The following is a 55,377-nucleotide window of genomic DNA, read 5'->3' on the forward strand; positions in this document are numbered from 1 at the left end:
TTTTTCGTTCAGCCCAGGGTGCCGGCCAGCTCGGTGAGCGTGTCGGCCAGCTCCTGCGGGCCCGCCGGGCCGATGTGGATGACGGCGTCGTCGCCCGAGCCGGTGGTGTAGCTGAGGTAGCGGCCCCAGTCGGTGTCGGCGTAGTGCAGCGGCTGCTGCAGGCAGGTGTGCCGCCCGACGTCGTCACGACGGCCGACGTAGAGCTCCCCGCTGCCCGAGACGGGCCGCTGCACGAGGCTGACGACGTCGGCGACGGCCGGGGCCAGCGGGTAGGCGGCCTGCCCGCGCCGGGCGGCCTCGGTCAGGTCGGCCACCCGGACGGTGCGCGGGTGTCCCCCGCCGGGCCCGACCGGCGGCAGCTGCTCGACGAGCGCCTCGGCCAGCCGGTTCCGGTCGATCTCCTGCACGCCGACGTGCGTCCCGTCGGAGACGGCGAGGACGGCCTGCAGCCCCTTCGCGGCGGCGAGGACGCCGTAGGTCCGGCCGCCGGTGCCGACCCAGCCGTAGCACTCCCGCGCGGGGCTGACCAGCAGCGGAAGCCAGTCGAGGAAGTCGACGGTGGCCCGGCCGCGGGCATCGACGAGCCCGGCCTCGGCGAGCGCGGCGTCGACCCGCTTGCCGGCTTCCGCACGCTCCTCGTCCGAGAGCCACAGAGGCTCCGGGCGCAGGGTGAGGTGCAGCTGGCCGACCTGTTCCCGGTCGGCCAGCGCGGCCAGCGCCTCGACCGGAACGTCCACCCGGCCTGTTGCCACGTCCACCTGCCTCTTGTTCGCTCGGGTCGCCCTATTCACCGATGACCGGCGGGCTGGTCCGCTGGTCGGTGCCGAAGATCGCGTCCGGATCGGCCTCGATCAGGTAGTCCGGCCGCTGGTGCTCGTCGTCTTCTTCGCCTTCGCCCCGGCGTCCGCCGGGACCCATCGGCCCCATCTGCCCGCCGCGCCCGGCGGCCGACCGCGCGGCGGCCGCCTCCGCGGCGGCGGCGTTGCCCAGGCTGCCCATGCCGGAGCCGCGGCCGCTGCCGAGAGCGCGTTCGCCTGCGCCGCCTGCCCCGCTCCCGCCGCCGGTGCCGGAGCCTCCCCGGCCGGTGGAGTCGAGGAGCCGGCCGCCGGCGTTCCCGCTGTTCGGGCCGCGGCCGCCGCCGGTGCCGGAGTGGGGATCGCCGGAGTTCGGGAAGTTCGGGCCGTAGTTCTGGCCGCCCCCGGTGTTGGTGGGATAGAAGTCGACCCCACCGGTGTTCGGCGGCGTCTTCCCGGGCTGGTCGGTGGTCTGCCCCGGCCGCGTCGGCACGTTCGGGCGGCCGGTGCCGGTGGTGTGCGTGTCGTCGCCGCCGGTCCCTCCGGTGCCGCCGGTACCACCCGTTCCTCCGGTGCCCCCGGTTCCGCCGGTGCCGCCCGTGCCCCCGGTGCCACCCGTGCCACCGTTCCCGCCGGGCTTGTCCCCGCCGCCGGTCTGCCCGGGATCGAAGCCGGTGGTCGAGGTGTGGTCGTCGCCGCCGGGATCACCTCCGGGGTGCCCGGGCAGCCACTTGCTGCGGTCGGTCGGCTCGACCCGGCCCGGGCCGTCCGGGGTGGTCACGGAGATGGCGGCACCGTCGGACTCGAGGATGCCGTAGTCGGTCGGGAGCGAGGCCCGCGTGCCGCTGGTGACGTTGCTGTACTGGTCCATGACGCGGACGTTGGTCTCGTTCGCGGCGTTGTACTTGGCCATCCCGGCCTGGTAGGAATCGATGTCGTCCTTGGCCATGAACGGCCCGGCGATCGGGATCGCGGCTTTCAGCCCGGTGGTCCAGGGGTTGGGCTTGTCGGGCTTCGGCGGGACTTCGACGACGGCATTGCTGGAGGAGTCGAAGACGGCAGCCTGGGTGTCGACGGAAACCTTGGTGATGTCGAGCGGCGCGGCGGTTTCGGCGAAGGCCTGTTCCAGCGGACCGGCGCCGGCGTTCGCCGCGTCCGCGGCGTCGCCGGTCCACGAGTTCACCATGCGCGACTGCAGCGCCTTGATGCTCGCGCCCCGCTCCATGTAGGCGTCGGACAGCTGCTGCACCGTCTCGGCCACCTGGCGCAGACCGTTGGTGTCGCCCTGTCTGAAGTTCTCGTAGATCTGCTTGCCGTCCACTCGTCAGGCCCCCTTGAGTGTCTTGATGATGCTCGCCGCCACCTGGTTGGCCACCGCGCAGGAGTCGTCCTGGCCCTGGTAGCCCTGGGCGTACACGTTGAACGCGAGGTCGTCGGCGATCCCGACGTCCAGGCCGCAACTGCCGAGGGCGCGCTCGTCCTGGACGTCGACGTAGATCGCCGGGTAGCCGTCGACGTCCGGGGCGCGCTCCAGGAACTTGGTGATCTTGCCGGAGCGGTAGGCGGCGTACGCCCCGGCCAATCCGCCCGCCCCCTGCTCACGGTTGCCGGTGCCGAGCGCGGCCGAGAGCCCGAGCCCTTCGCCGGAAAGCTTCCACAGGCAGGACGGTCCCGCCGCGGTGGCCGGCGTGTCCCCTTGCGGGGTGTACTTGCCCGGATCCGTGTACCGCAGTGAAGCCAGCAGGTCCTTCGGCACCAGTCCACACGGGTCGGAGGCGTACTTGCCCGCGTCGAGCGGCGGCTGGGTCACCTTGGGCACTTCCGGGTCCACCGGCGACGACGTGCCCGCCGGCGCCGAAGAGCTCGGCGCGGGGGACGCGACACCCCCCGTCGTCGGGCTGCAGGCAGTGGCCAGTCCCGCGGAAACGACCACGGACACGGCGAGGACGCAGATTTTGCTTCGCACGAGGTTCGTTCGCCTATGCCTTGAAGGTGTCCGACAGATCCTGGTCGGTGACCACGGTCTTCGACTGGGCTTCCTTGAGCTTCTTGATGTACGCCTGCGCGTACTTGCGCATCGAGTCGTTCTGGCGCTGGAGGGCGGAAATCGAGTCGCCGGTCGTCGACGCGTAGCTGTCACTGGCCGGGTCCTGGCCCGGCGCCAGCCGGTCGGCGAACCGGAGACCCTTGATCTTCTCGCCGTCGTCGACGATCTTGTCCAGCAGGTCCTCCCACTGGCCGATCACCGCGGCGAGCTCTTCGGGGTCCATCTTGAACTGGCCGCCCTTGCCGCCGCCGTAGACGCGGCCCGGGGTGTCGAAGACGTCGCCCCACAGCGCTCTGGCCGCCGCGCCGGCCTCACCGATGATCACCGCGCACCTTCCCCTCAGCTCACCCACCGTGATGGGGCAAACCTTAGCCAACCGTCTCACTTCGTGTCAGCGAATCGCCGCAACGTTCAGACGGCGGGGGCAACCGGGCGGTTCCCTGCACTCCCGGTCACAGTACGTACGTACGGATTGCGAACTCCCAGTCCGCGGTGCCAGGATTTCAGGATGCCACGCGTAAGCCAGGATCACCTCGACGCACGCCGGCGCCAGATCCTCGACGGCTCGCGCGTCTGCTTCGCGCGCTACGGCTACGAAGGTGCCACAGTCCGGCGCCTGGAGGAAGCCACCGGCCTCTCGCGCGGGGCCATCTTCCACCACTTCCGCGACAAGGAATCGCTCTTCCTCGCCCTCGCCGAGGACGACGCCCTGCGGATGGCCGACGTCGTCGCCGAACAGGGCCTCGTCCAGGTCATGCGGGACCTGCTCGCCGGGGGCGACCACCCCGCCGACTGGCTCGGGACACGCCTGGAGGTGAGCCGGCGGCTGCGCACCGATCCCGAGTTCCGGGGCCGGTGGGCCGAACGGTCCGAGCAGCTCACCACCGCCACCCGGCTGCGCCTGCTGCGCCAGCGCGAGGCCGGGAACCTGCGGGACGACGTCGACGTCGACGTCCTCACCGCCTTCCTCGAGCTCGTCCTCGAAGGACTCGTCTCGCACCTGGCCATGGGCCTGCCGGCCGCCGGGCTGGGGCCGGTGCTCGACCTCGTCGAAGAAACCGTGCGCCGGCACCGGCCGAGCCGCGGATGAGCGCTCCGACACACCCGGTACGCGAGCGGCGAGCGCGAAAGACACGTTAAGATTGTCCGCAATAACCGCAGTACACACCGATTCACCGCTAGGAGTGACCGTTTCGTGCGCGCAGCGCAGTCACCCGGTGACAGTACCGGGCCGGGTGACCGACCCGGCTGTCCGATAGGTTCATCCCCCGCCACCGAGGCGGGTGCGGAATGATCCAGATCCTGCTCGCCGTCGCCGGCGTCCTCCTCTTCGTCCTGCTGACGATCGGCACCGGGCTCGCCGTCGCGGCCGAGTTCTCGCTGACCGCCCTGGAACGCAGCACCGTCGAGGCCAACGTCCGCCAGGTCGGCGACCGCCGCGCGGTGACCGTCCAGAAGGCCCACCGGACGCTGTCCTTCCAGCTCTCCGGCGCCCAGGTCGCGATCACGCTGACCACGCTGATCACCGGGTACCTGGCCGAGCCGCTGATCGGCGAGCTCGTCCGGCCGCTGCTCACCGGCCTCGGGCTGCCGGCCGGGTTCGCCGGCGGCGCGTCGATCGTGCTCGCGCTGATCATCGCCACGTCGCTGTCGATGATCCTCGGCGAAATGGTGCCGAAGAACCTCGCGATCGCCCGGCCGCTGCCGACCGCCCGCGCGGTCGCCGGCTACCACTCGCGGTTCTCCTCGCTCTTCCGCTGGCTCATCACGCTGATGAACAACAGCGCGAACTTCCTCGTGCGCAAGTTCGGCGTCGAACCGCAGGAAGAGCTGCGGTCCGCGCGCTCGCCGCAGGAGCTGGGCTCGATCGTGCGCTCCAGCGCCGAAAGCGGCACGCTCGACACGTCCACCGCCGAGCTGCTCGACCGCTCGCTGCGGTTCGGCGAGCGCACCGCGGAGGAGCTGATGACCCCGCGCGTGCAGCTCGAATCGCTCGCCGTCGACGACACCGTGGAAGACCTCATCGAGATCTCCCGCCGCACCGGCTTCTCCCGGTTCCCGGTGCACGCCGAGGACCTCGACGACGTCCGCGGCGCCGTGCACGTCAAGCAGGCCTTCGCCGTGCCCGCGGCGGACCGGGCCGCCGTGCCGATCGGCTCGGTCATGCGGCCGGTGCCGACCGTGCCGGAGTCCCTGCCCGGCGACGACCTGCTGCTGCGCTTGCGCGACTCCCGCTTCCAGCTCGCCATCGTCGTCGACGAGTACGGCGGCACGGCCGGGCTGGTGACCCTGGAGGACGTCGTCGAGGAGATCATCGGCGACGTCCGCGACGAGCACGACGAGCGCGAAGCACCGGCCTCCCAGCAGGTCGGCGCGGACAGCTGGCTGGTCTCCGGGCAACTGCGCGCGGACGAGGTCACCAGTGTCACCGGGTTCCGGATGCCCGACGGCGACTACGAGACCATCGCCGGGCTGATCCTCGAGCGGCTGGGCAAGATCCCCGCCGAGGGGGACGCCACCGAGGTCGACGGCTGGCTGCTCACCGTGACCACGATGGACAAGCGCCGGATCGCCGAGGTCGAGGTCGCCCCGGTCCGGGAACCGGCCCCGCAAGCGGAGGTGGCGTTGTGAGCGACTGGCTGAACATCGCCCTCGTCGTCGTCCTGCTGCTGGCCAACGCCTTCTTCGTCGGCGCGGAGTTCACGCTGATCTCCTCCCGGCGCGACCGGCTCGAAGCCTTGCTGGAACAGGGCAAGACGCGCGCCCGGATCGTCATCAACGCGAGCAGGCACGTCTCGCTGATGCTCGCCGGCGCGCAGCTGGGCATCACCATCTGCTCGCTGCTTCTGGGCCGCGTCGGCGAGCCCGCGATCGCGCACCGGCTGGCGGCGGGCTTCGACGCCCTCGGCCTGCCCGAGGCGCTGCTGCACCCGATCTCCTTCGCGATCGCGCTGGCGTTCATCACCGTGGCGCACGTGCTGATCGGCGAGATGGTGCCGAAGAACCTCGCGATCGCCGAGCCCGAGCGGCTCGCGCTGTGGCTGGTGCCGGCGCACGTCGCGTGGGTGAAGCTGGCCAACCCGTTCATCTGGCTGCTGAACTTCGTGGCCAACTCGCTGCTGCGCGCGTTCCGCGTCGAGCCGAAGGACGAGCTGGAGACGGCCTACACGTCCGACGAGCTGGCCGAGCTGCTCAGCGAGTCGCGCCGCGAAGGCCTGCTCGACCAGTCCGAGCACCAGCGGCTCGCCCAGACGCTGTCGTCGGTGCAGAAGACGGTCGCCGACGTCCTGGTGCCGACCGCCGAGCTGACCACGCTCCCCTGCGGGCCGACCGTCGGCGAGGTCGAGCGGGCGGTGTCGTCCACCGGATTCTCGCGGTTCCCGGTGTGCACCGACGACGGGCGCCTGACCGGCTACATCCACGTCAAGGACATCCTCGACCTGGCCGGGCAGGACCCGGGCACGACGGTGCCGTCCTCGAAGACGCGCGCGCTGACCGAACTGCGTGCCGACGCCCGGCTCGACGTCGCGCTGTCGGCCATGCGCAAGGAGCGCAGCCATCTCGCGCGGGCCCTGGACGAGGACGGGAACGCCGTCGGCGTCGTGGCGCTGGAAGACCTGGTCGAGGAGTACGTGGGCACGGTGCGCGACGGCACCCACGTGGGCGCATGACCGAAGTACTCGCCGAGGCGGACTGGCTGGCCCGGGAGGCGGCGCACACCGCACGGATGCGCCGCTGGACCGGCCCGCACCAGGAGCGGCGGGCGCGCGGCGAGAAGCACCCGGTACTGGACTTCCTCTTCACGTACTACTCGTACCGGCCGTCCCACCTCGAGCGGTGGCAGCCCGGGCCCGGCGTCGCGCTCGCCGGGCCCGCGGCGCGGCGCTTCCTGGACCGCAAGGGGTACGTCGCCACGCCCGAGGGCGTCCTGCTCGATCCGGCGGGCTTCGGTGAGGGCAAGGTGCGGACGGCCGAGTTCGTCCTCGCCCTGCTGACCGCGACGGCGTCCCGCGCGCCCCGGCTGAGCTGCTTCGGGTTGCACGAGTGGGCGATGGTGTACCGCGAGCCCGCCGATTCGGTGCGGCACAACCAGGTGCCGCTGCGGCTCGGCTCGGCGGGCACCGACGCGGTCGTGGAGTCCCTGGACATCCGGTGCGGGCACTTCGACGCCTTCCGCTTCTTCACCGAGTCCGCGCGGCCGTTGAACGAGCTGGCGCCGTCGCGGGAGACGCAGGTCGCACTCGAGCAGCCGGGGTGCCTGCACGCGAACATGGACATCTTACCTGATCCGTGGTACAGCGGCCGGTGATCTCTTCACGGGGTACCTGACCTGCGGTTACTCGTTCGTGGTGCTCCAAGCGGTGTACTCTCCGGGCATGCCCGTGAACCGTGAGTTGCCCGACTGGTCTAAGCGCGCATATGCCGACGTCTTGGCTACCCGAGACATAGCCGGAGTCTTCAAGGTGCTCAAAGCACATGGCTGGACTCAACGCGCTATCGGCAATGAACTTGGTTGGGGCAACTCCCAGGTAAGCGAGATCATGCATGGTCGCAAGGTCATCATGATTGATGTCTTTGAGCGCATCGCTAAGACCTTCTCTATCCCGCCGGGCAAGATGGGACTTGCCTTTACGGATGACTCCCCCGTAGCTCAACCGCCTGCTAAGTCGCCTGACCTGGTTGACTACGCACTCAAGTCGATGCTTGGTCAAGATGTAGAGCAAGCCGAGTATCTGACCAGGCCAACTCAGATCTATTCAAAGATAGGCAAGTCTGATGCCGAGGTCTTCAATCAATACTTCCTCGCATTGCAGCGGATAGAGACTGAACACTCCGGTCAGCTTGTCCCCGCGCAAGCTCTTATTCAACAACTCCGCAGGATGCTTCAAGCTGATATGCCTGCTGCTGTTCGTGCTCGGCTTGCACCTATGGAAGGTTGGGTGAATAGCTTTGCCGGTTGGTGTGCAATCGACCGGGGTTTGTACAACATCGGCATGACGCACTTCTCCCGGGCTCTTGAAGTAGCGGCTAAGTACGATGATGACCTAGGCCGTTGTCGAGCGCTGTTCTCATCCGGTAAAGCTGAGATGCATTACGGTGATCCTGAGCAAGCCTTGAAGCTTTTTCAGTTGGCCGTAGTTCCTGCCGGGCGTATTGGGTCCAAGCTCTATCAAGCGGGACTAGCGGCACACTCAGCGTGGGCCGTAAGTCAGCTCAGGCCAGAACACGTCAAGCGCTACGTGTCGACTACCTGGGAGTCCTATTCGCTCTATAAGCCTGAGCGTGAATATGAAGGCATGGACAAGTTCTTCAACCGGCCTGACATCCTCGGGGTCACCGGACAAGCTCAGGTGCTGTCTGCTCCGGAGAAGGCCATTGAGGATGTGAGCAAGGCTCTCAAGGGCCGTAAGCCCGGTTCTCGCTCCGCCGCATTCGAGACTGCCACGTTGGCTCACGCCTACCTTGCTGCGGGCTACTCGGATAAGGCCGTCTCAACGGGCCGTACAGCCCTCAAGTTGGTCAGGGACATCTCTAGTCGCCGGACTGCTGTTCGCCTTGCTCCGTTGAAGCTGGCCGCCTATGAGCACGGCACCCGTGATCTCACCGACTTGGCAGAGGACATCCGCCGAGTGAGCTAGTCCAGACATGAAGCGGCCCCGGTCTGAGTGACCGGGGCCGTTTGCTTTCACTTGAAGGTTTCGTAGACCTCTTGCCAGTCGGCCCCTTCAATCTCCGGGGTGTAAAGCTCTGAGTTGTTCTTCAACCACGCTTGTGCACGTTCCTTGTAAGTGGCCAGGTCATCCATCGGGAAGGTCTCTCCCGCCGGAACCATGTGCCGGACTTCCTTGTACAGGGCTTCAATAACCAGTGGAGTACTCATAGGTATAGCTTGCACTAAGCCTTAGCCTTATGTCAACTCATAGTTATGCCTTAAGTACTATCCGTGCGCCGGCCATCGCACAAAAAAGAACCCCTCTACCAAGTAGTTAAACCTAGTAGAGGGGTTTTCTTGTTTGTCATATCGGAGGCATGACAAGTATTAGAAGCCGAGCCACCTTGCAGAGAAGGTAACTCCACCGTTCGCAACAGCAGTGCTTGCCGCACCACCACCAGCGTTACAGATGATCTCAAAGTAGTCTCCTGCTACACAGGCATTAGGAATCGCTGCATTGTGAGCAATAGCCGCACCTACACCACCTGGTGAAGGTTGCATAGAGCGAGCGATACCTAGACCGGTACCGTTCTTACGGATAATCATCTCAGACCAGCTACCTGAAGCGAAAGCCGATCCGGCAGCAAGACTCGCGGTGACCTTGATGTCATACATGCCAGGGGTAACAATAGTAATCCTGGTGTTCAACGCTGCCACGTTGGTCATGTTGTCGTTATCCAGAACCATGGTATCGAACTGGACAGCGGTACCACCGCTTAGACCAGTCTGGTTGGTACTGTATCGACCAATGATCGCTTGTGGCGGATTGAGAGCGAAGTTAACCGCATCGCGAATATTCTTGTTTAGCTTTTGAGCAGTAGGGAACTCCCCCGCCACCCAGTTATCTTGTGTTGGAACTGTTGCCATGTTTGTTTAGCGCGTTGCATTGCGCTCCCTTTCTTTAGTATGCAAGACGGTTCTTGCCGTCTAGGTTGCCGTACACCGGATCTTCAACGATCCATGCTAACTGGTTGTAGGCCGGAGAGATCTCAATATCCGTCTGCCATAAAGCAGTACCGTCAGCCTTAGGTGTCAAGTAGTGCTTGACTCGCTCAACGAAGTGGTTCAATGAACCACCACCTAGACCGTTCTTATTGACAATATCTCCATACAAATAGTCGCCAGGCTGCACCCTACGACAGAAGTCGTCTGTAGCATCATTCGCCTGGTTGACGAATGTCAGCGTCTTGTATCTGGTCACCGGCTTGTTATGGGTTTTGACATCCCATGACGCTGTCTGCCTTGCTTCATCCGCGTCATACTGTTCAGTGTTGAAGTCCTTACCAACCTTTGAGTATGAACGCTGAGATAACCTATCGCCTACAGGGAAGGTAGTTGCCTTCTCTGAGCCGTTGAACTTACCTGACACCCTTACCGAGTTAACTATCTTGGTAATATCGGTCTTAGCTCCGTAGTCTCCTTCAGGTTGGATAGAGTTGTCACCAGTTGAGATTAGCCACTTAGCGTTGTTCTGAGTTTTGCCGTAGTTAAAGCGGCTTTGCTTGTTCTCGTAGATGAAGCTTCCATCTCCCCCGGCCCAAACGATGCCGTCAGCAGACTTAGACGCACTGACTATCAAGTCAGCCGGTGTAGTACCACTGTTCCAGCTAGCCGGATTCAAGGTAGACAATCCTGTTGACATATCACCATTGCGAGTGTGCAAGATAGGCAAGATGCCTGGCTGCTTAGCACTCTGCAAGATGTACTTGATGCGAGCTACCTCATTAGTTGTTGGCCTATTGTCGATACCCGCAAGCCAGTGATTGTTAATCGCATAGCCAGGTAGACAACGGTCATACCATGCAAAGTGTCCCAGGTTACCGGCATAGAACTGGTAGGTTTCTGGGATACCGCCACCGACAATCATTTGATTAACATTTCGGTCGGTAGACGTGAATGAAGCCACCTGCGAGCCATCAAAGTAACAACGAACTAGACCGTTCTTGTCCTTGGTCATCGCTACATGGTGCGGCTTACCGTCATGGCGAGCTTCGCCAATGTCAACAATCTGATAAGAACCGGGAACTTGTCCCCACTTATACCAGAGCTGTGAGCCGGCCATCCACACATAAATCTTTCCCGACTTGTCAGCCGCAAAGTTGTGGTTGAACAAGGGGTTGTCAATCATATCCGGGGCTGTGGTGTCACGTTGAAACCAGATCTCATAGCTACCTTCGTACCTATCGATTAGTGTTCCATCGAACTGACCGTAGATGACCTGACCTTGAGTAGCACCCAAACCAGTAAGCGGAGGATTCTCAAAACGCAAGCTTCCTCCCTCTTCGGCGAGGTTGGTTGTGCCGTCTTCACTGACACCCCAATTATTTGGGACACCTTGAGTTCGCACATAGAAGTCAACATCTAGCCTGTCAGACAGATTACCAATCGCATCTAGTGAGTCATCCAATGGGAGATAGATCAGCGGATCATCATTCAAGACCGTTTGCTTATATGGCGAATCGAGCTTGACGCTACCTAGCTGGCCGAACGTATCAGTACATCCAAGCTTCACCCTGGTAATGCTTCTATTCTGCCCATCGGTAGACATTGACTCAATAGAGTCATCGCGTACCTCAACCACGCCAGTAAGCAAGGATGCTTCCTTGACTCCCGGGCTCGCTTGGTATCCATCCGGCCCGATGTACTCACCAATGAACTCATAGCCAACGGTGTATGCACCACGCGGTACATTCATAAAAATAATTGGTACTTGAGCACAGAACGGCACATCAGGGCCTAGCAAGTCCACGGTCACTGAGCCACCATTGGTAGGCAGAGTGATCGGCGCACTGATGTCACCCGCGAATGCACCACCAAAGTAGCCACTCTTAGGCGAGTTAGGCGAACCGAGGATTCGTCCCGAGATAGAGCTAAAGCTCACTGACGCTGTTGTACCGACTGGCATATCCCATTGTGACCCGAGGCTTTTGATGGTCACCTTGAAGCGAGTACGTGTAGTACCTGAGTGGTAAGTTTTGTATGAACGTCCACCATCATCAAGCGAGTCATTGCCGTAATGCATGATAGCTTGACCAGCTTGCATAGTGTCTACATCGTAGTAGGAAATGCGACTATTAGCAGTGACGCTAGATAGATCCGATCTGAACCCGCCAGTGAATCGCCTTACGTCTAGGTCGTCAATGTAGATGTCGATCGCCGGTGAGGCATCGGCTACTACCTGAATACCTAAATGCAGAGCGGTAGCACCAGGCGCAATGATGATGGTTTCCTTGTACTGCTGCCAACTCGTAGTCAATGCTCGCAGCGTTCCACTGGTCACAACAGACTGTGCAAGGTTGCTCTTGTACAGAGTCTGAATCTTGGTGTTCGCGTTCGCCGCACTAGCCTTTGCCCAATAGGTGAAGACGTACGGCACACCTGCGGTTGCTTGCGTGTTGTTAGCCTCGGTATAAACCGGGAACACATTTGAGGTTGCACCAAATCGGACGTTCGCCGTAGTGACAGCATTCGCCTTAGTCAGCTTCAAGCATCTGTTACCCGAGTGTGCATTGTTTCTATCCATCACTACCGAGAACGCACTAGATGTACTTGAGCTGACGTACTTGGCAATAGTCAGCGAAGTAATGCTTTCAAAATCCCCGAGGTAGCTGAGCTTATTGGTATAAGGATCAGGCTCAAGGTTATTGGTTGTCAGCGACATCTCATCAATGACGATGTTTCGCACACCGCCGGTGATGCTAAGGACCAACTGAACACCATAGACACCAGCTGGTACCGATAGAGTCCAACCTACATAGCCAATAGGAGCTGAAGCAGCGATTACATTAGTACCTAAGCTTGCACTTCCACCCCCGGCAAAGTTGGCTGTAACTGTGACCGAGCAAGCAGTAGCAATCGCGTTGTACGCCAGGAACCCAAATGCGTAGGTCTTCCCTGGATCAACCGGAATTGCATAGGTAGTGCTCAACGCTCCAACGGTGATTGTCGCCGGTGAAGTTGCGGTAGTCGCAATGTTCAAGCTCTTGGTACCGGAGATAACACCACTGGTTAGCAAACTCAGTGTGGCGTTAGTAGCGGTAAAGAAGTCGGACACAGTTGTCATGGTGTCGAACGCATACGCATTCGGCATGACGTTGTACACGTTGCCGTCTCGTCTACCGACGTTTGTACCGAGCAACGCTTTCGGGTACCAGCGGTTAATGTCGAACTGGTTTCCGGGAGACACAAGCCTTACCTTGGTGCCTGCCTGTGGCGCAGTAGTACGCAAGTTGTCGATGACGAATGGCTTGAGGTAGTTACCTCCGTTGGCTGCTTCGTAAGCTGCATCGTACTTGTGAATCTGAAACTTCGAATACTTGAAGTATCGAGTAGTTGCGCTCACACCAGTAGGCGTAGATCCAAGTGTCACGTAATAGGCGGTAGAAGGCGCAGTGACCTTACCCTTTATCTGAGTCTGTCCGGTTGTCGCAATAGTCGCACTGAAGAACTCATCCACCTGGAGAAGCACTCCGGCGTCACTCCACCAATGCACCTTTGCATGCTCGGTAGCAGCCGGAGCAGTACCGTTGTAGTTCAGCTCTTCAACAACCATAGCCACAACGTAGCTACCGCCGGGCTTAACAATTGCGGCATACATTGAGTCAAAGTTAAAACGCCAGTCGTAGCTAGTGTTGGCACCATCTACGGGCGCAGCAGTGTAAACCGCTCCCTTTCCGCTGTTGTACTGAAGGACACCATTCACCAAGCGGAGCTTGCTGTCTTCATCCCCCGCGACAACGTCGAAGTAGTCCGAGCAGATGTAGCTAAAGCCATTGCCGTAGCTATCGTCCACCAGGTCTACCGTGTCGTCAGTCGCGTAAATCGTATCCTCTGAGTTGAACTCAAATTCAATATCTGCGGTACCGGCCCAGATCTCATCAGACTCATAGTCACGCCCGACATTGGTCTCTACCCTGGTCACCTTTTCAAGCTTCTCCCATTGCGGGAACGCTTGGTCAGCACCGCGTGTTGATCTGTCTATCTGGACCTGAAATTCTCTTGCCATGTTTCCTCCAATGAAAAGCAAGGTGGCCATGAGCCGGCCACCTTGCCCTATCTTCCGTTTCTTCTATTAATACGTTCAATCTCTTGGCGCACTTCGTTTGCTATCGCCTTTGGATCTTGAGCGCCATTCACGTTGATAACCACGTTGTTTGTTACAGCGCCATAAGAACTAACCGAGCTATAGCTAGCACCATCCCCACCAATAGGAGTCAGTTGCTTACCGAATGCTTGAGCTGTCTCAGCTAACAAGTTCATTGAGCGTGTTGACTTATCCCATGGGATGTATGACTCATTAACTCGGGAGTTATCTCCGATTAGTCGATAGGTGTTAGGCGGTACCTTCTGCGCCAGTCCCCCGCGCATCGGTGTGAAGCGTCCACCGTTGGCAAAGGCGAGAATGTTACCTGTCTCGTTCATTACCAGGTTTCCACCACCGACACGGATTGAGCCGTCAGTACGCACAATCATGGTGATGCGGCCAGTACGGTCACGTGCTGTGTAGTTGATGGCATTCTCAGCCGCACCAGTGTTCGCTACCACGTTTGTGGTTACCTGGTTAGGTACCAGACCATAAGTGCGGATCAACTGGTCAATCTGCCCCTTGGTCAATCCAGCCTTTTGCAGGACGCCTACTAGCTGTGCCTGCTGAGTACCTAGGTCACCATTAACCTTATTGGTTGCCTGATCTAGAGACATGCCTTTAGCTACTAGATCCTGGATTGCAGCACCCGAGTTAGCAAACCCACTTTGAAGTGTGACTAGCTGGTTCTGCAAGTTGGAACCGTTGGCAGTGGTTGTATTAACTGTACCGTCTAGATTGATGAGCTGGTTACCAAACCCTTGAGCCTTGTCTATGTTCTTGCCGAACTGCTCACCCATCTGCCTTAGAGTGTCATTAATAGTCTGCTGCGCCTCTTCGTAGCTTGGTGTTCTACCGTTGAGCAAGTCGAGCACTGTCACCAATGCCTGACCCTTCGCAGTCGCATCCGCAGTGAAATCAGCAAGTGTCTTCATCGCATCGGCCATACGACTATGTGCCGCACTTGAGGCTTGAGCCGCAAACTGTGAAGCACTCATTTGCGTAGTCGAGCTAGCTAAAGCCTGCTGGTAAGCCTGCTGAATAGTGATTGCTTCATTGACGCCTTGGTTCTGCTGTAGAACAGTTGCCTTTAAGTTAAGCAAAGCTTCCAGGTGACTACGCTCTGAGTCAGTTAGGTCAAGGCTGTGTGCACGCCATACCGAGTAGTTATCGATAAGCTCGTTTGCACCCTTGCCGGTATTCACCATCTCTTGCGACAGACCTTTGAAGGTGTCAGTGAAGTAAGCGTTATTCTCAGATGCACCAAGCACAGAAGTAATCTGCTTATCCACCTGACTTGTCACTGACTCTAGAGCAGTCTTGTTTCCGTTAGCCGCAAGCGTTACCTGGCCTAGGTTGATACCTAGAGCCTTTGCGTTGCCGATAGCGTTCTGATCAGCCAATGCCTTAGCTACTGCTGCCTGAGTTGCATTACCGACTGCACCGTTATCCTGCTGGATAGCTGAAGTCAGCTCCTGAATGCGGCTCTTGTGCTCCGCCGCGTGTTGTGCGGCTTGCTGCTGCTTCTCCCCGAGGATGGTCAACCCGATGGCCAACGCTCCTACTGCCAACCCGGCCGGGGTGAGCGCAGCTCCTAGCACTGTGCCCAACGCTGTACCGGCCTTTGCGGCAAGCCCAGGTGACTCCTTGAGCTTCGCTCCTAGTCCATCGAACTGCTTTGTCACACCACCGAAGGTGATGAGGTCTACGGCCTTCAGAGCCCCGGCAACCTGTCCCAGTGGACCGAGCCATCCCCCGAGTGCGTTTGAGATTCCGTTAAGGACGCTCAAGGCTCCCGAAGCGATGGTCATAAATCCGCTGAACGCTCCGCTTGCGGCAGGCATCCCGTCGGTGCTGACTTTCAGAATGATTTGGTACACCTGGTTGAGCGCGGTGTTCAGTTGCGTGAACACGCCCACGCCGTTGTTGCTCAAGTTGGCGAAGAGCTGTCCAGCAAAGCCGAGGAAGTCTCGTACCACGTCGCCTAGCTCATCAATTATCTTGCCTGAAGAGCCGGCCCCTGTGCTCAGGTTCCTAAAGAAATCAGACGCACCAGTACCGGCCTTAGCCATCGCACTTTCAATGCCGACAGTTGCCGCGTAGCTGTTACGAGCGGCCACAACCAATCCAGGCATCGCGTTCTCTGCCAGCTCGGTCACGCCGTCAGTCAGCTTGAGAACTGAACCAGCAGAACCAACCATCGCAGCTTGAATCTGTGGCTGCATTCGAGCGAAGCTTGAATCGACCTTGTCTATGGCCTTGACCATAGTTCCCTCTAGCGGAGCAGCTGCCTGCTTGACGCCATCGGAAATGTGCCCTGTCATTTCAGTGAAGCTCTGGCTTACACGCTGATTGCTTGATAGCGCTGTTGCCGCTATTGCTCCGAATAGGAGAGGCACACCAGCTAGGGCTACTCCTGTTGCTGCCCCCGCCACTGCCGCCACGACCGGCATTGAGCCAAGCACCTTCATCGCTACCGAAGTGGACTTAGTCAGCTTGGCGTTAAATTGTTCATTCGCCTTCTCAGCTTCGGCAACTGATTTGGCATAGTCGCGCATCGCGCGCTGTCCATCCTTGGAATCACCAAGGATTCTAACCTTTACTTGGCTATCACCAGCCATGCACTATCACCTTATTTCGTGTTCTTGATCCTTTCGTTCAGGCGTTTTACGTAGGCTTCGTATTGCGCAAACGTCAGGTTTAGGACGTCATCATTCGTCCAGCCAATCCATCCCTCGCAGAATCTCGCGTACTCGTCGTATCGCTCCGCTCTTATTTCTTTGAGGCTCTTGACCCGGACTTGGCTTTCGCCTGAGCCGTAGCCTCTTCTTGCTCGGCGAGGTCTTTTTTTGCATCCTCGATCACTTCCTGCATGATCTTGAACTGCTTAGCCATGATCTCGTCATAGACGTAACCGGGTAGATTACGAATGTCCTCAAGGGTTACATTGGGATCTTCAGTGCGCTTGAGTAGATAGATCCAAGCAATGACCATCTCGGTCTTCAATGTGCGTAGCGGCCAACGCTCGCCGGTGTCAGGATCAGTGGTGAACATGACCTTTCCGTTCTTGTCTGTTCTCAAAGCACCACCGTTTTCTAGGTCTTGCCATGCGTAGCCGGAGATGTCTTCAAACTCCTCACGGTCGCGTAGCTTCAAGCGATCAGCCCACCTAAAGTCAAATGCAAATTCTTGTTCTGTCATCTTTTCCTCCGATATATGAAATGTGGCCCCTACAAAGCCGGGGCCTAGGCTTAGCCTTCATAGACAGGCTTAAATATCTTGAGTAGTGCTTCCACTGAATCCATCCATTTCTCTTCAATCCGCGCTCTATGTGATCGGATCGATGGGTAGAGGAAGTAACCAGGTCCGCCGTCAAAGGCGTTGACCAGTGGATTACCTCTCCACTCGTGAAACTGCTTGTACCTCTTGCTACCGAACTCGGCACCAAACGCGTACGGCCTAGAGGTCTTCTTGAGAAACACGGCTACGGCCGAACCTGAACCAGAAGCGGACAGAGCTGGTGCTGACTTGCGAAAGACACCACCAAGCTCATTCGCCTTTTCCTTGGCTACCTGTACGACATATTTGGCAACCTCTTTATTGACTCTCGCCAACTCTTTAGGTGCCCGGTCGTCTATCTCTTTGAGGTCCGCGCGTAGCTGCCTGAATGCGTTAGCACCAAGAACGTACGCAGTCATCAGATAGCGGTAGCGTCCGGGGTAACAATGACTGCGGTAAGCATGTTGTCACCCTGACCTGAACCCGGCCACAATACGTTTCCGGTTAGGCTCTGCTCGGCTAGCTTGCCTACGTCAATGTTGGTTGGTGCATCAACTAGTGAAACCACTGGCATAGTCAGAGTGATGCTTGAAACGCCTGTGCCTGGTTCTGGCTCGGTAGCAGTCCAAGTAACAGAAACTGCTACTTGTGCACCTGACTCAAGCGCATTAGCTACACGCTGTTCCTGTACTAGGCTTTCAAACTCCATCTTGAAATCAATAGTGACTTCATCCTGACCGTTCTGAATTGGTTCCTTCTTGAGCTGTGTACCTAGGAAGTAGCGCTCAGCAGCAACGTTCTTCTTTCCCTTAATAGAGACTTCAGACACGCTTACCTGAGAGCCGGCCACGGTGACAACACCTTCGTAGAACTTGAACTCCTTCAGGTTGTCAGAGTTACCAAAGTTCTTGACCTGGGTAGCTAGTGCACCAGCACCACTACCAAGGTTTTCCTTTTGGAAGTCTAGATCAAGCTTGACCTTCATGAACTCGTCTACAGAGTTACTGATTTCCCAGCCGACAACCTTTCCACCCTGATAAGTCTTGGTGTAGTTGTTGCCGTCTGAGCCAACTTCATTCTTCTGAAGAGTGAAGCTCTTGCCCTTGGTGTCGCCTACCTTGCATGTATGAGTAGTTACACCTGAGGTTGTGCTGCCGAGTGTGTAGTTGCCAAGCATGTGCTTAAACCAGAAAGCTAGCCCCTGGTTGGCACCGTTGATTTCTACAGAGCCTGACGCACCCTTTGGGTTTCGAGCAACGCGCTTGGCGTTGACTGCATACTCGCCTGCTCTTAGACCAGAAGCCATGATGACGTTTGAGTAGTCACCCTTAATGTCTTCTGAGTTGAAGTCGATTGATCTGTTTGCTGCAACTGCGGTGCCATAGACAGATTCGTCCTTCACGTTAATGTATTGGTCAATCATGTTGGCCATATATCTTCATCCTCTTTCTGGCTATCCGCCGTTTTGTTTTCGTTGAAACCTTTGAACAAGTTGATAGCGTCACCGCGATACCTTGCTTTCTTTAATCCGATAAGCATCGTTGCTAGTGAGTAGTCCAGTTCGTAGGTCTGTCCTTCCTTGAGCCACCCGGCCCAGTCTTTGAGCATCTGCACCGAGAGAGTTGTCATGCCAAGTTCTTCTCACACTTGATATTGAACTTGAACAGGGTCATTGCTCCACCATCTAGGCCGACTTGCGTATCTATGCCAGTTGGCACAAGGTTGGTGAAGTCGACATTGAATCCAAGTGTTCGGTTATTGCGAAGCTCTTCAACCAAGATGGTTGCAATGTCTTCTGCTGTTGCGTCAGTGTCCTTAGGCGAGCCGTCAGGCTGTTCAACACCTATGGCACATTCGACTGAGTACACTTCATAGACCTTCACACGTGGGCCGAAAGAGCTGCTTTCAAAGCTCTCCCACTCGACGTTCCCGATACCGACTGCTAAACGTAGGTCATCCTGGGCCGGCGGTCCATAAAGGACAGCTATTGCACGGCCGTAGTCGCTGAGAAGTTCTTCTAAGCGAGTCTGCAAGTAGCGCTTGACTTCAAACGCCGTAGTAAAACTCATCACGCCACCCCCGGAACGTCGAACTTGATTCGCTTCAAGAACGCATCCACACGAGGCACGGGAACTTCAATCCCGCGTGTACCCACCACGAACATGCGATAGGTGTTGCCCTGCTGGTCTGTCTGAAGCTCTGTGTTGTCCGGCGTCTTCTTGGTTCGAGCGGCAGTGAGGTAGACAGCCAGCTCTAGCGCCATGCTGCGAGCTTCGGCGGTCACTCCCCCATCTAGGCCGTGCTCATACGTCACGGTGGCTGAGAGCCCTGTCAGGCCGTCTAGCCAGCCGTTCGCAGTGAAGTCCCCCGTGAAGGTCTCGCCGTCGACAGTGACCACCTGGCGCACAGCGACGACCGGTAGGAACGCCTGCCCGTTGAGGACACCCACACGCACGGTCTTGCGACGCTCGACAAACGACACATTGGCCACTGACTCGAAGATCTCTGTCACTTGGTCCCTGACTGAACGGAGAAGGTCATTGCTGTAAGAGCTTGTCTTCATCTCTCTGGCCGCGAACAAGTCTCTTAGCTCAGATAGCTCAAACAGGTAGTCTCCAATGACTTCTTCAGTTGTGGTCTCGTCTAATAGAGACCCGTTCCAATCGATGGTGAGTGGTCCAAGAGTCGACAAAGACGGAAGGGTAAAGCTGTAAGTGTCGCCGGTCTTAGTAGCTGGTCCTGTGAATACAACAGCGTCGGATGCATCGGTTACTGTGACTGTCACTGTTCCAGCGTCGGCGATTGTGTCGTCAACGTAGAACATGTGTCTAATGACTTCACTCTTACCACGCTTAATCATCTATTACTCACCTTCCTTCTTGGTTCTCCTTGTTCTCTTCTCGGCAGTAGGCTTCTCTAATATCGGTTCTGCTCGTCCATCACTAAGCAGCCTTGCACCTAAAGCGTCGGATACCTCTACTTCGGTACCCTCTTCTAGCCACGCCCCGCGCTTCTCGAAGTCATGGCCATAGTCCTTAAGCATTCTTATCTTCATGGTGTTACCTCCTATCCAAATGAATAAGGGGCCGCCCGAAGACGGCCCCTTATCCGACTGATTAGCTAGCTGGGTGAGTTAGCTTCTTTAGTGCGTTTGGATCGGTTACTACACCGTCACCACGCCATACAACCTTTACTGCTACAAGGTCGTTACCGAACTTGTAGTCATCAGAGCGCTCAACGCGTAGGCCACGAACAGAGCGAACGAAGTAAGCCTTTGGATCACCAAAGACAATTGAACGCTTGTTTGCGCCCGGAGTTTCCATGCTTGAGTCGGTGAATACCGGACGTCCTAGCAACTGCTCTGGATTGTCTGAAGCTGGGTTGATTGTCCATACGCCAGATAGGCCACGAAGTGCAGCAGCAGTAGTTGGGTGCATGAACCATGCGCCACGGTTACGTGCTGAGTCCTTCACTGAGTAGTACAGGCCGTAAAGGTCATCATCAGTGATTGCTGATACACCTGCTGCGGTTACACCAGCACCAGCACCGACAATAAGACCAGTTGGCTTGTTAGTGCCGTTACCAGCAATGAAGTCAGCGTTTACGGCGCCAGATACGTTGTCGCCGATAAGACCAGCAACTAGACCAACTACGTCTACCGAAGTGTCCTCTACTAGCTCCTTAGACAAGTCGGCAATTGCGCCGTACTTGTACGCGGAAAGGGTCTTCTTGGTAGCGTCTGCGGTTTCTGGAAGTGCTGCACCTTCTGCGGTAAGAGCTGCACCGATGTTTGCAACTACAGGAGCGTCGATTGGCTCACCACTTGAAGTAGTCACAACGCGTGCACCTGCGCGGAATACAGCAGTGTTCTCGGCGAATGCAGTCATTACGGCAGTGACAAAGTCATCGTTAGTGTAGTTACCACCAGCAGCCTTTACAGGGGCTGCACGGTATTCAGCCATGTTAGAAACGACTGGACCGCCAACAACGTCAAATGACTTACCTTCAAGGATTGCGGAGCGTAGCTCTTCGGCTAGCTTGCCTTCCTCGCGGGTCTTCGGCGCAACATCTACGATGTGTGCATAACGAGAACGAGTCTCGGCTACCTTTGCTTCTGAAGCAACGCGTGCCTCTAGCTTGTCGATTTCAGCCGCGCGGGCTTCAATCTGAGTGTCTAGTTCGTCTAGCTCGGAGCGAACCTCTTCGGTTACTTCTCCGCCTGCTAGACCATTGAACTTATTTACAAGGTCTTCGTGTGCCTTTAGTGCATCCTGAAGCCTTTCGTTAGTAGTCTTCAATTTCCTAATGTTCCTTAAATGTATTCCGGCTTAGACCCCCGGTAGGGCTTGTTGCTTAGACCTTTCTTTCGGAGTGGTACTGGCCGGCTCACTTAAGGTACTTATTGCGCATCTCAATGATGCGGCTTGAAACATGACGACGTGGTACGTAGATACCCTTTGGCGCATTCGCCTTGTCGTCAAGCTGGTCTAGAACGTCTGTAAGGGATTCTTCCCCTAGTTCTAGCCCGCGCATTTCTGCGATGTTCTCTGCTGCTCGTGCTCCTACTGTCGCTGCCTCATAGGCTGGATAGGTAACAGGGCTTACGTCCTTGAGCTTCACTTCCTGTAGAGAGCGAACCCAGAAGCGTCCTTCTTGCTCGCTTCTCTCCGATGTGACCGGAGCCTTGCCGGTTACTGGATAGAAAGCGAATGATGACTGGCTGATGTCACCACGTTGGATACTCTCGTATAGATCCCGGCCCATTTGCGAGTCAGGTAGGTCTACTTCGTAGTGAAGTCCCTTGGTGTCTTGTGCCATACGTAGTGTGCCCGCTTTATTGCGTCCTAGTACGTACATAGGATTGTGGTTGTACAAGGCTCTTACGTCGGCTTCCTGAATGGTCTTTGTAAATGCTCCGCTGCGAATCTCTTCATAGAGTCTCGGCTGAAGCAGTGTTCTCGTATCGAAAACGGCTGCATACCCAGTGATGACTAGTTTGTTCTGCTCTGAACGAGTCTCGAACTCGGAGTCAAAAGACCGTACTTCTTGCTTCAACTAATTATACCTCCTTACCGGGGTTTTGTCTTTTTCGTAATTCATCGGTCTCGGCCTTAAGCTTTTCTATTTCAGCTTGTAGCTTCAAAAGCGCCGCGGCATCCTTTGCGCCTTGTGCATTACGGTCACCGACGCTTAGAGCGATCTGGAAGTTGTCTCCATAGCCGGATTCGTCGCGTGGTAGGTCAGCTAGCTTTCGCGCCTCGTTCGGAGTCATGAAGCCGTTGTAGATAGCTTTTCCGTATGAGTCGTAGGCTGCTTCAATGTCACCACGTAGCAAAGAGCCAAGATTGAATTTGATGAAAAATCCCTCTTCAAGCAGGAAGGTATTGATCACTGCTTCTGCAATGTCAATCCATGGCTTGAGGGTGATGTCTACGAAGTTTTGGTTTTGTTCCTGAATACCGCTACCCCAAGTTGAGGTGACGCTAGGATCTAGCTTGTACGGTGGGAACTTCCAGATTCGGGCTATCTGGATAGCCGAGTATTTCTTCTGCTCGATAAACTGAGCGTCAGCAGGACTGATCTGAAGAGGCTGAATCTTACCGTTGTCTGAGATAACGATGATTTTGTTAGTGCCGCCTTGAGCCGCCGCGTTTACCTGCTTACCTACACGGTCAGCTTCATTCTGATCTAGCTTGCCCGGATAGGTGATAGCCGCGCTGGTCATCAATCCCTTATCGAAGAGCTTGCTTGAAATGTCCTCGGCCTTCAGTGCTCCATTAATTGTTCTACGGTGTAGCTCGATAGGGCTTAGTCCCTTGTACTCCCCCGGCAGAGCCTTGCTCTTGAAGTGCAGAATATTGACACCGTTAACGATTGGCTTTCCGTCTAGCTCCCGTTCGCCGTCAATGGTGTATTTAACTAGCCCACCTTCTTTGTAGACCTCTACACGGTCCGGGTGCAGTACATCCACATTCAGTAGTTCGCCTGCATCATCATGGATAAGCAGCCAATACGCGTTACCACGAAGCAGCAAAGACACCCATGTTGCTTTCATGGTGTCTAGAAGCGTCTCGTTAGGGTTCGGCTGTACTAGCCATGCTGGCTTTTCTACCTCTTCAACCCCGCCGTCTCCGCCACGTTGATAGAGGTCAATAGGGAAACCAGCCAGCGTGTCAGCGATGGTAGACACACATGTGTCTACGGCTGAGTCTGCTAATGCCTTGCGCTCATCAAGATCTACGCTGGTGTTCTGTGGTTCGTTAAGAAGCTTCCACGTCGCGTTATTCTGTTGTTGAGCTACACTCTCCGATCTCTTCTCGAAGTGCCCAAATAATCCTGCCATTAACTATCATCGTCCTTTTCTATGACCTCTCTGTCAGTCAGCTTCTCCGGCTGTCCAGTGCCAATGGCAAGCAGGAAGATTCCGGCTATCATTAGCCCGAGCCAAATCGCGACCATGAAGGCCCCGACACTGATTGCCAGCACACCCGCAAGTTGAAGCGACACTTTGGTCTTAATGTTCATTTCTTCTCCTAGAAGTCGATTTCGTAAATCGATGGTGTGATGTACTCGCTTTCTGGTTCTGGTTCATAGGCCAGATAGATAGCGTTGATGGTTGCCGCCAACCCGTCGATTTTGTCCGCCGAGCTTTTCTTGTGCAGGATGGTTCTATCTAGGTTGTCGGTCACTGTGGCTACGTTCTCCAAGTTCCATGTCAGGATCGGATTGAAGCCGTGGTAAATCTCTTTGTTGAGTACCTTTGCCTCAAAGTAGGCGGTAGGTGGTCCCAGTGTTTTTGCTGTCTGCGGTACATCGATAAGCACTAAGCCAGCGTCTTCAAGAATCTGCGCGGAATCACGCGACTGCCACTTGTCAATTCCTATCGCTTGCACGTCGTAGAACCGAGCTAGCTCAATGATCTTCTCGCGCACAACATCAAAGCGAATCTCTTCACCCTCGAATATGTGCAGCTGGCCGGCTCCTGCCCACTCTTTCAGCTTGTACTTCATATGGTCGTCTCGACTCTCAATGCTGTATTGAGTAGCCCAGGACCAACTAAGAATGGTGAAGCCTGGTTCGTTTTCCTGATCTCTCCCCGGCTTACCAGGGAATACCAGTGTGAAGCTGGTTAGATCCTTCTTGCTCGACAAATCCAATCCGCCGTAGCACTTGCGCCCGTCTAGCAGCTCTGGTTGCACTTCTCCCCCGGCTTCACCAGAAGCAATCCAGCGGGCACTATCGATCCAAGAGCTACCTTCGTTGCTCCAGATATTTAGGTAGTACGCTTTGAAGTGCGGCACCTTGTGCGGCTTGAGCATCGCTTCCGCGAACTCTTCCTCAAGGTAGTTGAACCTGTTGGCCTGTCCTAGTGACGGGTTGGCGTAACGCCATACCTCCGGGTCTTTCCAGTCCGCTGTTTCGTCGATCGGACGCATAAAGACAAGCTTGTGCTTGTTCAGCGATGGGTCTTCGAAGATGCGCTTGTCTGCTGCCCACTCTTCAAAGCCAAACTTGTGCTTGTTCTTGTACCCCGCAGTGGAGATACCGATAAGCAAGGGTTCAGCAGTAGAACCCTGACCACCCTTAAGCGAGTTGATGAAGTCGCCGTTCTTCTGTACCGCAAGCTCATCAATGATAACCGCTGTAGGCTCCCCACCTAGCTTTTCGTCTTCACCCGAGGCAACCACCTTGAGCTTGCTGCCAGTCGGCACATGCTCAATCTCGCGCCACCCGTTTCTAATTTTGAAGATCTTCGGGTTGTTCAGTTTCTTATTGGCTTTGATGAAGCCCTTAGCTTGCTCGAATATCTGGTTAGCCTGGTCTCTGGTCAACGCACCACAGAGGATAGTCGCCTTACCTGGCTTGCCTGTTGATACAAACATGTCGAGTGACAGCAAATACAAAGCCATTGCGGCAATGATCGTGGTCTTACCGTTCTTACGCGGAATCCATATATTGCAAGTGGTGTACTGACGTACGTAGCGGCCTAGCTCAGCATCCCATCGGACAGTGCCAAACAGCTTTGTGAATACATCGTCACGCTGCCAGTCGAGAAGCTTAATCTTGCTGCCCTGGTGCATACCAGAGCTAAGGATCATCGCGTCTTCAATAAAGCCAATTACAGCCTTAGCACGCTTTTCGTCGAATAGGAATTCAGTATCTAGCGCGTTAGCCGGCCTCCAATCCACGTAGGGAAAGTCCATATGTGTTCACCTCATGAAATAGCAGAAAGCCAATCAGGCGTATCCTCGCTATCCGCAGGTGCGACTGTAAGTTTTGCCAAGTCCCCCGGGGTAAACCCGAAAGCCCTTGATCCTTGCGCTATGCGCTCGTTAGCTTCCTTAAGAATTGTGAATCCAGGGTTCTTCACCAAGGATTCATTGCGACCCTCAACCACAAACCCATGTTCATTGATCGTGTTCATTGCATCTTCAAACTGCATCACTGCTACGCAATAGGATGCGTAGGTCATGACGTATTCGTCTTTGTCAAAGCCCTTTTCAATCATGTACGGAAGTAGGCGCATCCATTCGACTAGCGCTTGATCCTGTACATACTCAGGTGGATTAAATGCCACGCTTATACCTCCTCTATGCATACTTATGCACTCCGCTGCCGTCGTTACACAAAGCGAGCGCACCAAAAAGCCCAGGTCAGCATTTTTTTGCATAACCATAAGGGCCGGGTCTAGAAGCTGATCAAGCTCAGACTTTTGATCACTCCCTCCCTAGGGGTATGCATAATCATGCAAGATCTATGCATATTGGCGAGAGTGCTTAATGAATTGATTCAAAAATAGAACTTCGAATTAGATTCGAGCAAAGCGAAGGATTTAAATCACTTTGTTCTGACGCTTACTGTTACATCTCTTATGTGCTGGTGCTAGGTTATCCATCCTATTAGTACCCCCGCGTGATAGGGGTACTATGTGGTCTGCTGTATCTGCCCCGCGCGTTTGGCATAACCAACACAAGTCATTGCTTGCCAGTAGTGCGGCACGGTTGGTGTAGTACTCATGGTTATAGCCACGTTCGTACGCTGTGCCTCGTGCTCTGTCTTCCTTAGCTTGTTGCTTGCGCTTGCATACGTCGCATCTACCAGGCTTGGTACTGACTGTCCTACATCCCCCGGGGCATAGGTAGTGCATGTGCTTATCCCCCTCATAGTCTTAGGTAGTAGCCCCTCCCTTTAAAAGCTGACTCATCTACTCCCCTGGCTTAAGACACGCCTAGTAAGCCCTACTAGCTAGGCTTAGCTAAGGCTTGTGCTAGTCTCTGCCCTAGGTAAGACCTACTAAGGAGCAGGGATGGCTAGGGAACGCATCGTTCAGTACAACGTGACTGACGACTTCACAGGCGAGAAGATCGAGGAGACTGAAGCCGAGTACATCCGCTTTGAAGTCGGTGGCTTTGAGTACAGCTTTGAGGTGGGAGCGGCTACCCGCACCAAGTTCAAGACTGCCTTGAAGGCGTTCATCACTGCCGGAGACAAGGACTTCGATGAAGACAAGGGCTACGGCCCCTTCAAGCGTGCCAAGGGCAAGCCCGTGGCTGGTGCTCCTGCGGCCAACTCGGAGCGTGCGGAGTGGCAGCAGCGTGTACGTAGTTGGGGCCAGTCGGTCGGCCACGACGTGAAGGACAAGGGCCGGATTGCCAGCAAGGTGATCGATGCCTACGTGGCGGCCCACCCGGACGACCCGGACCCTGGTGCCTGACGCTCCACAGGGACGCTGAGAGCCCCGTATGCCGCTTCTGGTGTACGGGGCTCTCTCGTGTCTGCTGCCTGCCTCACGGCCTGGCGGCCGGGGTCGAGCTGGTGCACCGAACGTAGCAAGCTCTGTAGCAAGCCAGCCGGCCATTTGTTGATCATGCGTTCCGTCACCGTGACGTATCGCCCTGGTGTGATCACTTGCTGATCTTCGGCTAGTTTCGAGCCCGTGAACAGTGCTCCCCTCTGGCTGACTGTCGTGCTAGCCGCCATCACTAGCGGGTCTACTCTCATCGCTGGTGGTCTTACTACTTGGCTTACGCTTCGCTATGCCAATAAGCGCTTAGCATTAGAACAAGCTCACCAAAGCATGCAAGACAATCATAAGCTGCACTATGAACACCGACTTGAGGCTTACACCGAGGCTATTAAGACACTTGAGGCTATCAAGGATTACTTCTTTGAAAACGCAGATCCTAAACCGTTTATTAGTTCACTGGCTAAGCTCGACGCGCTCAAGAAGCAGCTTGACGATACATTCGATGTAATCCAGATTCTAAGCGGTGGAAAAGTTTCTGATGCCATGTTAGGTGTCAGGCAGCGCATCTCAATAGCACAGATGGTAGCCATCGCTTCCACTCATGATGAACAGAAGCTGACATACGAAACAATCACTATCTACCGCAACGAAATCATTGCATATCGAGACCTTATCCTTGCTGCAATAAAGGAAGAGCTAGGCGTCTAGATTCATGCTCCTGGTGGGTCTTGTACAGGCACCTCAGGTACAGGGTCTGTCGCGAGATAGTCCCTAAGCTGATCGATGATCTCTAGTACTGCTGCCTTGTCTTCATAACGGAAGCGGACGGTTCCATTGCTTCCCTGAAAGTTAAGACTGAAGTCGATGAGCTGTGGTGTGAACTGGAAGCTATCTTCAACGATACGCTTACCGTATCTTGTTAGTTGTTCTGTCATTGGTTATTAACTCCTTTGATTGATAGAGGTGTTCTCGGCACCCCGCCGAATTAGCTTGTGCACGCGAGGGATTCGAACCCTCTGCCGTTACCTAGCGGCTTGTACTCCTTGTGCGTGCTGTTAATGCTTTACTTTTGATATATCGATTTCCATGCTTTGAGGTTGATGATTAGATCATCAACGTTGGTTACACTCCAGCTTGCTCCTGGCACTGATGCTCGATAAGGAGTATTGCTATAGGTTCTGATCTCATTTGGTGCCTCTGCATCCAAGCTGTCTGCCATCTTGCGGAATAGGTCAGCTACTGCCTTACGGTCACGCTCTTCAAAGGCAACTCTTGCCCATGCCTTGCGCAGTTCCTTTGCTGGATCACCGACGATAATTACTTCCATCTTCTTGACCCTGTCGAACTCGAATCGCTCGACTGTTTGACTGCTAGTGTTCTTCTTAAATCCTTCTACGCGTTCCATTGCGTATCCTCTCTGGTCCCACGACCATCTTTTATTTACCCGCCGCCGGGTAGTCCTTGTGCCCTTTCGGGCGGCTGCTTGTAACGAGTGCTAACGTAACCCGAGCTTGCGAAGCAAGCGACGGTGACGTGTACGAGTGACAAGCATCTGAGCGAAGCTCAGCTATCTATAACCTTGATTGGTCGTCCTTGATTGACGACACGCACACAAGCGTTACACCATGGTCTGAAAGTCTTGCTTTCAAAGAACCACTTCCAACGTGCTGTTAGCCTGCGCTCGCAGTTATCACATTTGAAGATATCATTTAGCTCTCTGAGCGTCCTTTTATTGATCTCCATCGGGACACCCCCCGTTATTAAATTAGAGCTTCCTGATCTCCTCTATAAGCTCTTTATCTGCACCAAGCTCAACTAGCTTCACGTAGACGTGTGTCTTATATTCCTTGAACGCTAGTTCGCGTTCTCTAAGCTGGAAGTCTTTCTCGGCTAGTTGTGCCTTGAGTTCCTCGTTCTCTGCATTCTTCATCTCTAGCTTCTTCTCAACTAGGTCTAGTCGTGCTCGAAGATCTTGGATGTCTTTCGCGTGTATCTCATCACGCTTATCCCAGTCGGCACGCCATTCGTCTGTGATGACCTTCCGATCATCTATCTTGTCTCTGTTTCGTTTGAGCCATAGCTCAATGCCCTTGATTGCCCCGCCGCTACCAAGCGCACTACCTATTGCCACAAGTATTGTTTCTAGCATTTCACCGACAGTCTGATGAACATCACCAGACCAATCAGTATCGGGACTGCAAAGCCGATAATAGCGATCAGCGGGGATGCTCCTACAATAAGTAAGCGGAAGACCAGCATGTAGACATACGTAACGGTCATCCAAAGAATAGCTGATTTACGAAGCTTGACTTTTCTCGCGTATCCATCCCCCGACGAAACGATAGCCGGCCCTAGGATCATTAACGCTGGGATCATCTCAGCTACCCCGGCGATAAGCTTGATTAGGTTATTTTGATATACGGAAGTAGCTATCCACCATGTCGGTATGGCTGTTCGGACAGCGATCACGAGCAAGGCTAGGGCTAGGATTATCTCGATAGCTTCAAGCGGATTGCGGACCAGCCATCTGAACTTACTTATTACCGTCATGGTTTCACTTCCTTTCAATAAGTTGGGAGCCAGGGAGTAGAGGGAGCAAAGCGGGTGACCTTCTCAACCTCTACACCCCGGCCGTCTTTAGTGCGCACACACCAAAGCTTGATGCACTTCCGTTGAGAATCTAGGGTCATGCAAGTTAAACCCGCTAGCCGGGGGTCATTGACTACAGTAAATGTCGCTAGCGGGAAGTCTGTATTAGAAGACCCCCGAGGTTAACGACCTCGGGGGTGCCACTTCTAAAGGGAGTTGAAATAGAATCGAGTGAAATTCTCTTCACCTATACACAGTTGTTACCACCCCTGATCGGTAACACCTGTTCTCAAAGAATGTCTTACCAGTCATCTCCGCTTCTTGTAACTTCTCGTACTCGCTGACCGGGAAGGACTATATTCTCCCAATCGAGTAGCTCAGGAGCCTCTTCCGAATATTCGGAAGTCGGGGGTTGTTGCTTCTCATCAATAGATTGAATTCTAATATCTTTATTATCAATAGAAACACCTTCATCCTTTGAAGAATAGAGAAGCCCCTCAGGGCGAGCGCTTGCGCGAGTTGATGTTTCTTTATCTGCTTGAGTAGATGTTTCTTTAATGTTTATTGTTCGAAAACTCGGAAGGGGTACTTGCTCGTTTTCGGAAGTAGACTTGCCGGAATTCGGAAGGGGTACTTGCTGGGATTCGGAAGTGGTGGAACGGCCTACGCGTAGATTCTCTATTGACCTAGCGTTCTGCTTGCGCTTCTCCCAGCTCTGTCCTATTGCTAGTTGGTAGTAGTTCTTCTTTCCCCCGCTGGATAGGGTTCTAGTGGTTAGCACAAGCCAACCGGCTTCTACTAGCTCAGACAGCTTCTCGCTCACTCTGGACACACTCAACCCTGTAAACGGGGCAATGTGTTCCTTTTGACTCGGAAAGGCTAGGCCGTACACGTCAGGGTGCACGGGGCTGCCATCCTTATTGGTTTGGTTGTTTACGTAATCTGCAATGCAGAACGCAACCTTAAGAAGCTTGTCGGGGCAACCGGCTTGGATCAGTTCACTGTACCAACCCCACTTGTCTACAATATTGATAATGCTCATTTGTTCTGGACCTCTCGTTAAGGCAAAAAATATCCCGCTAGCCGGAGGTCCAGTCACAGCTAGCGGGAAAGCCTTTTAGTGTTAGTAGTAGCGCTGACTCCTTTCGGACTTGAGTGGACCTCTATTCGCTCTAGATCTATTGTCTCATGGATCTTGTTATTGTCAAATTGCCTACTGCTTTATAACGCTTAGGTCACAGAATAAAGTTACCCTGCATATAGTGCCTGCTAGAGGCCGGCTAGCCATTTCGGTAACACTGCATCATAATAAAATTTATGGGACAATACTTGTATGCAGCCGAGAGGTTGTAAATTTCTAAAGGGATAGATTCACATTAACAATTCAATCAATCTTCCAGGAGAGACCTGGAAAGAAGTACCAAACTTTGAAGGATACGAAGTATCCAACATGGGGCGCATCCGCTCTTACAGAACAAAGGGCTACGGACGAGACATCTTTACTCAAGTCCCCCGCTTCATGAGCACTAATTCTAAGCAAGCTGGTAGCTACCTTCAAGTCGGCTTAATGCGCGACGGACAGCGCCACGTATTCCGCGTACACAAGCTTGTATTGAACGCGTTTGTAGGACCAGCTCCGGCAGACAAGCCGCACGGTCGTCACCTCAATGGCAACCCTCAGGATAACCGTTTAGAGAATCTTGCATGGGGTTCAGCCAAGGAAAACTATGAAGATAGCGTCCGTCACGGAACTGCTTACCTTGGTGTACGTGCACCACGCGGAGAAGACCATCCAACAGCGAAGCTAACCGATTCTGTTGTCGAGCAAATGAAGCTTGATGCCGTAGCCGGTATGTCACGTAGGGATATCAATAAGAAGTATGGATACAAGAACGCTAGCGCGGTGCTTACCGGTAACCATTGGGGACACATTCGCCCAGACCTCAACACCAGACTCAGAGAAAACGTCGACGTTGCAGAGGCTGTCAGACTCGTTAAGAGCGGCAAGATTCTCGTTGATGTAGCTCGACTACTCGGAACCACAGCATCGGCCGTTTCAAGGGCATTCAAACGCCACACTGGCATTAGCGTTCGCCAGTGGAGAGCTGGTGTCGCATGACCACCACTGAGTACAGCTTCTCTATCTACAACCTGACTGACAAAGTCGACCGCATCGCTAACGCCATCTTCAAGAACTACCCGTTCTTTAACCACGATGACCGTGAAGCAATCAAGGTTGATGCCAAGTCAGCTCTATGGATGAAGTACGAACAGCTACACGAAAAGCTACCGGGCACTGATGACCCGGACCAGTACGAGAATGCTTGTGTTCGCCACGCCATCACCAAGGAATGCAAGCGTGTAGTTGACAACTTCTATCGAACCACCTGGAACGAATACTACGAATGGGAATGGCTCAAAGACAACTTTGATCGTTTGTTCAGTGGCTACACCATCGGTACCTACGCCTATGCAGAGAGCCAGCTAACCACTGGTGATCCGTTCAGCCGCATTGTGGTCAACGGTGGAGACCAGGCCGAATACGCAGACTTCAATGAAGCGTTCTCGAACCTTTCAGCCAAGGACCAAAGCTACCTAGCTGAACCAGAGCGCGAGGATATGGGCACCCACCTGAGACTTACCAAGACCGGCAAGGTCTATTACGGGCGAGCCCTACGCAAGCTACACCGTGAGATGAACAATATTGCGGGCAGCAGAATGAACAAGACCAATAAGAGGGAGGCTAAGAGGATGGAAGAGCTACACCAAGAAATGCTTGCGCACATCGATTCGATCAGCGGAAAGCTAGCCAAGGTTGACGACCGTCTAGAAGCAGTTACACAACTAGCCGACGCCCACCTACTTAAGACAGGAGCTACAGAATGAACGACTACTACTTGATTGCCCGCCGGGTACGCAAAGCAGAGCTACGCGCAATGCGATACGACAAGGACCTTAGAGACAAGATCCTCGCCGACTTCGTAGAGCAGATCAACAACACCATCAAGTCACTGACCAAAGGGAACGACTGATGTGGTCGTTGATGAACACGAGCTAGAGCGCCGACGTTACATATTCGAATACTTCTGCAACCAGACAGGCATAGACCCATTTCGCATGTCAGAAGCTGAACGCACGCTCTTTGAGCTAACACTCAAGTTCAATGCAGGCGAGTTACAACCACGCAAGTTTGATGCAATCCGCTATCTGGCGGAACAACAAAATAATCCGGAGGAAGACAATAAACATTAAGCAAGTGCAGTACATCGTAGAAGACGGTAAGGAACAGGTTGTAGTGACGCTACGCCCGGAGATTGCTTTCCGTCAGACCAAGTCAGATCTAGAGAACCTAGTTCTAGACTTTGCAGCAGATAAGCTAGAGGCTTTAAGAGGGGGTGATCTAAGTGAGTGAAGTTGAAGTTACACGAGTACCAGTAAGCAAGACCGTAAAGATTCGCATTCTGGGTGTTAAGGATGATATCGAGAAGGCATGGAAGAACGCCGTTGAGTCTGGCGCTATGAGCGAGGAAGAACTTAAGGAAGCCAAGGAACGCCTAAAGGCTAAGTTTGAAGGAAAGAAGGAAGACAATGAGTGAGTGGATTGAGTTTGGTATCCGCTACAAGGGACAGACCTGGTTTCCAATGGCATTCACCCTTGACTCACTGCCTGGCATTCACACTGCGGATGCAGACCGTTTCAAGCATGACTTACTGAACACAGCTAGTGGCTTAGTTGCCGGGGTCGAAGCAGAATCACTACATGATGATAAGGGAGGTGATCTAGATGGCGGAGAACAGTAAGCTTCACATCACGTTTGTAGGTGCGACTCTCGACTTAGGAGATGGCCCACAGTCTGTAGACGTTGTAGAGGTTCGCGACAAGAACGGCGAAGTATTATTCGAGGCAGGCGAGCATGAGCCAACCGTGACTTACAAGCTTAAGCCAGCAAAGTTAGAAGACGATAAGGAATGAACCGTGTAGAGGGGTGTCACTGCTGGCACTCCCTCTATCGGGAACACAAGTGCTCAGGCGAGCTTGTCATACTGGACTGGCCAACAGCCGGCCACCTGCAAGTTTGTCGAGCTTGTAGCCAATGGATAGCCGAGCATGACAGAATGCTCAAACCAGCAGTACAGCAGTAACAGCGGGCAGCCCTAGAGCGACTAAAGCTCTAGGGTTACTTGCATCCTAAGAGAGGGGATGACATGCGAAAGGTTCTTATCGGCTTAGCCTGCCTGTTCGTGGCGGGTTGCGGAGCGAACAGCACTACTAACACCAGCTCGACTACCACAACGCCTAGCACGGGTCCCGAGAGCTTCAACTACGTTATCAGCGTTGCCCCGGGCAATACGCTTGATGTGACCACAGACAAGGGCTTGCCGCCTACAGAGCTTGCTACGGCTTATGACGACCGGTTGAAGCTGACTGTGACCCAATGGGGCATCAACGACAAGCCGAGTGCGCACGTGACCGGTAAGCCTGCCTTCTGCACTATCGCCGATAAGACTGGTGCCATAGTCGGCGAGGTCAAGAAGACCGATGCTACTGACATGACTTGCTACGTTCCCTGATCTCCTATCCCCCGCCGGAGTACAGCAATGGCTAAGCAGTACGTGAGTAGTTCTCGCCGTCGTAAGATCACCTTCAGTGGCTCAACAGTAACTATCAGAGCCGATATCAAGAAGGGCATCTTGGGCGACATCAAGACGAACAGCTTCCCTATCAGTGCAATCACTGATATCAGTAACACTCCGCCTGGTAGCAGTCACGGTGTCCTCAAGTTCACCGTTAAGGGCAAGTCCACTGACGTGCTCGACAACCCCGCTAGCGGCGGGGACAAGGTGGACATGCAGACCTTCTGCTACGGCCACCTAGAGAAGCACCGGGTAGACAAATTGCTCAAAGCAATTGATGAAGCTAAAGGCCAATAGATATTCTCGGTAATCACTAAGTATATTGTGAGTAGCGGTTAGTCACGGCTGAGTAACGATGGCCCGTCTTTAAATTTGATAATTATGTTTACGGCCGTGCACGTGCTGTACTTGAAGAGTCCTGCTAGCCGGGTCCCCGCTCAGCGCTAGCAGGGCTTTTCTTATAACTAAACATTCGGAGGTAATCCATGGATAAAGATAAGGAGGGAGATCTACCGGGCGAACAGTGGAAAGACCAGATTGACGCAGCTCTAGCACTAGAGGTGTTCACAATTGAAGTCGCACGAGACGTTCATACGATCCTATCCCTATAACAAGCAAAGAGCCCCGGCTAAGACCAACTTCGGTCCGCCGGGGCTCTTGCTATCTACTAGCTACTTCGTTCCTCTTCTTCTCTTGGAATAATCATGCATGCTCCACTTCGGTTCTTAGCCGCCGTGTGCAACTGCTCAGCGTTCGAGTACCGGCCCAGCTCATTACCTTCACGATCTTCAAGGATGATGGCTTTACGGTCCTCGGTAACCCGGCTGTAGTACAGCTCCACGGTGTAGCTCCTATCGTCTGGGCAGGCCCTGTGCCTGCCGCTGTGTAGAGACTACATGTAAGGGTTGCCTAACTGCACGGTCCCCAAAGTGGCGTGTCAGAAGTCCAGTTGATCCGGATGGAACCGGGCTCCCTTGCGGCCTGTGGGGTTCACCTCGACGATTGGATAGATCCTGGCGATAGTTGCCCGCTGCTTGTCTATCGACGCGTCAAGGAAGCTCTGAGCGTCATCTACGGGCAAAGCCACGTTGACCGGCTTCTTGCGCTGTAGCTCCTTAAGCTCAGCATCGATAGGTTGAGTGAAGGCTAGGAAGTCTTTCAAGCTAATAAGCTTTTCCTTGCGAGCCTCTACGTACTCGTCACGGTCTTTTTGTAGCTCCGCGATACGTTCGCCGATAGGGTCTTTGGCCGGCTCTTCGCTCACCTTTGGAAGCTTCTTGATGTATTCATAAACTCGCCGGGTGAAGTACTCATCCAACGCTTTCATGTTGCGGACAATCTTTCCGCAACCCCCGCGTGACGGGTTACACCAATAGCTAGGCCACTTGGCAGACAGCTTGGACTTACACAGTCCACAAATCAGGATGCCGGTAAGAAGATGCTTGCGGGCCGTAGAAGTCGAGTAGGCCACATTGCCAGATAGAGCCTTCACAACCTCTTCGTGTTCGTCCTTAGTGAAGATGGCATCCCACTGACCTTTGCCGACAACCTCACCGTGGTAGGTCTTCAATCCAGCTAGCTCAGGCTTACGCAAGATACGTGTCAGGTCTTGTGTTTTCCAGGTCTTACCGTTGCTGGTTAATATTCCGCGCTCTCGCCAGTCTTTTATTATTGCGTAGGCTGATACCCCGGCGACTATTTGTTTACGCGCATCCTTGAGGTTCTGAGCCTCTTCGGGGATGACCTTTGCATATCCCTTGGTCCAGCCATAAGGACGGTTGCGTGCCTTAGGTGGGATGCCTTGCGCAGCGTTATAGGCTTTCTTCTCAGCTACAAGCTTGCCGACAGTCCTAGCGTACTCAGAGTCAAAGATACCTTTGATCTTGCTTTGAAGGTCATTCTTGATCTCACGCCCGTAAGAGTCACGGACCAGTGTTCCAGCTTTTTCTATCCTCTTAAGGAAGACGAAAAGCTCTTCCTCTTCGCGACTGATGCGAGCCTGATCACGGACACACAGACGCTTGACCGTTCCGTCATCGATGCCCCGCAGCATCCGCAGGAAGTCCGGACGCTCTAGCCCCTTAGATGCACTAATACCCTCATCTACGAACTCGCCTGCTACATAGCCACCTTGAGACTCCACATACTTGGTGTCATTGGTCCGCTGAACCTCGATAGATTCAGCGTCCTTGTCATTGGCTACATAAGACTTACGTAGATAGAGATACCAGGGCTCACGCTCTTCACTCGTCATGCTTAACTCCCAACTCTTCAAGTCGGGCAATCAAGCCTTGTTCAAGTTCAGGTGACTCTTGCGGCAAGTTACTAAGCCACCGTGTTAGCTCATCAATGCGAGCTTTACGTTCAATGATAGGGATGATGGCTTGCAAAGCATCCCTAAGCTTGTCTGATCCAGTACAACCCGGCCCCATGTGCAAGCGGGTGTAGTGAGCCAACGCCAAGTCCCAGACTTCTTGATCAATCTTCTGCACCGCTCAGTCCCTCTCTAACAAGATCAGAGCCGGGGCCGCCCGTAGACAGCCCCGGCAGTCTGGTTCTCAGTCGTCGGCAAGCTCACGCCCATCTAGGGCACTGTGAAGCATGAAGGTCACGCCAAGCTCAGTCATAGCCGGGTAAGGCACACAGACGCACTCTCCTGTGTCCTCGTGTTCAACAAGGTCACCCGATGGCATGACATGCGGGACGACACAGCTGACACAGGCAAAGACTTGTGCCCCGGTGCCTGAGCGGCCGACTGGCACGTGTGGCGTGTCGCTGATGAGGTAGTCCCTGTCACAGACAATGCAGGCGAGTCCGTCAAGCTGGGCCGCTGTGTGCGTGGGCTGGTGATCCATGATCCACTCCGGTGTACGTCAGGGAATGTTACATGGATCTGTTCAAATGGGCGTACAAGCTCGACCCGTTCGTGCCGGCGGAGCTGGTCGCGGACTGTTTCGAGCTGGCGGTCGAGATCCGGACCCTGGACATGCGGGCGAGCCCGTACGACCTGGGTTCGTTCGGCTACCCGCCGGTGCGGATCGAGACGGCCGCGGGCCGGGCGGAGTACGCCAGGGCCCAAGGGGAGTTCGCCCGCCGGGCGGCGCCACTGCGTCATCGCCTGATTGCGCATTGCCATCGCCTGGTCAGCGCAGCACCCTGAGCGCGGCCCACTGTGAGTCAGATTATTCTCTCACCGATACTCACCTGTTAGGGTGATAACGGTTTGATTGCATAGCAGCGCGTGCTTGGCATGCGCTCACCCCGAAAGGATGACGGATGGGGCGACACTACCGGGACGAGGAGCCGGTGCCGCACCCTCAGGACCGCACGCCACGCGTGCCCGCCGAGGGCCGCAGCGAGGCCTCCGGTGCCTTCCGCACCCCGGGGCGCAGCTCCATCTCGGACGCCTTCGGCATCGCTCGCGTGCCGGGCGAATCGTCCGGTTCGGTGTTCTTCACGGAAGGGGTGCAGGCGCCCGGCTTCCCGCCCGACGGCCCGGCCACCCGGCGGGGTGAGGCCTCGGGGGCGTACCCGGCCGCTTCGGGCCCGGCCACCCGCCGGGGTGAGGCTTCGGGCTCGTACCCGGTCGCCGGCGGGGATTCCGCCGTGACGCACGCGCCTCGCCGGGGTGAAGCCTCCGGGGCTCACCCGGTGACGAGCAGCGAGATCACGACGACCATCGCCACGCGCCGCGGCGAGGCCTCGGGTTCCTACCCCGCCGCCGACAGCGCGACTCGCTCGCAGCGCCGTGGCGAGGCCACCGGGGCCGCCGGGAGCGCCACCCGCACACCCCGCCGCGGCGAGGCGACCGGCGCGCACCCGGTCACCGACACCACCCGCTCCCGCCGCGGCGAAGCTTCCGGCGCTTACCCGGTCACCGAAGGCGAAGCGCGCCCGGCCGGCACCACCTCCCGCCGCGGTGAAGCCTCCGGCGCCTACCCGGTCACCGATGGCGAAGCCTCCGGCGCGCACCCGGCCGGCGCCCGCTCCCGCCGCGGTGAAGCTTCCGGCGCTTACCCGGTCACCAACGGCGAAGCCTCCGGCGCCGAAACCACCTCGCGCTCCCGTCGCAAGGACCGCGGCGCACCGGTCCCGGACCGCGTCGAAACGCCCGCCTCCGGCCGACCCACCCGCGCGTCCCGCCGGGCCGAAGCCACCGGCGCACACCCCGTCGCCGCCGCCGGCGAAGCGGCTTCCCCGCGGTCCCGCCGCAGGGGCGGCAAAGCTCCCGCGGAATCCGCCGCCGAGCGGACCGAGGTCATCACCCGGCCGGACGAGGACGTCGCCACCCGGCCCGACGACACCGGCACCGACGTCAGCGGGCCGCACACCCCGGGCCGCGGCGAGCGCACCGACTCCACCGGGCCCCAGCGCGGCGGCCGCGGGGACAGCACCGGGCCGAACCGGACTGCCCGCAGCGAAGGCACCGGCTCGCACCGGATCGTCGGCAAGAGCGATGCCACCGGGTCGCACCGGATCGTCGGGAAGAAGGCTCCGCGCCGCCGGATCGCCACCTGGCCGATCGCCTGCCTGGTGCTCGCCGTCCTCATCGGGCTCGGCGTCGTCGGCTGGAACTGGGCCGACAACGAGCTGAACAGCCGGGCCGAGGCGCAGGCCGCCAGCTGTGACGGCGGCACCACGCACATGCGGGTCGTCGTCACGCCGAGCGTGCAGAAGCCCGTCGCCGCCGCGGCCGACCGGTGGAACCAGGCCGCCACCGTCGTGCACGGGCAGTGCGTGCACGTCATGATCGAGGCCAAGCCGTCGGCACAGGTGCTCGACGCGCTGGTCGGCCGGGCCAAGCTGGACTCCATCGGCGGGCTGCCGGCCGCCTGGCTGCCCGAATCGTCGTACTGGGTCAGCGAGCTCACCACCAAGAAGCCCGAGATGATCGGCTCGCCCGCCCAGTCGGTGGCGAACGCGCGCTCGGCCGACTACCCGTTCATCGGGCTCGCCGGCCCGGGGGTCGACGACACCGCGCTGCGCGCCGCCCAGACGTTCCGCGAGTACCTGGAGCAGCCCGCCCAGCAGGCCGACTTCGCCGCGGCGGGCATCAAGTCGACCTAGGCGCTAGACCCGCGTGCCGTTGTCGAGCTCGGCCACCACGGCGAGGTCGTCGTCGGCCAGCTCGAAGTCGAAGATGCCGAAGTTCTCCCGGGTCCGGGTCGTGGTGGCCGACGCCGCCACCGCGACCGTGCCGTTCTGCAGGTGCCAGCGGAGCACGATCTGCGCCGGGGTCTTGCCGTACTTGGCGGCGAGCGCGGTGACCGTTTCGTCGGACAGCAGCGCCGCGTTCGCGGCCGGGCTGGCGGCGGCCGTCACGATGCCGCGCTCGGCGTGGAACTCGCGCAGCGGCACCTGCTGCAGCCACGGGTGCAGCTCGACCTGGTTCACCGACGGCACCGCGCCGGTCGCGTCGATCAGCCGGCGCAGCTCGGCGACCCCGAAGCCGGCGACGCCGATCGCGCGGGCCCGGCCGTCGGCGCGCAGCCGGCTCAGCGCGCGCCAGGTGTCGGTGAACGCACCCTTGGTGCCCTCCAGCAGGCAGAGATCGGCCCGCTCCAGCTGCAGCGCCGCCAGCGCCTGATCGGCTGCCCGGCGGGCGTTGTCGTAGCCCTGGGCGGGCACGTGCACGCTGACGAAGAGGTCCTCGCGGGGCACTTCGGCCGCGGCGAGCACCGCGCCCACCGCCGTCTCGCTGCCCGGCGTCGTGTCGATGCCGCGGTAACCGGTGTCGAGGGCGATGCGGACGGCCCGGCCGATTTCGGACGGCGACAGGCCGGCGACGCCGAACAGCAGCTGGGGGATGCGGACTCCGACGGACAGGGCGAGCGAAGGCGGGACGGCCATCAACCGGTGATCCTCACTTCGGATGCTGCGCGGACCCCCATCATCCCACCCGGGCGGCCCGCTCGCGCAGGTACGCCGCCGTCGCGCTGTCGGCCGGGAAGAACGACTCGATCACCAGTTCCGCCACGGTGACGTCCAGCGGGGTGCCGAACGTGGCCACCGTGCTGAAGAACGTGAGGTCGACGCCGTCGTGGCGGAACTTCAGCGGCACGAAGATGTCGCCCGGTCCGGGGACCTCCACCTCGGGCACGGCCTGCTCGCACGGGTACCCGCGCAGTTCGTCCAGGAGCTCGGCGAGGCCGGTGTCGGCGGTCTGGGTCACCTGGCGCCGCAGCCGGCCGAGCAGGTGGGCGCGCCACTCCCCCAGGTTGAGGATGTGCGGCGCCATGCCGTCGGGGTGCAGGGTCGCGCGCAGGACGTTGGTGGTCAGCTCGGGCGGGATCCCGGCGACGAAGAGGCCGACCGCGCTGTTGGCGTCGACGAGGTCCCAGTTCCGGTCGACGACGGCGGCCGGGTACGGCTCGTGGCCCGTGAGCAGCTGCCGCACCGCGCGGCGGACGGCGTCCAGCTCCGGGTCGCCCAGTGCGGTCTCGGTGTAGGCGGGTGCGTACCCGGCGGCGAGCAGCAGCCGGTTGCGTTCCCGCAGCGGGACGTCGAGGTGTTCGCCCAGCCGCAGCACCATGTCCCGGCTCGGCTTGGAGCGGCCGGTTTCCACGAAGCTGAGGTGGCGGGTGGAGATGTCCGCCGAGATCGCCAGATCGAGCTGGCTGATCCGGCGCCGGTCGCGCCATTCGCGCAGCAGCTCCCCGACGGGCCGCTGCCGCGCCTGCACCATGGTCGTCACGCGAGCGACGCTACGGCGAGCACGGCGTCGCTGCCATTACTTCCGGGGTAATGGCTCGATCTCCGCACCGGCCGGGCAAAAGCCCTCCAGGCGGTCCATCAGGTCCAGGACGGCGTCGTAGGCCGGATCGTCGGTCCCGTCCGGAGCGCCGTCGGCGATGAAGTCCAGCGCCGCCCCGCCCGCCCGCAGCAGGGCGGCCTTGGTGACACCGGACGCGTAGCCCGCGGTCGCCACGGCCTCGAGCGCGGCCCACGCCTGCCCGGCGCGGGCCGCGGCGACCAGGTCGCCGACCAGGACCGGGTCCGCGGGCGGCTCGGCGTCGTTCGTCATGCCCGGAGTGTGCCGAGCCGCGGCCGGGGCGCGCCACCGGATTCCGCGGCCGCTCCGGCATTACCTCTCGCGTAATCGACGCGCCGCCGCTGGTCCGCCAGAGTCGGTCCCAGCACCGGATGACGGCGGAACCGTTGTCCCCCAACCGAAGGAGCACCATGACCGACGTTCGCACCCTCGTCGAGCGGTACCTCGCCGTCTGGAACGAGACCGACGCCGACAAGCGCCGGGCCCTCGTCGCCGACGTCTTCACCGAGACCGCCGGCTACACCGATCCGCTCGGCGCCGTCACCGGGCACGACGGGATCGACCGGTTCGTCGCCGGGGCCCAGGAGCAGTTCGGCGGCCTGACCTTCAGCCTGCCCGCCGAGCCGGACGCCCACCACGACCTCGCCCGCTTCCAGTGGTACCTCGGCACGCCCGGTGCCGAGCCGGTCGCCATCGGGTTCGACGTCGTCGAGCTCGAAGACGGGAAGATCGCCCAGGTGCACGGCTTCCTCGACAAGCTGCCCGGCTGACATCCCGGTGGGGGCTCCCCACGCGGGAGCCCCCACGAACGGCTAGCTCTTCAGCGCGCCGCGCCAGCGGACGGTCGGGCGCAGCTTCTCCGGGTTCACCCGGTGCTTGTTGGCGCCCACGATGTCGAACATCGACTCGATCAGCGTGTCCGACAGCAGGTGCGGCTCCAGGCCCAGCCCGACCAGCCCGGTGTGCTTCACGTTGTAGTAGTGCTCCGGCGCCTCGGTGCGCGGGTTCTCCAGCTGCTCGATCTGCACCGGGCCGGGGAACCGGTCGGCGACCAGCTCGGCGATCTCCGCCACCGACATGCTCTCGGTCATCTGGTTGAACACCCGGAACTCCCCCGGCTCGGCGGGGTGCTCGACGGCCAGGCCGATGCACTCCACCGTGTCGCGGATGTCGATCAGGCCGCGGGTCTGCGCGCCCTTGCCGTACACGGTCAGCGGCTGGCCCAGCACCGCCTGGATGACGAACCGGTTGAGCACCGTGCCGAACACCGCGTCGTAGTCGAAGCGGGTGGCCAGGCGCGGGTCCAGGGCCGTCTGCGGGGTCTGCTGGCCGTACACCACGCCTTGGTTGAGGTCCGTCGCCCGCAGGCCCCACGCGCGGCAGGTGAATTCGATGTTGTGCGAATCGTGGACCTTGGTCAGGTGGTAGAACGAGCCCGGTCGTTTCGGGAACAGCACGCGGTCGGAGCGGCCGTTGTGCTCCAGCTCCAGCCAGCCTTCTTCGATGTCGATGTTGGGCGTGCCGTATTCGCCCATCGTGCCCAGTTTGACCAGGTGGATCGCCGGGTCGATCTCCGCGATCGCGTAGAGCAGGTTCAGGTTGCCGATGACATTGTTGTGCTGCGTGTACACCGCGTGTTCGCGGTCGATCATGGAATACGGCGCCGACCGCTGCTCGGCGTAGTGGACGACGGCGTCCGGCGCGAAGTCGCGCACCGCCGCGAACAGGAACTCCGCGTCGAGGAGGTCGCCTTCGTAGCTGGTGATCGTCCGGCCGGAGACCTCGCGCCAGGTCGCGATGCGGTCGGCGAGGGACTCGATCGGGACCAGGCTTTCCACGCCGAGTTCGGCGTCGTACCCGCGCCGCGCGAAATTGTCGAGAACGGCCACCTCGTGGCCTTTGTCCGATAAGTGCAGCGCGGTCGGCCAGCCCAGATATCCGTCACCGCCGAGAACCAGCACACGCATTGTGCCGCCTTTCCTGCTCGTTTACGCCACACGAACGCTATAGATCACGTGCTGATGAAGACCTGGCAATGACCTGTGAATCTCCTATGCATGAGGGGGTCGGACGGCGGCGCGACCGGCCCGCGGGGAGGATGGGGGCATGACGACCGTAACCAACGGCGTGCGGCCCCGCACGGCGGACGAAACCCGCCATCGCGGCTGGGCCCGCCTGGCGCGCGCCGCGACGACGTCGGTTGCGGCCACGGTCCTCAGCCAGGTCGTGCTGCTCGCCGTCCTCGCCACCGGCGGCGCCGCTTTCCTGGCGAGCGCGCTGGCCTGGGCGGCCGGCGCGGTGCTGAACTTCCTGGTCACGCGCCGCTGGGTGTGGGGCCGCACCGGGCGCCCGCGCGTCCGGCGGGAACTGCTGCCCTACCTCGCGGTGATCGGGCTCGGCGGGCTGGCGTCGATCGGCCTGACCACCCTGGCCGGCTCGCTGCTGACGCCCCTCGACCTGCCGCACTTCTGGTGGGTCGTGCTCGTCGACGGCGCGTACGTGGCCAGTTACGCGCTGGTGTTCGCCGTGAAGTTCACGCTGCTCGACCGGTTCGTGTTCGGCCGCGGCGCAGCACGTACCCCCGCCACCACGTCCCGGTCATGACCCGCGCGTAGTTGGCGCCGTAGACGAGGCTGCCGCCCTTCTTGCTCTTGCCCGCCTTGCGCAGCCGCATGCTCATCGGCAGCTCGGTGACGCGGGCGCCGCGCGCGGTGACGCCGAGCAGCAGCTCGGACGACTGGTACTGCGGCTCGTTCAGCGGGACCGAGCACGCCAGCTCCGCCCGCATCGCGCGGAAGCCGAACGACGTGTCGGTGATCCGCCGGGCCGTGAGCACCGACGCCAGCGCCGCGAAGACGCGCACGCCGAGCCACCGGACGCGGCTGTCGGCTTCCTCGTGCCCGAGCCGCCGGGATCCAGTGACGAAGTCCGCGGTCCCGTCGACGACCGGCCTGACCAGGGCTTCCAGCTCGCTGTTGTCGTACTGGCCGTCGGCGTCGGTCGTGACGACGTACTCGGCGCCGGCTTCGGCCGCGAGGTGGTAGCCCAGCCGCAGCGCGGCACCCTGGCCGCGGTTGCGGGGCGCGACGCACACGTACGCGCCGTGCGCTTCGGCGATCGCGGCGGTGTCGTCGGTCCCGCCGTCGACGACGACGAGGACGTCGACCGGCATGCCGAGGCACTCGTCCGGCATCTTCTCCAGGACTTCGCCGATGCCGCCGGCTTCGTTGTAGGCGGCGATGACGACGGTCAGCGGCGCCAGTTCCAGCTCCGGGTGGCGGCCGCGGAAGTCGTCCAGGGCGCCGGAATCGACGTCGTCGGGGAAGGCGGCGAGCCGCTTCCGGCTGGCCGAGGTCAGCGTGGTGAAGCCGAGCGCTCCGGCCACCGGCAGCAGCACGAGCGCCGGGATCTGGTAGCGCCAGGAGAACTGGAACAGCGCCGAGGCGAACAGCAGGAGCAGCCCGGCCGACGCCGCGAGCAGGGCCCCGGCCCGGGCCCGGTCGAGGGGTTTCCTGCGCCGGAACACCGTCAGCAGGCCGAGGAGCGCGCCGATGCCGAGGACCGCGCCCGGGACGTACCCGCCGCCGAGCTGGTAGTCGCGCAGGATCTTCGCGAGGGGCTGGTCGACGCTCGCGACCACGCCGTCGTTCTGCAGCGTGACCAGGTCGATCAGGGACTGGTCGGCCCACTGCGGGTAGGTCAGCTGGAACTGCCAGCGGTCGAGGGGGACGTCGGTGGGGTCCTGCTCGCGTGTCCAGGCGAAGCTCTTGGCGAAGTCGTCCAGGATCGCCGCGGCGACGTCGCCGGGCTGCTCCTTGAGGACGTCGATCGCGAACTCGTGTGCCAGCGCGGCCTTGTCCGCGCCGGGCGGGAGCGGGCCGGGCCAGTTCGGGTCGAGGTCGGCGTGGGTGTAGTTGTCGACGAGCCGGGTTTCGCGCGGCTCGGCCGGGCAGAACACCATCAGCGCCGGGTCGAGGTGGAGGTTCGCGCAGTCGGCGACGGCGGCGATGCGGCCGTAGAGCATGTTCCCGGACGGCCCGGTCAGCCCCCACTTCCCGGTCTCCGCGTGCACCCGCGCCGAGTACGGGACCAGGACGACGAGGAGCCCCAGGAGGCCGACACCCGCCCGGCGCCAGCCCGTCCAGTGCCGCCACGCTCCCCCGGCGACGACGAGGAAGACCAGCAGCGGAACGGCGAGGGAGATCCCGATCAGCCGGGTCAGCACGCCGAAGCCGAGCAGCAGGCCCGCCGCGCCGGCGCGCTTCCAGCCGGGGGTGCCCCAGCCCAGCAGCAGCCACAGCAATCCGAGGAGGACGGCCTCGAACGTCACCTCGGACATGATGTTCTGCTCGATCTGCAGCTGGTAGGCGTCGAGCAGGACCGGGGCCGCGGCGAGCGCGCCGACCCACGGGCGGCCGCCGAGGCGCAGGACCAGCGCGTACAGGCCGATCGCGATCAGGACGCCGCCGGCGTGCTGCACCGCGGCGACCCAGGCCAGGCCGCCGACGGCCAGCAGCGGCCGCAGCACCAGGTCGTAGCCGATCGGGTCGAGCTGGTCGGCGCGCAGGGCGTGCAGGTTGTCGAGGTAGCGGAAGGAATCGATGAACAGCAGCGCCGGGCGGTAGGCCGGCCAGGTCAGCACCCGGAGGGTGATCGCCGGGACGAGGAGCAGGAGCAGCAGCCAATGGCGCCGGAGAAAAGCTTTCACTGGTTCGCGAGGCCGGAGAAGTACTTCCACGCCGTCGCGAGGCCGTCGGTCAGCGAGACCTCCGGCCGGTAGCCGATGGTCTCCGCGCTCGCCGAGACGTCGACGACGACCGCGGGCATCTCCCCGGCCGGGGCCTCGACGTGCTCGACCGGCAGTTCGGCCCCGGTCACCTCGCGCACGGCTTCGACCATTTCGAGCACGGACACCGAACGCCCGGCGCCGACGATCGCGCGGCCGGAGTAGCCGCTGTCGAGGGCGAGGAGCACCGCCCGCACGACGTCGTCGACGTGCACGAGGTCGCGGCGCTGGCGGCCGTCGCCGTAGACCTTGACGCCGCCGCCGGTCAGCGCGGCTCGCATCATCCGGGGCACGAAACTGTCCTTGTGGGACATTCCCGGGCCGTAGACGTTGGTGAACCGCAACGCACACGTCGTCATGCCGTACGCCTCCGCGTAGCCCGACAGCAGCATTTCGCACGCCGCCTTGGTGGCGCCGTAGGGCGTCAGCGGGCGCAGTGGCAGGTCCGGGGTGATGGTGGCGGCGCCGACGTTGCCGATCACCGCGTTGGTCGAGGCGAGCAGGAACTTCGGCACCTCGTGGCGGCGGGCGAGCTCGAGGAGTTCCTGGGTGACCAGGACGTTGTCGGCGAAGGTGTCCTCGGGCAGCTCGACCGACTTCAGCACCGACGTCAGCGCGGCGAGGTGCACGATCGCCGCGGTCTCGCGGGTCACGGCCTGCTCGCGGACGGCCGCGTCGCGGAGGTCCCCGGCGACCACGCGGACGCCGGCCAGGTCCTCGGGGAACGGGACCCGGTCGACGACGGTGACCGGGACGCCCCGGTCGCGGAGGGCGTGCACGACGGCCCGGCCGATGAAGCCGCTGCCTCCGGTCACGACCACAAACGTCCGATCAGGACCGTGCCCACTCACCATGGGCGTCAACCTACCCGCCGTTCCTGTGTGCCCGCGCGATGGCTCGCTCAGGCGAACGCCTCCGGCGGCGGGCAGGAGCAGACCAGGTTCCGGTCACCCGCGGCGCCGTCGATGCGGCGGACCGGCGGCCAGATCTTCGCCGCGCCCGGGCCGGCCGGGAACACCGCGGTCTCCCGGCTGTAGGGCCGGTCCCACTCGCCGGTGACGCACCGGGCGGTGTGCGGGGCCTGCCGCAGCGGCGAGTCCTCGAGGGGCCACTCCCCCGCCGCGACCCGGTCGATTTCCGCGCGGATCGCGATCATCGCCGCGCAGAAGCGGTCGAGTTCGGCGAGGTCTTCGCTCTCCGTCGGCTCCACCATCAGCGTGCCCGCGACCGGGAACGACATCGTGGGCGCGTGCAGCCCGTAGTCCGCCAGCCGTTTCGCGACGTCGTCGACCGTGACACCGGTGGCCTTGGTCAGCGGCCGGAGGTCGAGGATGCACTCGTGCGCGACGAGCCCTTCGTGGCCGGCGTACAGCACCGGGTAGTGCCCGGCGAGGCGGCGGGCGACGTAGTTGGCGTTGGCGACCGCGACGAGGGTGGCCCGGCGGAGGCCTTCGGCGCCCATCATCCGGACGTACGCCCACGAAATCGGCAGGATCGACGCGCTGCCCCACGGCGCCGCGCTGACCGGGCCGACGCCGGTGACCGGGCCGGCCGCCGGCTGCAGCGGGTGGTTCGGCAGGAACGGCGCCAGGTGCGCGCGGACCCCGATCGGGCCGACACCGGGCCCGCCCCCGCCGTGCGGGATGCAGAACGTCTTGTGCAGGTTGAGGTGCGAGACGTCGGCGCCGAAGTGGCCGTACTGGGCGACGCCGATCAGCGCGTTGAGGTTGGCGCCGTCGACGTACACCTGCCCGCCGGCGTCGTGCACCGCCGCGCAGACCTCGCCCACGGTGTCTTCGTACACGCCGTGCGTCGACGGGTAGGTGAGCATGATCGCCGCGAGGTCGGCGCGGTGGGAGTCCACTGTGGACCGCAGGTGGGCGAGGTCGATGTTGCCGTCGGCGTCGCAGGCGACGACGACCACGCGCAGGCCCGCCATCACCGCGCTGGCCGCGTTCGTGCCGTGCGCGCTGGCCGGGATCAGGCAGACGTCGCGGGCGTGCTCGCCGCGGGAGCGGTGGTAGGCGCGGATGGCGAGCAGGCCGGCGAACTCGCCCTGGCTGCCGGCGTTGGGTTGCAGGGAAACGGCGTCGTAGCCGGTGATCCGGGCGAGCCAGGCGCTCAGGTCGGCGGCCACGTCCAGGAGCCCGGCGGCGTCCTCGGCCGGCGCGAACGGGTGCAGGCCGGCGAACTCCGGCCAGGTGACCGGCTCCATTTCGGCGGTGGCGTTCAGCTTCATGGTGCACGAGCCGAGCGGGATCATGCTGCGGTCGAGGGCGACGTCCTGGTCCGCCAGCTGCCGGAGGTAGCGCAGCATGGCGGTTTCCGAGCGGTGCGCGTGGAACACCGGGTGCGTGAGGTACGCACTGGTGCGCCGCAGCGGGGCCGGGAGCGCGTCGGCGGTGTCCGCGTCGAGTCCCTCCACATCGGACACGGAGACGCCGAACGCCTTCCACACGCAGGAAAGCCGCTCGCGGGTGGTGGTCTCGTCGCAGGCGATGCCGACGTGCCCGTCGTCGATCCGGCGCAGCGAGACGCCGAGGTCGCGGGCCGCCGCGACGACCGCGTCCGCCCGGCTCGGCACGGCCGCGACGACGGTGTCGAAGAACTCGCCGTGGACGACCTCGATGCCGCCTTCGCAGAGCCCGGCCGCGAGCACCGTCGCCATCCGGTGGGCGCGCAGCGCGATCGCGCGCAGGCCCTCCGGCCCGTGGTACACCGCGTACATCGACGCCATCACGGCGAGGAGGACCTGCGCGGTGCAGATGTTCGACGTCGCCTTCTCGCGGCGGATGTGCTGTTCGCGCGTCTGCAGGGCGAGCCGGTACGCCGGCGCGCCGTCGGCGTCCTTCGCGACGCCGACCAGCCGGCCGGGCAGCTGCCGCTCCAGGCCCTTCCGCACGGCCAGGTAGGCGGCGTGCGGGCCGCCGAAGCCGAGCGGCACGCCGAACCGCTGCGTCGAGCCGACGGCGACGTCGGCGCCGAGCTCGCCGGGGGGCCGCAGCAGGGTGAGGGCGAGCGGGTCGGCGGCGACGATCACGGCCGCGCCGTGCTTCTTGGCCTCGGCGATGGTGAGGTCGAGTTCGCGGACCGCGCCGGACGCGCCGGGGTAGGACAGGAGGACGCCGAAGAAGTCGCCGCCGAGCCCGAGCCCGGTCAATCCCTGGGAGAGGTCCTCGACGACGAGTTCGATGCCGAGGGGTTCGGCGCGCGTCCGCAGCACGGCGAGGGTCTGCGGCAGGGTGTCTTCGTCGACGACGAACCGATTCGACGTGGTCTTCCCGGCCCGGCGCACGAGGGTCATCGCCTCGGCGGCCGCGGTGGCTTCGTCGAGCAGGGAGGCGTTGGCGACCGGAAGGGCGGTCAGATCCGCGACCATCGTCTGGAAGTTGAGCAGCGCTTCGAGCCGCCCTTGGGAAATTTCGGGCTGGTAGGGCGTGTAGGCGGTGTACCAGGCCGGGTTCTCGAGGACGTTCCGCCGGATGACGGGCGGGGTGACGGTGTCGTGGTAGCCGAGCCCGATCATGGCGGCGGTGGGCCGGTTCCGGGCGGCGCGTTCGCGGAGTTCGGCGAGGGCTTGGGCTTCGGAGGCGGCGGGCGGCAGTTCGAGCGGCTGCGCGGACCGCCGCAGCGACTCCGGGACGGCCCGTTCGGCGAGTTCGTCGAGGGAGGCGACGCCGATGACGTCGAGGATGTGGCGCAGGTCGTCCGGTCCGGGCCCGAGGTGCCGGTCGGCGAAGGGGATGCCCTGTTCGAGGGAGGCGAGTGACGGATCCACGAAGGCCTCCTGGGACAGCGGGGGTGGACCGGGACGGCGGTGTCCTGGTCCTCCCCGCTCTGTCTGACCCCGAGGGGCGCCTGAGAGTTTCGCCCGCAGGTTGAGCCGGGCTTGCACCGTCGGCGGGGCCATCAGGGTGTGTCCTGACGACCCGCTTTCCAGAGGCGTCTCGTCCGCGCGGTCCAGGGTGCCTGAGAGGTTCCGGGGAGGACTTGCTCCTTCGGCGCCGAGCTCAAGGTGTGGCTCGGACTCTCCCGCGCGGATTCGTCGACCGCACGGTGAACCTTACTCTGTCTGCCGCAGCGGTGATCAACCGGTCTTGCGGGCGTTGCGGCGCTGGGTGAGTTCGTCCGGTTCGTGCGTCTCGACGACGCCGCCGTCGGCGCGTTCGGCCGGGAACTCGTGGATGGTGCCGCTGATTTCCTGCATCGCCCCGCTGACCGCGATGCCGAAGACGCCTTGACCGCCCTGGAGCAGGTCGACGATCTCTTCCGGCGAAGTGCACTCGTACACCGTGGTGCCGTCGGAGAACAGTGTCACCCGAGCCAGGTCGCGGACCCCGCGGACGCGCAGGTGGTCGACCGCGACGCGGATGTTCTGGAGCGAGACGCCGGTGTCGAGCAGGCGCTTGACGACCTTGAGGACGAGGATGTCCTTGAACGAGTACAGCCGCTGCGAGCCGGAGCCGTGCGCGGTACGGATACTGGGCGCGACCAGCTTGGTCCGGGCCCAGTAGTCGAGCTGGCGGTAGGTGATCCCGGCGATCTGGCACGCCGCCGGACCGCGGTACCCCACCAGCTCGTCGGGCAGCGAGTTGTCGGGGAACAGTTCCCCCTGCTCCCCGGTCGCGACCTCGACAGGCTGCTTCTCGGAACCAGCCTCGACCACGCAAGCCTCCCCTCGCCCGACCTGGCGGCCGGCGAATGACAGCCGGACGGCCCCAGGAGCGGGACCCGCCGGAGATCAATCACCACGGTCCGGCCCCAGACCGTGAATCACACCGTGGCGATTTCTCTTCTTCGACGGTAAGCGCCCGGACAGTGCCGGTCAACGCGACGCGCGGCAAGGCCAGGCGGTCGGCTGAGCCTTTGCGCCGTTCGCCGTACCCCCTCCCGTGTGATCCAAACCCCTTGACCGGATTTACTCAGCCAAGTAACTTTTTACTCATGCAAGTAAACCCTGACATCATGGCCGAACTGGGCCTCAGCGTCACCGAGGCCGCGCGCCGGGCCCAGATCATCGGCGCCACCATTGGCGTCCTGGCCGACCTGGGCTACCGCCGGACGACCTTCGCCAAGATCAAGGAGCGGGCCGGGCTCAGCAGCACCCGGCTGATCTCGTACCACTTCACGAACAAGGCCGGCCTGATGCAGGCCGTGCTCAGCACGGTCGTCGAGACGAAGGCCGGCTTCCTGACCGAGCGCACCGGCGGCGGCCTCGACCCGGCCGACCGGCCCGGCTACCTGCGGGCGCACATCGAGACGTCGGTGGCGTTCCTGCGGGCCTACCCCGAGTGCGTCCGGGCGCTGACGGAGCTGGCGGCCAACGCCGACGACGCCGACGGCTGGGTGATGACGAAGGTGCTGGTCGACGACCTGCGCGTGCACGGGCTGGCCCGTCAGCTGAAGCAGGGCCAGGCCGAGGGCGCCTTCGGCGCGTTCACGCCCGAGGTGATGGCCATGTCGATCGCCCAGGCCATCGACGGCGTCGCCGCGGCCTACGCCGCCGACCCGGCGCTGGACCTGGAGCAGTACGGGCGCGAGCTGGCGGACACGTTCGTCAAAGCGACGGCACCGTGAGGGCCCGGTCGAGCCGCTCTTCGATGCGGGCCTTCGGGAACGCGCCGACGATCGTCTCGACCGGCTCGCCGCCGCGGAAGAGGATCATCGTCGGCAGCGACATGACCTGGTAGGAGCGGGTGGTCTCGGGGTTCTCGTCGGCGTTGATCTTCCGGACGGCGAGCTCCCCGGCCCGTTCGGCGGCCAGCTGCGCGAGCACCGGGCCGACCATCCGGCACGGGCCGCACCAGGTGGCCCAGAACTCGACCAGCACGGGGACGTCGTGGGCGAGCACCTCGGCGAACGTGCTGTCGGTGACTTCGAGGACTTCGGACACGGCAGGGCTCCTTCAGGGACACGGGGAATCGGGCACGACACACGGATCGGGCGCCTGCCGGGCGAGGGCGGCGGCGAGTTTCGCGGCCAGTTCGCCGCGGATGCCGCCGAGCCGGGCGAGCAGGGCGTCGGCTTCTTCGAGCTTGCGCCGGTACACCTCGATGGAACTGGCGCACGCATCGCCGGTCTCGTGGCCGCTGCGCAGGCATTCGACGAACGGGCGCGTCTCTTCGAGGGTCAGGCCGACCGTCTGGAGGGTCTGGATCTCCTGGACGAGCTGGAGGTCGTCCTCGTCGTACTCGCGGTAGCCGTTGGCCGAGCGCCGGGCCCGCAGCAGGCCCTGGTCCTCGTAAAACCGCAGCGCACGGGTGGTGACACCCGTGCGCTGCGCCAGTTCTCCGATCCGCATGCCACCGACGCTAGACGTTGACGTCCGCGTCAAGGCAAGGTTCTTACGTGTCCGCTCCGCGGAAGTCTTCCGGCGACACGGAGTCGAGGAACTCGCGGAACTTCTCGACTTCGTCTTCCTGCTCGTCCGGGATGATGAGGCCGGCTTCCTCCAGCACCGAATCCACGGCGTGGATGGGGACGCCGATCCGCAGGGCCAGCGCGACCGAGTCGCTCGGCCGGGCGGACACCCGGATGTCACCGTCGAACACGAGCTCCGCGAAGAACGTGCCCTCCTTCAGGTCGGTGATGACGACCTGCTCGAGCTCCCGGCCGAGCGCTCCGATGACCTCTTTCAGCAGGTCATGCGTGAGCGGGCGGGCGGGGCGGACCCCCTGCTGCTCCAAGGCGATGGCGGTGGCTTCGACCGAGCCGATCCAGATCGGCAGGTACCGTTCACCCTCGGTTTCCCGCAGCAACAAGATCGGCTGATTCGCGGGCAGCTCGACCCGCACACCGACGACGCGCATTTCGCTCATCGGGCTTCGCCTCCCTCTCGTGCACACGGGCTGCAGCGCTGAACCGGCTTCACGCCCATACTCCCGACGCTACCCGTCATCCGTGCGCTGTGCTCGCTGTCCGGACTCTCTCGGTTCGCCTGCCGCAAACCCGTGCCTTCACGGTACGGCATGCGGTGCCGAACATTCAGTCATTGACATGGGACCGCAAAGAGGATCTCACTGCCCCGTTATCGATCAACACCCCGCGACGCCGCGGATTCCCGCCTTGACGAGGAGCGTGTGCAGGGTCACGGACAGTGCCGCGAGCTCCCGCACCACCTCGTCGGCCCGGGCCTTGGCCTCCGGGTCGCGGTGCCGGTACACCGGCGTCACGATCTGCTCCAGCAGCCCGACCTCGCGGTCGGCCGCGGCGCGGAAGGCACGCAGGTGTCTCGGTTCGATGCCGAATTCGGTCATCGCCTTCACCGTCCGCGCCACCAGGACCGCGTCCGGGTCGAAGAACCCGGCGGGACCGGGCCGGACCAGGCCGTACTGCTGCAGCTCGGCCAGCGCGACCGCGTCGATGCCGGCCTGGGCCAGGAGCTCCTCCTGGGTCAGGCGCTGCTCCTTGCCCGGGGTGAAGTCGGCCGCCACGGGCAGGCCGACGTTCTCCGCGGGCGCGTCGATCGGGACCAGCCGGCGCGGCGGGCGGGGCAGGGCCGCGGCGGGCCCGGCCCCCGAGTCCGCCGCGTCCAGCTGTTCCTTGATGACCTTCAACGGGAGGTAGTGGTCCCGCTGGGCGGCCAGGACGAACCGCAGTCGCTCCACGTCCGCCGCGGCGAACTGCCGGTAACCCGACGGCGTCCGGCCCGGCTGCACCAGGCCTTCCGCTTCGAGGAACCGGATCTTGGAGATGGTGACATCGGGGAAGTCCCCGCGCAGCTGCGCGAGGACCGCCCCGATGCTCAGTCCGTGGTTCTGTGGCCGTCCGGCCGCCGTCACTGCGCCCCCTGGCCCCCGTGCCCCGGGCCGGTCAGGAAGACCAGGCGGAACTTCCCGATCTGCACCTCGTCGCCGCCGGCGAGCACGGCCTGGTCGACCGGCTCGCGGTTGACGTAGGTGCCGTTCAGGCTGCCGACGTCGATGACGACGAACTCGCCGCCCTCACGCCGGAACTCGGCGTGCCGGCGGGAGACCGTGACGTCGTCGAGGAAGATGTCGCTGTCCGGGTGCCGCCCGGCGCTGGTGGTGTCGCGGTCGAGCAGGAACCGCGAACCCGCGTTCGGCCCGCGCTTCACGACCAGCAGCGCCGAACCCGGGGGCAGCGCGTCGACACCCTGGACCGGGGCTTCCGGGGCGGGCTCGCGACCTTCGGCTTCGGCCAGGAAATCGGCCCGGAAGACAGAGGTCCGCTCCGGAGACTGCTCCGGGGGAACGCCGCCGGGCCCGTCGTTCGTGCTCACCTGAGCTCTCCTCCACACATGCTGTGTTGCCAGTACTCAAGAACGTGTAGCTGCCAACGTACCGTGCCTGATCGATTCTCCGAGCCCCGGCTCCCCGAACCGGCGGAGCGGGCTTCAGCCCTTGGTCAGCGCGTCGTACGCCTCGGCTTCGAGCAGGGCTTCCAGGCCCGCCGGGTCGTCGAGCCGGATCTCGATCAGCCAGCCCTCGCCGTAGGGGTCGCTATTGATGAGTTCCGGCGAGTCGGCGACGGCGTCGTTGACCGCGACGACCTCCCCGTCGACCGGCGCGAACAGCTCGGAGACGCTCTTGGTCGACTCGACCTCGCCGAAGACGTCGCCCGCGCTCACCTGCCTGCCGACGTCGGGCAGGTCGACGAACACGACGTCGCCGAGCTGGTCCTGCGCGTACTCGGTGATGCCGACGCGCACGAGGGTGTCCTCGCCGCGGGTGGCGACCCACTCGTGTTCCTCGGTGTAGCGAAGCTCTTCAGGAGCGGACACCGCCGGTCCCCTTTCATGCCCTCACTGGAAGTGTTGGGCGAAGTCTTACACCCACACGGCCCAGCCGCCCGCCACGGCCCGGCGGAAGCTCACTCCGCGGCATGGCCGCGCAGGGCGTTGCGCGCCTGGACGACGTAGAGGACACCGGACCAGACGTAGAGGACGGCGCCCCAGATGGTGAAGGCGTACCCGATCGGCCTCGCCACGGCGGCGACGTCGGAGCCTCCCTGCGCGAGCAGCAGGAACGGGAAGGCGTACATCAGGACGAAGGTGGCGCCCTTCCCGAGGTAGGTGACCTCGGGCGGCGCGAAGCCCCGGCGCCGCAGGGTGACGACGCAGACGCCGAGCACGGCCTCCCGCAGCACGAGCGGCACGACGACCCACCACGGGATGATGTCGCGCACGAGGAAGGCGACGAGGGTGGCGAGGATGTAGAGCCGGTCGGCGGCGGGGTCCAGCAGCTGCCCGAGCCGGGACATCTGGTTGAGCCAGCGGGCGAGCTTCCCGTCGAGCCAGTCGGTCAGCGCGCTGAAGACGAGCAGGGCGAGCGCCCAGCCGTCTTCCCGGGGGCCGAGCAGCAGCCAGAGGAAGACGGGCACCCCGGCCAGCCGCAGCAGGGAGAGGATGTTGGGGACGTTCAGCGCCTGCCGCAGCAACGACGGTTCGGCAGCCTGAGCGGCGGGTTCGGGGGCGGCTGTGCTCACGGGGCCATTAAACAGCGGGCCGCGGGCGGGGCGCCCGGTGGTGCGGTGCCCGGTCGGGGTGTGTTGCGGGCTTGGCGGGTTGGTGGGCGGTTCGGCCGGAGGGCCCCACGCGAGGCGGCGGCCGGCTTGCGGGCTCGCTGCGGGCATGCGGGGCGCCTGCCGGGATGGTCGGCGGTCGGGCGGCTTGGCCGGAGGGGCCTGCTCGACGCGATAGCCGGCTTGCAAGCTCACCGCGGCTTCCGGGCGCCTGCCGGGATGGTCGGCGGCTTGGCCGGAGGACCCTGCCCGACGCGACAGCGGCCTTGCGGGCTCACCACGGACATGCGGGGCGCCTGCCGGGATGGCGGGCGGTCGGCGACTCGGCCGGAGGGCCCGGCCCGACGCGACAGCCGGCTTGCAGATTCGCCACGGGCATCCGGGGCACCTGCCGGGATGGTCGGCGGTCGGCGGCGCGGCCGGCGGCGCCTGCTCGACGCGGCAGCCG

General features: G+C 60.8%; 61 protein-coding genes, 2 pseudogenes and 1 riboswitch. Of the genes and pseudogenes, 19 read left to right on the top strand and 44 right to left on the bottom strand.

The genetic code is table 11. The annotated features are described in order from the left end of the window. Positions 1-8: 8 nt before the first annotated feature. The 4 genes from ACWDN5_RS07780 to ACWDN5_RS07795 are packed head-to-tail and all read right to left on the bottom strand — an operon-like array spanning position 9 to position 3,166. On the bottom strand, positions 9-737 hold the full coding sequence (locus tag ACWDN5_RS07780; protein ID WP_310973234.1) for an ESX secretion-associated protein EspG: 729 nt from the start codon (positions 735-737) through the stop codon (positions 9-11). 46 nt (positions 738-783) lie between these two features. After that, entirely contained in the window at positions 784-2,115 is a 1,332-nt protein-coding gene (locus ACWDN5_RS07785) for a hypothetical protein (RefSeq protein WP_449675315.1), read from the bottom strand. A gap of 3 nt (positions 2,116-2,118) precedes the next feature. Beyond that, complete coding sequence (locus tag ACWDN5_RS07790) at positions 2,119-2,760, bottom strand: DUF3558 domain-containing protein (protein WP_449675317.1); 642 nt, start codon at positions 2,758-2,760, stop codon at positions 2,119-2,121. Between the two features lie 13 nt (positions 2,761-2,773). Further along, entirely contained in the window at positions 2,774-3,166 is a 393-nt protein-coding gene (locus tag ACWDN5_RS07795; protein ID WP_310973007.1) for a hypothetical protein, read from the bottom strand. A gap of 183 nt (positions 3,167-3,349) precedes the next feature. Here ACWDN5_RS07795 and ACWDN5_RS07800 point away from each other — a divergent pair, with 183 nt between their 5' ends. The 5 genes and pseudogenes from ACWDN5_RS07800 (at position 3,350) to ACWDN5_RS07820 (ending at position 8,480) form a co-directional block, all read left to right on the top strand. Continuing rightward, entirely contained in the window at positions 3,350-3,931 is a 582-nt protein-coding gene (locus ACWDN5_RS07800) for a TetR/AcrR family transcriptional regulator (protein ID WP_043784004.1), read from the top strand. A gap of 200 nt (positions 3,932-4,131) precedes the next feature. Further along, the gene (locus ACWDN5_RS07805; protein WP_310973008.1) at positions 4,132-5,472 is read left to right on the top strand and encodes a hemolysin family protein; all 1,341 of its coding nucleotides are present in this window, start codon (positions 4,132-4,134) and stop codon (positions 5,470-5,472) included. Continuing rightward, positions 5,469-6,512: a hemolysin family protein gene (locus ACWDN5_RS07810; protein ID WP_310973009.1), complete on the top strand. Its 1,044-nt coding sequence runs from the start codon at positions 5,469-5,471 to the stop codon at positions 6,510-6,512. Before ACWDN5_RS07805 ends, ACWDN5_RS07810 begins: the two co-directional genes overlap by 4 nt. Next, positions 6,509-7,120: pseudogene (locus tag ACWDN5_RS07815) on the top strand (3-methyladenine DNA glycosylase); the annotation flags it as partial. The gene ACWDN5_RS07810 and the pseudogene ACWDN5_RS07815, both read left to right, overlap by 4 nt. 97 nt (positions 7,121-7,217) lie before the next feature. Then, positions 7,218-8,480 carry a helix-turn-helix domain-containing protein gene (locus tag ACWDN5_RS07820; RefSeq protein ID WP_449675320.1) on the top strand — a complete coding sequence of 421 codons (1,263 nt, stop codon included), beginning with the start codon at positions 7,218-7,220 and terminating at the stop codon, positions 8,478-8,480. Between the two features lie 47 nt (positions 8,481-8,527). On the opposite strand, the gene ACWDN5_RS07825 is transcribed toward ACWDN5_RS07820, so the two are convergent. From ACWDN5_RS07825 to ACWDN5_RS07910, 18 genes are all read right to left on the bottom strand, one after another. After that, positions 8,528-8,722, bottom strand: a complete 195-nt coding sequence (locus tag ACWDN5_RS07825; RefSeq protein ID WP_449675322.1) for a hypothetical protein — start codon at positions 8,720-8,722, stop codon at positions 8,528-8,530. Positions 8,723-8,881: 159 nt separating this feature from the next. After that, positions 8,882-9,391: a hypothetical protein gene (locus ACWDN5_RS07830; protein WP_449675324.1), complete on the bottom strand. Its 510-nt coding sequence runs from the start codon at positions 9,389-9,391 to the stop codon at positions 8,882-8,884. A 64-nt stretch (positions 9,392-9,455) separates the two neighbouring features. After that, positions 9,456-13,589, bottom strand: coding sequence for a hypothetical protein (locus ACWDN5_RS07835; RefSeq protein ID WP_449675326.1), 4,134 nt, complete (start codon positions 13,587-13,589; stop codon positions 9,456-9,458). Between the two features lie 17 nt (positions 13,590-13,606). Then, entirely contained in the window at positions 13,607-16,258 is a 2,652-nt protein-coding gene (locus ACWDN5_RS07840) for a hypothetical protein (RefSeq protein WP_449675328.1), read from the bottom strand. 151 nt (positions 16,259-16,409) lie between these two features. Beyond that, positions 16,410-16,838: a hypothetical protein gene (locus ACWDN5_RS07845; RefSeq protein WP_449675330.1), complete on the bottom strand. Its 429-nt coding sequence runs from the start codon at positions 16,836-16,838 to the stop codon at positions 16,410-16,412. Between the two features lie 50 nt (positions 16,839-16,888). After that, on the bottom strand, positions 16,889-17,335 hold the full coding sequence (locus ACWDN5_RS07850; RefSeq protein ID WP_449675332.1) for a hypothetical protein: 447 nt from the start codon (positions 17,333-17,335) through the stop codon (positions 16,889-16,891). Beyond that, entirely contained in the window at positions 17,335-18,348 is a 1,014-nt protein-coding gene (locus tag ACWDN5_RS07855; protein WP_449675334.1) for a phage tail tube protein, read from the bottom strand. The genes ACWDN5_RS07850 and ACWDN5_RS07855 overlap by 1 nt, the downstream gene beginning before the upstream one ends. After that, positions 18,336-18,545: a hypothetical protein gene (locus ACWDN5_RS07860; RefSeq protein WP_449675336.1), complete on the bottom strand. Its 210-nt coding sequence runs from the start codon at positions 18,543-18,545 to the stop codon at positions 18,336-18,338. Before ACWDN5_RS07860 ends, ACWDN5_RS07855 begins: the two co-directional genes overlap by 13 nt. Beyond that, complete coding sequence (locus ACWDN5_RS07865; protein WP_449675338.1) at positions 18,542-18,985, bottom strand: hypothetical protein; 444 nt, start codon at positions 18,983-18,985, stop codon at positions 18,542-18,544. Before ACWDN5_RS07865 ends, ACWDN5_RS07860 begins: the two co-directional genes overlap by 4 nt. Continuing rightward, entirely contained in the window at positions 18,985-19,776 is a 792-nt protein-coding gene (locus ACWDN5_RS07870; protein ID WP_449675340.1) for a hypothetical protein, read from the bottom strand. Before ACWDN5_RS07870 ends, ACWDN5_RS07865 begins: the two co-directional genes overlap by 1 nt. Positions 19,777-19,779: 3 nt before the next feature. Next, positions 19,780-19,971: a DUF7302 family protein gene (locus ACWDN5_RS07875; protein ID WP_449675342.1), complete on the bottom strand. Its 192-nt coding sequence runs from the start codon at positions 19,969-19,971 to the stop codon at positions 19,780-19,782. 61 nt (positions 19,972-20,032) lie between these two features. Continuing rightward, on the bottom strand, positions 20,033-21,214 hold the full coding sequence (locus ACWDN5_RS07880; protein ID WP_449675344.1) for a phage major capsid protein: 1,182 nt from the start codon (positions 21,212-21,214) through the stop codon (positions 20,033-20,035). A gap of 88 nt (positions 21,215-21,302) precedes the next feature. Then, on the bottom strand, positions 21,303-21,971 hold the full coding sequence (locus ACWDN5_RS07885; RefSeq protein WP_449675345.1) for an HK97 family phage prohead protease: 669 nt from the start codon (positions 21,969-21,971) through the stop codon (positions 21,303-21,305). A 4-nt stretch (positions 21,972-21,975) separates the two neighbouring features. Then, positions 21,976-23,259, bottom strand: a complete 1,284-nt coding sequence (locus ACWDN5_RS07890; RefSeq protein ID WP_449675347.1) for a phage portal protein — start codon at positions 23,257-23,259, stop codon at positions 21,976-21,978. After that, positions 23,259-23,441 carry a hypothetical protein gene (locus ACWDN5_RS07895; RefSeq protein WP_449675349.1) on the bottom strand — a complete coding sequence of 61 codons (183 nt, stop codon included), beginning with the start codon at positions 23,439-23,441 and terminating at the stop codon, positions 23,259-23,261. The genes ACWDN5_RS07890 and ACWDN5_RS07895 overlap by 1 nt, the downstream gene beginning before the upstream one ends. 8 nt (positions 23,442-23,449) lie before the next feature. After that, positions 23,450-25,120, bottom strand: coding sequence for a terminase large subunit (locus ACWDN5_RS07900; protein WP_449675351.1), 1,671 nt, complete (start codon positions 25,118-25,120; stop codon positions 23,450-23,452). Positions 25,121-25,131: 11 nt separating this feature from the next. Further along, on the bottom strand, positions 25,132-25,593 hold the full coding sequence (locus ACWDN5_RS07905) for a phage terminase small subunit P27 family (protein ID WP_449675353.1): 462 nt from the start codon (positions 25,591-25,593) through the stop codon (positions 25,132-25,134). Positions 25,594-25,749: 156 nt separating this feature from the next. Beyond that, positions 25,750-26,064, bottom strand: a complete 315-nt coding sequence (locus tag ACWDN5_RS07910; protein ID WP_449675355.1) for an HNH endonuclease — start codon at positions 26,062-26,064, stop codon at positions 25,750-25,752. 159 nt (positions 26,065-26,223) lie between these two features. On the opposite strand from ACWDN5_RS07910, the gene ACWDN5_RS07915 reads away from it, so the two are divergent. Together ACWDN5_RS07915 and ACWDN5_RS07920 are read left to right on the top strand one after the other, a co-directional pair. After that, positions 26,224-26,631, top strand: a complete 408-nt coding sequence (locus ACWDN5_RS07915; RefSeq protein ID WP_449675357.1) for an Lsr2 dimerization domain-containing protein — start codon at positions 26,224-26,226, stop codon at positions 26,629-26,631. A gap of 222 nt (positions 26,632-26,853) precedes the next feature. Next, positions 26,854-27,372 carry a hypothetical protein gene (locus tag ACWDN5_RS07920; RefSeq protein WP_449675359.1) on the top strand — a complete coding sequence of 173 codons (519 nt, stop codon included), beginning with the start codon at positions 26,854-26,856 and terminating at the stop codon, positions 27,370-27,372. Between the two features lie 2 nt (positions 27,373-27,374). On the opposite strand, the gene ACWDN5_RS07925 is transcribed toward ACWDN5_RS07920, so the two are convergent. From ACWDN5_RS07925 to ACWDN5_RS07940, 4 genes are all read right to left on the bottom strand, one after another. Next, complete coding sequence (locus ACWDN5_RS07925) at positions 27,375-27,599, bottom strand: hypothetical protein (RefSeq protein ID WP_449675361.1); 225 nt, start codon at positions 27,597-27,599, stop codon at positions 27,375-27,377. A gap of 128 nt (positions 27,600-27,727) precedes the next feature. Beyond that, positions 27,728-28,069 carry a hypothetical protein gene (locus ACWDN5_RS07930; protein ID WP_449675363.1) on the bottom strand — a complete coding sequence of 114 codons (342 nt, stop codon included), beginning with the start codon at positions 28,067-28,069 and terminating at the stop codon, positions 27,728-27,730. A gap of 360 nt (positions 28,070-28,429) precedes the next feature. After that, complete coding sequence (locus ACWDN5_RS07935) at positions 28,430-28,813, bottom strand: hypothetical protein (RefSeq protein ID WP_449675365.1); 384 nt, start codon at positions 28,811-28,813, stop codon at positions 28,430-28,432. A 741-nt stretch (positions 28,814-29,554) separates the two neighbouring features. After that, on the bottom strand, positions 29,555-30,295 hold the full coding sequence (locus ACWDN5_RS07940; RefSeq protein ID WP_449675367.1) for a hypothetical protein: 741 nt from the start codon (positions 30,293-30,295) through the stop codon (positions 29,555-29,557). A 345-nt stretch (positions 30,296-30,640) separates the two neighbouring features. Between ACWDN5_RS07940 and ACWDN5_RS07945 the strand changes: the two genes are divergently transcribed. The 7 genes from ACWDN5_RS07945 to ACWDN5_RS07975 all read left to right on the top strand — a co-directional run bounded on the left by ACWDN5_RS07945 (position 30,641) and on the right by ACWDN5_RS07975 (position 34,185). After that, a complete protein-coding gene (locus ACWDN5_RS07945) occupies positions 30,641-31,372 on the top strand; it encodes an NUMOD4 domain-containing protein (protein WP_449675413.1) in 732 nt (243 codons plus the stop codon). Beyond that, positions 31,369-32,139: a hypothetical protein gene (locus tag ACWDN5_RS07950; RefSeq protein ID WP_449675369.1), complete on the top strand. Its 771-nt coding sequence runs from the start codon at positions 31,369-31,371 to the stop codon at positions 32,137-32,139. Before ACWDN5_RS07945 ends, ACWDN5_RS07950 begins: the two co-directional genes overlap by 4 nt. After that, positions 32,136-32,285, top strand: a complete 150-nt coding sequence (locus ACWDN5_RS07955) for a hypothetical protein (RefSeq protein ID WP_449675371.1) — start codon at positions 32,136-32,138, stop codon at positions 32,283-32,285. The genes ACWDN5_RS07950 and ACWDN5_RS07955 overlap by 4 nt, the downstream gene beginning before the upstream one ends. A 372-nt stretch (positions 32,286-32,657) precedes the next feature. Continuing rightward, positions 32,658-32,849, top strand: a complete 192-nt coding sequence (locus ACWDN5_RS07960) for a hypothetical protein (protein WP_449675373.1) — start codon at positions 32,658-32,660, stop codon at positions 32,847-32,849. 188 nt (positions 32,850-33,037) lie between these two features. Then, positions 33,038-33,226 (top strand): hypothetical protein, encoded by a 189-nt coding sequence (locus ACWDN5_RS07965; RefSeq protein ID WP_449675374.1) that lies wholly within the window; start codon positions 33,038-33,040, stop codon positions 33,224-33,226. 233 nt (positions 33,227-33,459) lie between these two features. After that, positions 33,460-33,825: a hypothetical protein gene (locus ACWDN5_RS07970; protein WP_449675376.1), complete on the top strand. Its 366-nt coding sequence runs from the start codon at positions 33,460-33,462 to the stop codon at positions 33,823-33,825. Positions 33,826-33,852: 27 nt separating this feature from the next. After that, a complete protein-coding gene (locus ACWDN5_RS07975) occupies positions 33,853-34,185 on the top strand; it encodes a hypothetical protein (protein WP_449675377.1) in 333 nt (110 codons plus the stop codon). A gap of 370 nt (positions 34,186-34,555) precedes the next feature. Here the strand turns inward: ACWDN5_RS07975 and ACWDN5_RS07980 are convergent, their stop codons facing one another. The 3 genes from ACWDN5_RS07980 to ACWDN5_RS07990 all read right to left on the bottom strand — a co-directional run bounded on the left by ACWDN5_RS07980 (position 34,556) and on the right by ACWDN5_RS07990 (position 36,380). Beyond that, complete coding sequence (locus tag ACWDN5_RS07980; RefSeq protein WP_449675378.1) at positions 34,556-34,729, bottom strand: hypothetical protein; 174 nt, start codon at positions 34,727-34,729, stop codon at positions 34,556-34,558. 96 nt (positions 34,730-34,825) lie between these two features. Then, complete coding sequence (locus ACWDN5_RS07985; protein ID WP_449675380.1) at positions 34,826-36,142, bottom strand: recombinase family protein; 1,317 nt, start codon at positions 36,140-36,142, stop codon at positions 34,826-34,828. Further along, entirely contained in the window at positions 36,132-36,380 is a 249-nt protein-coding gene (locus tag ACWDN5_RS07990; RefSeq protein WP_449675382.1) for a hypothetical protein, read from the bottom strand. The genes ACWDN5_RS07985 and ACWDN5_RS07990 overlap by 11 nt, the downstream gene beginning before the upstream one ends. A gap of 395 nt (positions 36,381-36,775) precedes the next feature. Here ACWDN5_RS07990 and ACWDN5_RS07995 point away from each other — a divergent pair. Beyond that, a pseudogene (locus tag ACWDN5_RS07995) lies at positions 36,776-37,048 on the top strand (3-methyladenine DNA glycosylase); the annotation flags it as partial. A gap of 116 nt (positions 37,049-37,164) precedes the next feature. Continuing rightward, positions 37,165-38,955, top strand: a complete 1,791-nt coding sequence (locus ACWDN5_RS08000) for a hypothetical protein (RefSeq protein WP_449675384.1) — start codon at positions 37,165-37,167, stop codon at positions 38,953-38,955. A gap of 3 nt (positions 38,956-38,958) precedes the next feature. Here ACWDN5_RS08000 and ACWDN5_RS08005 read toward each other — a convergent pair whose 3' ends face one another. From ACWDN5_RS08005 to ACWDN5_RS08015, 3 genes are read right to left on the bottom strand one after another with little or no spacing between them, the layout of a single operon-like run. Continuing rightward, positions 38,959-39,738, bottom strand: a complete 780-nt coding sequence (locus ACWDN5_RS08005) for an aldo/keto reductase (protein ID WP_449675386.1) — start codon at positions 39,736-39,738, stop codon at positions 38,959-38,961. Between the two features lie 40 nt (positions 39,739-39,778). After that, a complete protein-coding gene (locus ACWDN5_RS08010) occupies positions 39,779-40,573 on the bottom strand; it encodes a helix-turn-helix domain-containing protein (protein ID WP_449675415.1) in 795 nt (264 codons plus the stop codon). A 45-nt stretch (positions 40,574-40,618) separates the two neighbouring features. Then, a complete protein-coding gene (locus tag ACWDN5_RS08015) occupies positions 40,619-40,912 on the bottom strand; it encodes a hypothetical protein (protein WP_449675388.1) in 294 nt (97 codons plus the stop codon). 158 nt (positions 40,913-41,070) lie between these two features. On the opposite strand from ACWDN5_RS08015, the gene ACWDN5_RS08020 reads away from it, so the two are divergent. Next, positions 41,071-41,430, top strand: coding sequence for a nuclear transport factor 2 family protein (locus tag ACWDN5_RS08020; RefSeq protein ID WP_310973014.1), 360 nt, complete (start codon positions 41,071-41,073; stop codon positions 41,428-41,430). A 42-nt stretch (positions 41,431-41,472) separates the two neighbouring features. Here the strand turns inward: ACWDN5_RS08020 and ACWDN5_RS08025 are convergent, their stop codons facing one another. Further along, entirely contained in the window at positions 41,473-42,627 is a 1,155-nt protein-coding gene (locus tag ACWDN5_RS08025) for an NAD-dependent epimerase/dehydratase family protein (RefSeq protein ID WP_449675390.1), read from the bottom strand. 139 nt (positions 42,628-42,766) lie between these two features. Between ACWDN5_RS08025 and ACWDN5_RS08030 the strand changes: the two genes are divergently transcribed. Next, on the top strand, positions 42,767-43,264 hold the full coding sequence (locus ACWDN5_RS08030) for a GtrA family protein (protein ID WP_449675392.1): 498 nt from the start codon (positions 42,767-42,769) through the stop codon (positions 43,262-43,264). Here ACWDN5_RS08030 and ACWDN5_RS08035 read toward each other — a convergent pair. From ACWDN5_RS08035 to ACWDN5_RS08050, 4 genes are all read right to left on the bottom strand, one after another. Further along, on the bottom strand, positions 43,194-45,368 hold the full coding sequence (locus ACWDN5_RS08035) for a glycosyltransferase (protein WP_449675394.1): 2,175 nt from the start codon (positions 45,366-45,368) through the stop codon (positions 43,194-43,196). The two genes, ACWDN5_RS08030 and ACWDN5_RS08035, sit on opposite strands and share 71 nt — an antisense overlap. After that, positions 45,365-46,300, bottom strand: a complete 936-nt coding sequence (locus ACWDN5_RS08040; protein ID WP_449675396.1) for an NAD-dependent epimerase/dehydratase family protein — start codon at positions 46,298-46,300, stop codon at positions 45,365-45,367. Before ACWDN5_RS08040 ends, ACWDN5_RS08035 begins: the two co-directional genes overlap by 4 nt. Before the next feature lie 47 nt (positions 46,301-46,347). After that, a complete protein-coding gene (gene gcvP, locus ACWDN5_RS08045; protein ID WP_449675398.1) occupies positions 46,348-49,224 on the bottom strand; it encodes an aminomethyl-transferring glycine dehydrogenase in 2,877 nt (958 codons plus the stop codon). A gap of 168 nt (positions 49,225-49,392) precedes the next feature. Then, positions 49,393-49,491: riboswitch (glycine riboswitch) on the bottom strand. Positions 49,492-49,533: 42 nt separating this feature from the next. Then, positions 49,534-50,112 carry a MerR family transcriptional regulator gene (locus ACWDN5_RS08050; protein ID WP_310973020.1) on the bottom strand — a complete coding sequence of 193 codons (579 nt, stop codon included), beginning with the start codon at positions 50,110-50,112 and terminating at the stop codon, positions 49,534-49,536. A 278-nt stretch (positions 50,113-50,390) separates the two neighbouring features. On the opposite strand from ACWDN5_RS08050, the gene ACWDN5_RS08055 reads away from it, so the two are divergent. Continuing rightward, positions 50,391-51,023: a TetR/AcrR family transcriptional regulator gene (locus ACWDN5_RS08055; RefSeq protein ID WP_449675400.1), complete on the top strand. Its 633-nt coding sequence runs from the start codon at positions 50,391-50,393 to the stop codon at positions 51,021-51,023. On the opposite strand, the gene trxA is transcribed toward ACWDN5_RS08055, so the two are convergent. The 7 genes from trxA to ACWDN5_RS08090 all read right to left on the bottom strand — a co-directional run bounded on the left by trxA (position 51,004) and on the right by ACWDN5_RS08090 (position 54,893). Next, positions 51,004-51,339 (bottom strand): thioredoxin, encoded by a 336-nt coding sequence (gene trxA / locus ACWDN5_RS08060; RefSeq protein ID WP_310973022.1) that lies wholly within the window; start codon positions 51,337-51,339, stop codon positions 51,004-51,006. The two genes, ACWDN5_RS08055 and trxA, sit on opposite strands and share 20 nt — an antisense overlap. 12 nt (positions 51,340-51,351) lie before the next feature. Beyond that, entirely contained in the window at positions 51,352-51,747 is a 396-nt protein-coding gene (locus ACWDN5_RS08065; RefSeq protein ID WP_449675402.1) for a MerR family transcriptional regulator, read from the bottom strand. A 43-nt stretch (positions 51,748-51,790) separates the two neighbouring features. After that, on the bottom strand, positions 51,791-52,264 hold the full coding sequence (locus ACWDN5_RS08070) for a bifunctional nuclease family protein (protein ID WP_004559569.1): 474 nt from the start codon (positions 52,262-52,264) through the stop codon (positions 51,791-51,793). Positions 52,265-52,480: 216 nt separating this feature from the next. Continuing rightward, the gene (gene ftsR / locus ACWDN5_RS08075) at positions 52,481-53,227 is read right to left on the bottom strand and encodes a transcriptional regulator FtsR (RefSeq protein ID WP_449675404.1); all 747 of its coding nucleotides are present in this window, start codon (positions 53,225-53,227) and stop codon (positions 52,481-52,483) included. After that, positions 53,224-53,688 carry a glycogen accumulation regulator GarA gene (garA, locus tag ACWDN5_RS08080; RefSeq protein ID WP_004559567.1) on the bottom strand — a complete coding sequence of 155 codons (465 nt, stop codon included), beginning with the start codon at positions 53,686-53,688 and terminating at the stop codon, positions 53,224-53,226. Before garA ends, ftsR begins: the two co-directional genes overlap by 4 nt. 114 nt (positions 53,689-53,802) lie before the next feature. Further along, complete coding sequence (gene gcvH / locus ACWDN5_RS08085; protein ID WP_013226819.1) at positions 53,803-54,189, bottom strand: glycine cleavage system protein GcvH; 387 nt, start codon at positions 54,187-54,189, stop codon at positions 53,803-53,805. 89 nt (positions 54,190-54,278) lie between these two features. Beyond that, entirely contained in the window at positions 54,279-54,893 is a 615-nt protein-coding gene (locus tag ACWDN5_RS08090; RefSeq protein WP_310973025.1) for a CDP-alcohol phosphatidyltransferase family protein, read from the bottom strand. Positions 54,894-55,377 lie beyond the last annotated feature (484 nt).

Source organism: Amycolatopsis sp. NPDC003731, assembly GCF_053586895.1.

Excerpts from the sequence above, each read along its gene's own strand:
- ACWDN5_RS07800 (WP_043784004.1), top strand. The coding sequence starts at position 3,350 with ATGCCACGCGTAAGCCAGGATCACCTCGACGCACGCCGGCGCCAGATC.
- ACWDN5_RS07805 (WP_310973008.1), top strand. The coding sequence starts at position 4,132 with ATGATCCAGATCCTGCTCGCCGTCGCCGGCGTCCTCCTCTTCGTCCTG.
- ACWDN5_RS07820 (WP_449675320.1), top strand. The coding sequence starts at position 7,218 with ATGCCCGTGAACCGTGAGTTGCCCGACTGGTCTAAGCGCGCATATGCC.
- ACWDN5_RS07825 (WP_449675322.1), bottom strand. The coding sequence starts at position 8,722 with ATGAGTACTCCACTGGTTATTGAAGCCCTGTACAAGGAAGTCCGGCAC.
- ACWDN5_RS07835 (WP_449675326.1), bottom strand. The coding sequence starts at position 13,589 with ATGGCCACCTTGCTTTTCATTGGAGGAAACATGGCAAGAGAATTTCAG.
- ACWDN5_RS07840 (WP_449675328.1), bottom strand. The coding sequence starts at position 16,258 with ATGGCTGGTGATAGCCAAGTAAAGGTTAGAATCCTTGGTGATTCCAAG.
- ACWDN5_RS07845 (WP_449675330.1), bottom strand. The coding sequence starts at position 16,838 with ATGACAGAACAAGAATTTGCATTTGACTTTAGGTGGGCTGATCGCTTG.
- ACWDN5_RS07850 (WP_449675332.1), bottom strand. The coding sequence starts at position 17,335 with ATGACTGCGTACGTTCTTGGTGCTAACGCATTCAGGCAGCTACGCGCG.
- ACWDN5_RS07855 (WP_449675334.1), bottom strand. The coding sequence starts at position 18,348 with ATGGCCAACATGATTGACCAATACATTAACGTGAAGGACGAATCTGTC.
- ACWDN5_RS07860 (WP_449675336.1), bottom strand. The coding sequence starts at position 18,545 with ATGACAACTCTCTCGGTGCAGATGCTCAAAGACTGGGCCGGGTGGCTC.
- ACWDN5_RS07865 (WP_449675338.1), bottom strand. The coding sequence starts at position 18,985 with ATGAGTTTTACTACGGCGTTTGAAGTCAAGCGCTACTTGCAGACTCGC.
- ACWDN5_RS07870 (WP_449675340.1), bottom strand. The coding sequence starts at position 19,776 with ATGATTAAGCGTGGTAAGAGTGAAGTCATTAGACACATGTTCTACGTT.
- ACWDN5_RS07875 (WP_449675342.1), bottom strand. The coding sequence starts at position 19,971 with ATGAAGATAAGAATGCTTAAGGACTATGGCCATGACTTCGAGAAGCGC.
- ACWDN5_RS07890 (WP_449675347.1), bottom strand. The coding sequence starts at position 23,259 with ATGGCAGGATTATTTGGGCACTTCGAGAAGAGATCGGAGAGTGTAGCT.
- ACWDN5_RS07895 (WP_449675349.1), bottom strand. The coding sequence starts at position 23,441 with ATGAACATTAAGACCAAAGTGTCGCTTCAACTTGCGGGTGTGCTGGCA.
- ACWDN5_RS07900 (WP_449675351.1), bottom strand. The coding sequence starts at position 25,120 with ATGGACTTTCCCTACGTGGATTGGAGGCCGGCTAACGCGCTAGATACT.
- ACWDN5_RS07905 (WP_449675353.1), bottom strand. The coding sequence starts at position 25,593 with ATGGTTATGCAAAAAAATGCTGACCTGGGCTTTTTGGTGCGCTCGCTT.
- ACWDN5_RS07910 (WP_449675355.1), bottom strand. The coding sequence starts at position 26,064 with ATGCACTACCTATGCCCCGGGGGATGTAGGACAGTCAGTACCAAGCCT.
- ACWDN5_RS07915 (WP_449675357.1), top strand. The coding sequence starts at position 26,224 with ATGGCTAGGGAACGCATCGTTCAGTACAACGTGACTGACGACTTCACA.
- ACWDN5_RS07925 (WP_449675361.1), bottom strand. The coding sequence starts at position 27,599 with ATGACAGAACAACTAACAAGATACGGTAAGCGTATCGTTGAAGATAGC.
- ACWDN5_RS07930 (WP_449675363.1), bottom strand. The coding sequence starts at position 28,069 with ATGGAACGCGTAGAAGGATTTAAGAAGAACACTAGCAGTCAAACAGTC.
- ACWDN5_RS07935 (WP_449675365.1), bottom strand. The coding sequence starts at position 28,813 with ATGCTAGAAACAATACTTGTGGCAATAGGTAGTGCGCTTGGTAGCGGC.
- ACWDN5_RS07940 (WP_449675367.1), bottom strand. The coding sequence starts at position 30,295 with ATGAGCATTATCAATATTGTAGACAAGTGGGGTTGGTACAGTGAACTG.
- ACWDN5_RS07950 (WP_449675369.1), top strand. The coding sequence starts at position 31,369 with ATGACCACCACTGAGTACAGCTTCTCTATCTACAACCTGACTGACAAA.
- ACWDN5_RS07955 (WP_449675371.1), top strand. The coding sequence starts at position 32,136 with ATGAACGACTACTACTTGATTGCCCGCCGGGTACGCAAAGCAGAGCTA.
- ACWDN5_RS07965 (WP_449675374.1), top strand. The coding sequence starts at position 33,038 with ATGGCGGAGAACAGTAAGCTTCACATCACGTTTGTAGGTGCGACTCTC.
- ACWDN5_RS07970 (WP_449675376.1), top strand. The coding sequence starts at position 33,460 with ATGCGAAAGGTTCTTATCGGCTTAGCCTGCCTGTTCGTGGCGGGTTGC.
- ACWDN5_RS07975 (WP_449675377.1), top strand. The coding sequence starts at position 33,853 with ATGGCTAAGCAGTACGTGAGTAGTTCTCGCCGTCGTAAGATCACCTTC.
- ACWDN5_RS07985 (WP_449675380.1), bottom strand. The coding sequence starts at position 36,142 with ATGACGAGTGAAGAGCGTGAGCCCTGGTATCTCTATCTACGTAAGTCT.
- ACWDN5_RS08000 (WP_449675384.1), top strand. The coding sequence starts at position 37,165 with ATGGGGCGACACTACCGGGACGAGGAGCCGGTGCCGCACCCTCAGGAC.
- ACWDN5_RS08005 (WP_449675386.1), bottom strand. The coding sequence starts at position 39,738 with ATGGCCGTCCCGCCTTCGCTCGCCCTGTCCGTCGGAGTCCGCATCCCC.
- ACWDN5_RS08010 (WP_449675415.1), bottom strand. The coding sequence starts at position 40,573 with ATGGTGCAGGCGCGGCAGCGGCCCGTCGGGGAGCTGCTGCGCGAATGG.
- ACWDN5_RS08015 (WP_449675388.1), bottom strand. The coding sequence starts at position 40,912 with ATGACGAACGACGCCGAGCCGCCCGCGGACCCGGTCCTGGTCGGCGAC.
- ACWDN5_RS08020 (WP_310973014.1), top strand. The coding sequence starts at position 41,071 with ATGACCGACGTTCGCACCCTCGTCGAGCGGTACCTCGCCGTCTGGAAC.
- ACWDN5_RS08025 (WP_449675390.1), bottom strand. The coding sequence starts at position 42,627 with ATGCGTGTGCTGGTTCTCGGCGGTGACGGATATCTGGGCTGGCCGACC.
- ACWDN5_RS08030 (WP_449675392.1), top strand. The coding sequence starts at position 42,767 with ATGACGACCGTAACCAACGGCGTGCGGCCCCGCACGGCGGACGAAACC.
- ACWDN5_RS08040 (WP_449675396.1), bottom strand. The coding sequence starts at position 46,300 with ATGGTGAGTGGGCACGGTCCTGATCGGACGTTTGTGGTCGTGACCGGA.
- ACWDN5_RS08055 (WP_449675400.1), top strand. The coding sequence starts at position 50,391 with ATGCAAGTAAACCCTGACATCATGGCCGAACTGGGCCTCAGCGTCACC.
- ACWDN5_RS08065 (WP_449675402.1), bottom strand. The coding sequence starts at position 51,747 with ATGCGGATCGGAGAACTGGCGCAGCGCACGGGTGTCACCACCCGTGCG.
- ACWDN5_RS08070 (WP_004559569.1), bottom strand. The coding sequence starts at position 52,264 with ATGAGCGAAATGCGCGTCGTCGGTGTGCGGGTCGAGCTGCCCGCGAAT.